The sequence below is a fragment of the Kitasatospora sp. NPDC059648 genome, from assembly GCF_042734825.1.
Taxonomy (GTDB): Bacteria; Actinomycetota; Actinomycetes; order Streptomycetales; family Streptomycetaceae; genus Kitasatospora.
In genome coordinates, this window is the sequence record NZ_JBHWDU010000004.1 from 100233 (window position 1) to 149938 (window position 49706).

53 protein-coding genes (1 of these 53 only partly in view) are annotated in these 49706 nt (G+C 72.9%); 29 read left to right on the forward strand and 24 right to left on the reverse strand.

Features of this window, described 5'->3' with window-relative positions; translation table 11 throughout:
- Positions 1 to 1211: the 3' portion of a phosphonate degradation HD-domain oxygenase gene (locus ACFV1W_RS04360; protein WP_380412986.1), read on the forward strand. The gene continues 364 nt to the left of window position 1, outside the view; 1211 of the gene's 1575 nt are visible here — the last part of the coding sequence; the start codon falls outside the window, past its left edge; its stop codon occupies positions 1209 to 1211.
- 22 nt (positions 1212 to 1233) lie between these two features.
- Here the strand turns inward: ACFV1W_RS04360 and ACFV1W_RS04365 are convergent, their stop codons facing one another.
- Positions 1234 to 2028 (reverse strand): GntR family transcriptional regulator, encoded by a 795-nt coding sequence (locus ACFV1W_RS04365; RefSeq protein WP_380412988.1) that lies wholly within the window; start codon positions 2026 to 2028, stop codon positions 1234 to 1236.
- Positions 2029 to 2370: 342 nt separating this feature from the next.
- Here ACFV1W_RS04365 and ACFV1W_RS04370 point away from each other — a divergent pair, with 342 nt between their 5' ends.
- The 14 genes from ACFV1W_RS04370 to ACFV1W_RS04435 all read left to right on the forward strand — a co-directional run bounded on the left by ACFV1W_RS04370 (position 2371) and on the right by ACFV1W_RS04435 (position 12451).
- On the forward strand, positions 2371 to 3543 hold the full coding sequence (locus ACFV1W_RS04370; RefSeq protein ID WP_380412990.1) for an ABC transporter substrate-binding protein: 1173 nt from the start codon (positions 2371 to 2373) through the stop codon (positions 3541 to 3543).
- 6 nt (positions 3544 to 3549) lie between these two features.
- Positions 3550 to 4554 (forward strand): ABC transporter permease, encoded by a 1005-nt coding sequence (locus ACFV1W_RS04375; RefSeq protein ID WP_380412992.1) that lies wholly within the window; start codon positions 3550 to 3552, stop codon positions 4552 to 4554.
- A complete protein-coding gene (locus ACFV1W_RS04380) occupies positions 4554 to 5363 on the forward strand; it encodes an ABC transporter permease (protein ID WP_380413163.1) in 810 nt (269 codons plus the stop codon). Before ACFV1W_RS04375 ends, ACFV1W_RS04380 begins: the two co-directional genes overlap by 1 nt.
- 31 nt (positions 5364 to 5394) lie before the next feature.
- Positions 5395 to 6492, forward strand: a complete 1098-nt coding sequence (locus ACFV1W_RS04385; protein ID WP_380412993.1) for an ABC transporter ATP-binding protein — start codon at positions 5395 to 5397, stop codon at positions 6490 to 6492.
- Between the two features lie 45 nt (positions 6493 to 6537).
- Positions 6538 to 7245 carry an HAD family hydrolase gene (locus tag ACFV1W_RS04390; RefSeq protein WP_380412995.1) on the forward strand — a complete coding sequence of 236 codons (708 nt, stop codon included), beginning with the start codon at positions 6538 to 6540 and terminating at the stop codon, positions 7243 to 7245.
- A 7-nt stretch (positions 7246 to 7252) separates the two neighbouring features.
- A complete protein-coding gene (locus ACFV1W_RS04395) occupies positions 7253 to 7573 on the forward strand; it encodes a DMT family transporter (protein ID WP_380412997.1) in 321 nt (106 codons plus the stop codon).
- Positions 7574 to 7661: 88 nt separating this feature from the next.
- Positions 7662 to 8153 carry a hypothetical protein gene (locus tag ACFV1W_RS04400; RefSeq protein WP_380412999.1) on the forward strand — a complete coding sequence of 164 codons (492 nt, stop codon included), beginning with the start codon at positions 7662 to 7664 and terminating at the stop codon, positions 8151 to 8153.
- A gap of 115 nt (positions 8154 to 8268) precedes the next feature.
- Positions 8269 to 8568: a hypothetical protein gene (locus tag ACFV1W_RS04405; protein ID WP_380413001.1), complete on the forward strand. Its 300-nt coding sequence runs from the start codon at positions 8269 to 8271 to the stop codon at positions 8566 to 8568.
- The gene (locus tag ACFV1W_RS04410) at positions 8565 to 9893 is read left to right on the forward strand and encodes a putative T7SS-secreted protein (RefSeq protein WP_380413003.1); all 1329 of its coding nucleotides are present in this window, start codon (positions 8565 to 8567) and stop codon (positions 9891 to 9893) included. The genes ACFV1W_RS04405 and ACFV1W_RS04410 overlap by 4 nt, the downstream gene beginning before the upstream one ends.
- Positions 9883 to 10560, forward strand: a complete 678-nt coding sequence (locus tag ACFV1W_RS04415) for a hypothetical protein (protein ID WP_380413005.1) — start codon at positions 9883 to 9885, stop codon at positions 10558 to 10560. Before ACFV1W_RS04410 ends, ACFV1W_RS04415 begins: the two co-directional genes overlap by 11 nt.
- A complete protein-coding gene (locus ACFV1W_RS04420) occupies positions 10557 to 11138 on the forward strand; it encodes a hypothetical protein (protein WP_380413007.1) in 582 nt (193 codons plus the stop codon). Before ACFV1W_RS04415 ends, ACFV1W_RS04420 begins: the two co-directional genes overlap by 4 nt.
- Before the next feature lie 94 nt (positions 11139 to 11232).
- Positions 11233 to 11562 carry a WXG100 family type VII secretion target gene (locus ACFV1W_RS04425; protein WP_380413009.1) on the forward strand — a complete coding sequence of 110 codons (330 nt, stop codon included), beginning with the start codon at positions 11233 to 11235 and terminating at the stop codon, positions 11560 to 11562.
- Between the two features lie 77 nt (positions 11563 to 11639).
- On the forward strand, positions 11640 to 11858 hold the full coding sequence (locus ACFV1W_RS04430) for a hypothetical protein (RefSeq protein ID WP_380413011.1): 219 nt from the start codon (positions 11640 to 11642) through the stop codon (positions 11856 to 11858).
- A 50-nt stretch (positions 11859 to 11908) separates the two neighbouring features.
- Complete coding sequence (locus ACFV1W_RS04435; RefSeq protein ID WP_380413013.1) at positions 11909 to 12451, forward strand: hypothetical protein; 543 nt, start codon at positions 11909 to 11911, stop codon at positions 12449 to 12451.
- Here ACFV1W_RS04435 and ACFV1W_RS04440 read toward each other — a convergent pair.
- The 3 genes from ACFV1W_RS04440 to ACFV1W_RS04450 form a co-directional block, all read right to left on the reverse strand.
- Positions 12448 to 12963 (reverse strand): pyridoxamine 5'-phosphate oxidase family protein, encoded by a 516-nt coding sequence (locus ACFV1W_RS04440; protein ID WP_380413014.1) that lies wholly within the window; start codon positions 12961 to 12963, stop codon positions 12448 to 12450. The two genes, ACFV1W_RS04435 and ACFV1W_RS04440, sit on opposite strands and share 4 nt — an antisense overlap.
- A gap of 173 nt (positions 12964 to 13136) precedes the next feature.
- Positions 13137 to 13805 (reverse strand): phosphatase PAP2 family protein, encoded by a 669-nt coding sequence (locus tag ACFV1W_RS04445; protein WP_380413016.1) that lies wholly within the window; start codon positions 13803 to 13805, stop codon positions 13137 to 13139.
- Complete coding sequence (locus tag ACFV1W_RS04450) at positions 13805 to 14470, reverse strand: DedA family protein (RefSeq protein WP_380413164.1); 666 nt, start codon at positions 14468 to 14470, stop codon at positions 13805 to 13807. The genes ACFV1W_RS04445 and ACFV1W_RS04450 overlap by 1 nt, the downstream gene beginning before the upstream one ends.
- Before the next feature lie 185 nt (positions 14471 to 14655).
- Here ACFV1W_RS04450 and ACFV1W_RS04455 point away from each other — a divergent pair, with 185 nt between their 5' ends.
- The 3 genes from ACFV1W_RS04455 to ACFV1W_RS04465 all read left to right on the forward strand — a co-directional run bounded on the left by ACFV1W_RS04455 (position 14656) and on the right by ACFV1W_RS04465 (position 17861).
- Positions 14656 to 15048, forward strand: coding sequence for a BlaI/MecI/CopY family transcriptional regulator (locus tag ACFV1W_RS04455; protein WP_380413018.1), 393 nt, complete (start codon positions 14656 to 14658; stop codon positions 15046 to 15048).
- A complete protein-coding gene (locus ACFV1W_RS04460) occupies positions 15048 to 16136 on the forward strand; it encodes a M56 family metallopeptidase (RefSeq protein ID WP_380413020.1) in 1089 nt (362 codons plus the stop codon). The genes ACFV1W_RS04455 and ACFV1W_RS04460 overlap by 1 nt, the downstream gene beginning before the upstream one ends.
- 162 nt (positions 16137 to 16298) lie before the next feature.
- Positions 16299 to 17861: a GAF domain-containing protein gene (locus ACFV1W_RS04465; protein ID WP_380413022.1), complete on the forward strand. Its 1563-nt coding sequence runs from the start codon at positions 16299 to 16301 to the stop codon at positions 17859 to 17861.
- Here the strand turns inward: ACFV1W_RS04465 and ACFV1W_RS04470 are convergent.
- A complete protein-coding gene (locus ACFV1W_RS04470) occupies positions 17780 to 18280 on the reverse strand; it encodes an SsgA family sporulation/cell division regulator (RefSeq protein WP_380413024.1) in 501 nt (166 codons plus the stop codon). The two genes, ACFV1W_RS04465 and ACFV1W_RS04470, sit on opposite strands and share 82 nt — an antisense overlap.
- Before the next feature lie 329 nt (positions 18281 to 18609).
- Between ACFV1W_RS04470 and ACFV1W_RS04475 the strand changes: the two genes are divergently transcribed.
- The 4 genes from ACFV1W_RS04475 to ACFV1W_RS04490 all read left to right on the forward strand — a co-directional run bounded on the left by ACFV1W_RS04475 (position 18610) and on the right by ACFV1W_RS04490 (position 23200).
- Positions 18610 to 19884, forward strand: a complete 1275-nt coding sequence (locus ACFV1W_RS04475) for a hypothetical protein (protein ID WP_380413026.1) — start codon at positions 18610 to 18612, stop codon at positions 19882 to 19884.
- A gap of 236 nt (positions 19885 to 20120) precedes the next feature.
- Positions 20121 to 21479 carry a TerD family protein gene (locus ACFV1W_RS04480; RefSeq protein WP_380413166.1) on the forward strand — a complete coding sequence of 453 codons (1359 nt, stop codon included), beginning with the start codon at positions 20121 to 20123 and terminating at the stop codon, positions 21477 to 21479.
- A gap of 187 nt (positions 21480 to 21666) precedes the next feature.
- Positions 21667 to 22644, forward strand: a complete 978-nt coding sequence (locus tag ACFV1W_RS04485; protein ID WP_380413028.1) for an SGNH/GDSL hydrolase family protein — start codon at positions 21667 to 21669, stop codon at positions 22642 to 22644.
- A gap of 67 nt (positions 22645 to 22711) precedes the next feature.
- Positions 22712 to 23200, forward strand: a complete 489-nt coding sequence (locus tag ACFV1W_RS04490) for a GNAT family N-acetyltransferase (RefSeq protein WP_380413029.1) — start codon at positions 22712 to 22714, stop codon at positions 23198 to 23200.
- A gap of 5 nt (positions 23201 to 23205) precedes the next feature.
- On the opposite strand, the gene ACFV1W_RS04495 is transcribed toward ACFV1W_RS04490, so the two are convergent.
- The gene (locus ACFV1W_RS04495) at positions 23206 to 23898 is read right to left on the reverse strand and encodes an RraA family protein (protein WP_380413031.1); all 693 of its coding nucleotides are present in this window, start codon (positions 23896 to 23898) and stop codon (positions 23206 to 23208) included.
- A 147-nt stretch (positions 23899 to 24045) separates the two neighbouring features.
- Here ACFV1W_RS04495 and ACFV1W_RS04500 point away from each other — a divergent pair, with 147 nt between their 5' ends.
- Positions 24046 to 24639, forward strand: a complete 594-nt coding sequence (locus tag ACFV1W_RS04500; protein ID WP_380413033.1) for a Uma2 family endonuclease — start codon at positions 24046 to 24048, stop codon at positions 24637 to 24639.
- Between the two features lie 72 nt (positions 24640 to 24711).
- On the opposite strand, the gene ACFV1W_RS04505 is transcribed toward ACFV1W_RS04500, so the two are convergent.
- The 4 genes from ACFV1W_RS04505 to ACFV1W_RS04520 all read right to left on the reverse strand — a co-directional run bounded on the left by ACFV1W_RS04505 (position 24712) and on the right by ACFV1W_RS04520 (position 29468).
- A complete protein-coding gene (locus ACFV1W_RS04505; RefSeq protein ID WP_380413035.1) occupies positions 24712 to 25641 on the reverse strand; it encodes a proline dehydrogenase family protein in 930 nt (309 codons plus the stop codon).
- 159 nt (positions 25642 to 25800) lie between these two features.
- Complete coding sequence (gene pruA, locus ACFV1W_RS04510) at positions 25801 to 27429, reverse strand: L-glutamate gamma-semialdehyde dehydrogenase (RefSeq protein ID WP_380413037.1); 1629 nt, start codon at positions 27427 to 27429, stop codon at positions 25801 to 25803.
- A 201-nt stretch (positions 27430 to 27630) separates the two neighbouring features.
- The gene (locus tag ACFV1W_RS04515; protein ID WP_380413039.1) at positions 27631 to 28875 is read right to left on the reverse strand and encodes an FAD-dependent oxidoreductase; all 1245 of its coding nucleotides are present in this window, start codon (positions 28873 to 28875) and stop codon (positions 27631 to 27633) included.
- Positions 28872 to 29468 carry a PadR family transcriptional regulator gene (locus ACFV1W_RS04520; RefSeq protein WP_380413041.1) on the reverse strand — a complete coding sequence of 199 codons (597 nt, stop codon included), beginning with the start codon at positions 29466 to 29468 and terminating at the stop codon, positions 28872 to 28874. Before ACFV1W_RS04520 ends, ACFV1W_RS04515 begins: the two co-directional genes overlap by 4 nt.
- A 146-nt stretch (positions 29469 to 29614) precedes the next feature.
- Between ACFV1W_RS04520 and ACFV1W_RS04525 the strand changes: the two genes are divergently transcribed.
- Positions 29615 to 31216 (forward strand): PucR family transcriptional regulator, encoded by a 1602-nt coding sequence (locus tag ACFV1W_RS04525; RefSeq protein WP_380413043.1) that lies wholly within the window; start codon positions 29615 to 29617, stop codon positions 31214 to 31216.
- Between the two features lie 45 nt (positions 31217 to 31261).
- Here the strand turns inward: ACFV1W_RS04525 and ACFV1W_RS04530 are convergent, their stop codons facing one another.
- The gene (locus ACFV1W_RS04530) at positions 31262 to 32437 is read right to left on the reverse strand and encodes a hypothetical protein (RefSeq protein ID WP_380413045.1); all 1176 of its coding nucleotides are present in this window, start codon (positions 32435 to 32437) and stop codon (positions 31262 to 31264) included.
- Positions 32438 to 32573: 136 nt separating this feature from the next.
- Between ACFV1W_RS04530 and ACFV1W_RS04535 the strand changes: the two genes are divergently transcribed.
- Positions 32574 to 33032, forward strand: coding sequence for a VOC family protein (locus ACFV1W_RS04535; protein WP_380413047.1), 459 nt, complete (start codon positions 32574 to 32576; stop codon positions 33030 to 33032).
- 89 nt (positions 33033 to 33121) lie between these two features.
- Here the strand turns inward: ACFV1W_RS04535 and ACFV1W_RS04540 are convergent, their stop codons facing one another.
- A complete protein-coding gene (locus ACFV1W_RS04540) occupies positions 33122 to 34750 on the reverse strand; it encodes a hypothetical protein (protein WP_380413049.1) in 1629 nt (542 codons plus the stop codon).
- Positions 34751 to 35079: 329 nt separating this feature from the next.
- Between ACFV1W_RS04540 and ACFV1W_RS04545 the strand changes: the two genes are divergently transcribed.
- Positions 35080 to 36411, forward strand: a complete 1332-nt coding sequence (locus ACFV1W_RS04545) for an MFS transporter (RefSeq protein WP_380413051.1) — start codon at positions 35080 to 35082, stop codon at positions 36409 to 36411.
- Between the two features lie 210 nt (positions 36412 to 36621).
- Here ACFV1W_RS04545 and ACFV1W_RS04550 read toward each other — a convergent pair whose 3' ends face one another.
- The 10 genes from ACFV1W_RS04550 to ACFV1W_RS04595 form a co-directional block, all read right to left on the reverse strand.
- On the reverse strand, positions 36622 to 37362 hold the full coding sequence (locus ACFV1W_RS04550; RefSeq protein ID WP_380413052.1) for a BTAD domain-containing putative transcriptional regulator: 741 nt from the start codon (positions 37360 to 37362) through the stop codon (positions 36622 to 36624).
- A 96-nt stretch (positions 37363 to 37458) separates the two neighbouring features.
- Positions 37459 to 38112, reverse strand: coding sequence for a hypothetical protein (locus tag ACFV1W_RS04555; RefSeq protein WP_380413053.1), 654 nt, complete (start codon positions 38110 to 38112; stop codon positions 37459 to 37461).
- A gap of 134 nt (positions 38113 to 38246) precedes the next feature.
- On the reverse strand, positions 38247 to 38624 hold the full coding sequence (locus tag ACFV1W_RS04560) for a metal-sulfur cluster assembly factor (RefSeq protein WP_355205970.1): 378 nt from the start codon (positions 38622 to 38624) through the stop codon (positions 38247 to 38249).
- A 22-nt stretch (positions 38625 to 38646) separates the two neighbouring features.
- Entirely contained in the window at positions 38647 to 39099 is a 453-nt protein-coding gene (gene sufU / locus ACFV1W_RS04565; protein WP_033354873.1) for a Fe-S cluster assembly sulfur transfer protein SufU, read from the reverse strand.
- Between the two features lie 20 nt (positions 39100 to 39119).
- On the reverse strand, positions 39120 to 40379 hold the full coding sequence (locus ACFV1W_RS04570) for a cysteine desulfurase (RefSeq protein ID WP_380413055.1): 1260 nt from the start codon (positions 40377 to 40379) through the stop codon (positions 39120 to 39122).
- Positions 40376 to 41140: a Fe-S cluster assembly ATPase SufC gene (gene sufC, locus ACFV1W_RS04575; RefSeq protein WP_316527098.1), complete on the reverse strand. Its 765-nt coding sequence runs from the start codon at positions 41138 to 41140 to the stop codon at positions 40376 to 40378. The genes ACFV1W_RS04570 and sufC overlap by 4 nt, the downstream gene beginning before the upstream one ends.
- 6 nt (positions 41141 to 41146) lie before the next feature.
- On the reverse strand, positions 41147 to 41464 hold the full coding sequence (locus tag ACFV1W_RS04580) for a bifunctional 3-phenylpropionate/cinnamic acid dioxygenase ferredoxin subunit (protein WP_207813275.1): 318 nt from the start codon (positions 41462 to 41464) through the stop codon (positions 41147 to 41149).
- Between the two features lie 5 nt (positions 41465 to 41469).
- Positions 41470 to 42699, reverse strand: coding sequence for a Fe-S cluster assembly protein SufD (gene sufD / locus ACFV1W_RS04585; RefSeq protein WP_380413057.1), 1230 nt, complete (start codon positions 42697 to 42699; stop codon positions 41470 to 41472).
- A gap of 57 nt (positions 42700 to 42756) precedes the next feature.
- Complete coding sequence (gene sufB, locus ACFV1W_RS04590; protein ID WP_380413058.1) at positions 42757 to 44172, reverse strand: Fe-S cluster assembly protein SufB; 1416 nt, start codon at positions 44170 to 44172, stop codon at positions 42757 to 42759.
- Positions 44173 to 44181: 9 nt separating this feature from the next.
- Positions 44182 to 45024: a helix-turn-helix transcriptional regulator gene (locus ACFV1W_RS04595; RefSeq protein ID WP_380413059.1), complete on the reverse strand. Its 843-nt coding sequence runs from the start codon at positions 45022 to 45024 to the stop codon at positions 44182 to 44184.
- A gap of 164 nt (positions 45025 to 45188) precedes the next feature.
- Between ACFV1W_RS04595 and ACFV1W_RS04600 the strand changes: the two genes are divergently transcribed.
- Both ACFV1W_RS04600 and ACFV1W_RS04605 read left to right on the forward strand, forming a co-directional pair.
- A complete protein-coding gene (locus ACFV1W_RS04600) occupies positions 45189 to 46118 on the forward strand; it encodes an ABC transporter ATP-binding protein (RefSeq protein ID WP_380413060.1) in 930 nt (309 codons plus the stop codon).
- Between the two features lie 47 nt (positions 46119 to 46165).
- Positions 46166 to 46885: an ABC transporter permease gene (locus tag ACFV1W_RS04605; RefSeq protein WP_380413168.1), complete on the forward strand. Its 720-nt coding sequence runs from the start codon at positions 46166 to 46168 to the stop codon at positions 46883 to 46885.
- A 70-nt stretch (positions 46886 to 46955) separates the two neighbouring features.
- Here ACFV1W_RS04605 and ACFV1W_RS04610 read toward each other — a convergent pair whose 3' ends face one another.
- Positions 46956 to 47636: an LAETG motif-containing sortase-dependent surface protein gene (locus tag ACFV1W_RS04610; RefSeq protein ID WP_380413062.1), complete on the reverse strand. Its 681-nt coding sequence runs from the start codon at positions 47634 to 47636 to the stop codon at positions 46956 to 46958.
- A gap of 328 nt (positions 47637 to 47964) precedes the next feature.
- The gene (locus ACFV1W_RS04615) at positions 47965 to 48516 is read right to left on the reverse strand and encodes a choice-of-anchor A family protein (protein ID WP_380413064.1); all 552 of its coding nucleotides are present in this window, start codon (positions 48514 to 48516) and stop codon (positions 47965 to 47967) included.
- Positions 48517 to 48617: 101 nt separating this feature from the next.
- Between ACFV1W_RS04615 and ACFV1W_RS04620 the strand changes: the two genes are divergently transcribed.
- The gene (locus tag ACFV1W_RS04620; RefSeq protein WP_380413066.1) at positions 48618 to 49586 is read left to right on the forward strand and encodes a heme A synthase; all 969 of its coding nucleotides are present in this window, start codon (positions 48618 to 48620) and stop codon (positions 49584 to 49586) included.
- The last annotated feature ends 120 nt before the right edge of the window (positions 49587 to 49706 follow it).

The window sequence follows — 49706 nt, forward strand, 5'->3', positions numbered from 1 at the left end:
TGCGCGGGGTGCCGACAGCCGAGCGCCAGGTGCTGAGGGTGGCCGAGAGCTTCGGCTACGTCCGGGTCACCAACTACGGCGAGCTGTTCGACGTCCGGGTCGAGCCCGACCCGAACAACCTCGCGTTCACGGACAAGGCCATCGCCCCGCACACCGACAACCCGTACCGGGACCCGGTCCCCACTCTCCAGCTGCTGCACTGCCTGGAGAACTCGGCGACCGGCGGCGACTCGGGCCTGGTCGACGGCTTCAAGGCGGCAGCGATCCTCCGCGACGAAGCCCCCGAGGACTTCGCGACCCTCACCCGGACCCCCGTCCCCTTCGTCTTCCGCGACCGCCGCACCGAACTGCGTGCCGACCGCCCGCTGATCGACGTGGACCCGCTCGGCCGGATCCGCGAGGTCCGCTTCAACAATCGCTCGATCGGCACCCTGCGGGGAACCAACCCCGAGGCCTTCTACACCGCCTACCGCCGCTTCGCCGCGATCACCCTGCGCCCCGGGCTCCGGCTCACCTTCCGCCTGGCCCCCGGCGACTGCCTGATCTTCGACAACACCCGCCTGCTGCACGCCCGTACCGCCTTCGAGCAGGACGGCCGGCGCCACCTCCAGGGCTGCTACACCGACCTGGACGCCCTGCACAGCACCCTCGCCGTGCTGCACCGTCGCACCGCCGCCCTGGACGAGCTGGCCGAGCTGTTCGCGGGCGAGGGCGCCGGGGAGTACCTGGGCGAGGCGGTCACCATGGCGGAGCACATGCTCCAGGCCGCGGCCGCCGCCGAGGCCGCCGGAGCCCCCGACCACCTGATCGCCGCCGCACTGCTGCACGATGTCGGCCACTTCCAGGGCGCCCTGCACGGGCGGGACCTGATGCGCGGGCAGGACAACCACCACAGCGACAGCGGCGCCGACTGGCTGGCCCGCTGGTTCGGCCCGGAGGTCACCGAGCCGGTCCGGCTGCACGTGGCCGCCAAGCGCTACCTGTGCGCCGTGGAACCCGGCTACCGCGCCGGGCTCTCCGAGGCCTCCGAGTACACCCTCACCGTCCAGGGCGGCCCGATGGACCACCGCGAGGCCGCCGCCTTCGCCCGGCTCCCGGGAGCCGCCGACGCGGTGGCCGTCCGCCGCTGGGATGAGCAGGCCAAGCAACCGAACGCGGCCACGCCCGCCTTCGACCACTACCGCCCACTGCTCGCGGCCCTGATGAAGTGACCGGACGCCCGGGAGCGAGGCCTCAGTCCAGCTCCCGGGCGTGCCGCGAAAGCGCCGACGTGGCCAGCGAGTTGTGCACGCTGAAGGCCACCGTCCCGGGCAGGTAGCGGTCCTGGGACCACTCCACCGGCGTGCCGGTCGGGTCAGTCGTACGCCGCCGCTCGCGCAGCAGCGGGCCGCCCCGGCGGCAGCCGAGCAGCCGGGCGTCCTCGGCGTTGGCCGCGACGATGTCGATGGTGTGGTCGGCGTCGGTGAACAGGATGCCGTGCTCGCGCAGCACCTCGGTGTGGGAGACCACGTCCGGGGGAAGTTCGGCGACGATCTCGCCGACCCGCGGCGGGTAGATGGTGCGCTCGACCATCACCGGTGTGCCGGACAGGGTCCGCAGCCGGACCGTGACGTAAACCTCGGCACCCGGCTCCAGGCGCAGCTGCTCGCGCTCGGCGGCGTCGGCCGGGCGGCGCACCAGGGAGTCCAGGATGCCGCCGGGCTCCTCGCCCATCGAGTACGCCCAGTGGGTGAAGCTGAGCAGTTCGGAGAAGCTCTGCACCCGGGCGCCGCCGAGCACCACCCGCCGGGTGCCGCGGCGGGAGGTGACCAGCCCGTCGGAGCGCAGCACGGCGAGCGCCTGGCGGACGGTGCCGCGGGAGACCCCGTACTGCTCGGCGAGCGCGCCCTCGGCGGGCAGCCGGCCCGCCTCGCCGTACGCGCCGGTGGTGATGGCCTCGCGCAGATCGGCGGCGACCTTGCGGTACAGGGCGCCGGTCGCACGCTCGCCGGTCGCACGCTCGACGGGGCGCCCGGGCTCTACTGCCACGTCACTCAATTGTCCCTCCAGGGGCGGTGTCCTGCGCAGCCGTACCGGCGCGGACAGCCCGACCTTATCCCGCTGCGCAGTTCGAGCATCGCACCGAACGGATCACGCTCCGATGGCCGGATTCCACCGTTCCGACAGCCGACCCCGGTTCTGGGCCGTCCGTTCACCTTCCCGTCACCGAACTTCGGGTTACTTACCCCCGTCAGCGAAGTTGGCTAGTCAACTCGGACGATTCCGAACTCTTCTCGGACGTCTCCGGACCCCGCCACCCGTCTGATCCCCCGTTTTGATCCCCCGTTCAAGACACCCGCTTGCAGTTCCCCCGTCTCAGGAGACTGACCCGTGTCCCTGCACCGCGCCCGCTCCGCCGCCTTCGCGGCCGTCCTGACCGCCGCCGCGCTGTCCCTCACCGCCTGCGGTTCCGCCGGCTCCTCCGCCGCGAAGGCCGGCAGCAACGGCCTCGCGGGCGGCAAGAGCGCCACGACCGCCACCTCGGTCGCCGACTTCGGCGGCATGGACGCGCTGGTCGCCGCCGCCAAGAAGGAGGGCAAGCTGCACGTCGTCACGCTGCCCCGCGACTGGGCGAACTACGGCAAGCTGATGGACGACTTCAAGGCGAAGTACGGCATCGACATCGAGGACGAGAACCCCGACGGCTCCAGCCAGGACGAGATCAACGCGATCACCTCCCGCAAGGGCCAGGACCGCGCCCCCGACGTCGTCGACCTCGGCTCGGCCTTCGCGATCAGCGCCGGCAAGCAGGGCCTGCTCGCCCCCTACAAGGTGACCGACTTCGACAAGATCCCGGCCACCATGAAGGACGCCGGCGGGCTGAGCTACAACGACTACGGCGGCTACATGTCGATCGGCTGCGACGCCAAGAAGGTGTCCGTCTGCCCGAAGACCTTCGCCGACCTGCTCAAGCCCGACTACAAGGGCATGGTCGCCCTGAACGGCAACCCGACCAAGGCCGGTGCCGCCTTCGGCGCCGTCTACGCGGCCGCGCTCGCCAACGGCGGGTCGCTGGACAACATCCAGCCCGGCATCGACTTCTTCGGCAAGGTCAAGCAGGCCGGCAACTTCAACCCGGTCGAGGTGACCCCGGCGACCATCGAGAAGGGCGAGACCCCGATCAGCATCGACTGGTCGTACCTGAACGCCGGCTACAGCGACAAGTTCAAGGACAAGGGCATCGACTGGCAGGTGGCCATCCCCTCGGACGGCTCCTACGCCCAGTACTACAACCAGGCGATCAACAAGGACGCCCCGCACCCGGCCGCCGCGCGCCTGTGGGAGGAGTACCTCTACAGCGCCCAGGGCCAGAACGGCTTCCTCGGCGGCTACGCCACCCCCGCCCTGTTCGACGCCATGAAGACCGCCGGCACCCTGGACACGACCGCCGCCGCCAAGCTGCCGACCGTCGAGAAGCCCTTCACCACCTTCCCGACCCAGGACCAGACGGACGCGGCCAAGAAGGTCGTGACCGGGAACTGGGCCAAGGCGATCGCGGGCTGACCTGAGATGACCACGGCTCCCACCCCGGTGCCGGCCCCCGCCTCCGCCGCCCAGAGCGGCGGGGGCGCCCCCGGCCCCGCCCCCTCCCCCACCCTCGCCCCGGCCACGGCCACGGCGTCCGCCGGGACGACCACGGCCGAGGCCCCCCGCCCGGCCCGGCGCCGGGCCGGCGGCGGCCGCGCCTGGCTCGCCGCCCTCCCGCTGATCCTCTTCTTCGTGATCGGCTTCGGCCTGCCCGCCGTCGCGATCGCGATCGGCGCCTTCACCACCTCCTCCGACGCCCCCGACGGCGGCGGCACCTTCACCACCGGCAACCTCACCGGCTCCCTCCAGGGCGCCTACTGGACGGCCCTGTGGGGCAGCGTGAAGCTCTCCCTGCTGACCGCGCTGATCGCCACCGTGGTCGGCCTGCCGCTGGCCCAGGCCGTGGCGACCTCCCGGTTCCGGGCCTTCCGCGAGGCCGTGATGTCCGCCTCCGGCGTGCTCGCCAACTTCGGCGGCGTCCCGCTGGCCTTCATGTTCGTCGCCACCCTCGGCAACTCCGGCGAGGTGACCAAGAAGCTCGGCCTGACCGAGCACGGCTGGAGCCTCTACACCTTCTCCGGCCTGTCGGTGGTCTACCTCTACTTCCTGGTACCGCTGATGGTCATCACCATCACGCCGGCCCTGGAGGGCCTGAAGTCCCAGTGGCGGGAGGCCGCGTCCAACAACGGCGCCACCTCGCTGCAGTACTGGCGGCACGTGGCCCTGCCCGTCCTGCTGCCCTCGCTGCTCGGCGGCTTCGTGCTGCTGTTCGGCGCCTCCTTCGCCGCGTACGCCACCGCCGAGGCCATGGTGGGCAGTTCGGTGCCGCTGATCTCGATGCAGATCGGCGACGCGCTGTCCGGCAACGTCCTGGTCGGCCAGGGCAACCTCGCCCTCGCCCTCGGCCTCGACATGATCGTGGTCGCCTGCCTGGTGATGGCCCTGTACCTGCCCCTTCAGCGCCGGAGTGCCAAGTGGCTCGCCTGATCGATCGCATCCGTTTCGGCCGCGGCCTGGTCCTGCTGATCTGCGGGATCTACTTCGCGGTGCCGATGGCCGCCTCGCTGTGGTTCAGCGTCGACGACAACAAGGGCGGGACCACCTTCCGCGCCTACACCGAGCTGCTGAACGCCCCCGGCTTCACCGACAGCCTGGTGCTGAGCCTCGAACTGGCCGCCGTCACCGTGGTGGCGCTGCTGCTCCTGCTCGTCCCGGCGGTGCTCGCCGCCCGGCTCGGCGCGCCCAAGCTGCGCCCGGTGATCGAGGTCATGTGCTCGATGCCGCTGGTCGTCCCGGTCGTCGCACTCACCACCGGCATCATCGGCGTGCTGCGCTGGGGCCCGGACTACCTCCAGGACACGCCGTTCTTCCAGACCGTCGTGGCCATCCAGGACCCGGACTTCCCGGCCGTCCTGGTCATCGCGTACGTGCTGATGGCGCTGCCGTTCGCCCACCGGGCGATCGACGCAGGCCTGCGCGGCGTGGACATGGTCACCCTGGTCGAGGCCGCCCGCAACTGCGGGGCCGGCTGGCTGCGCGCGGTGTTCACCGTCGTCCTGCCCAACCTGCGCAGCTCGCTGCTGAACGCCGCCGTGCTCACCGTCGCCCTGGTGCTCGGCGAGTTCACCACCGCCTCCATCCTCGGCTTCACCCCCTTCTCGGTGTGGATCAACTCCAACGGCAAGAGCGACGGCCAGATGTCCGTCGCGGTCTCGATGCTCAGCCTGCTGATCGTCTGGCTCGTCCTGCTGCTGATGTCCGCCGTCGGCCGCGGCCGCAAGGCCACCCGGTCCTGAACCACCCCACGTTCTCCAGGAGTTACCAGCCATGACCACGGCCACCGCCCTCGCGAACGGCGCCCCGCTCGCCCCCGGAAGCACCTCGGGCAGCGCCACCGTCGAGTTCCGCTCGCTGCGCCGCGCGTTCGGCGCCACCACCGCCCTCGACGGCCTGGACCTGACCGTCCGGCCCGGTGAACTGCTCGCCCTGCTCGGCCCGTCCGGCTGCGGCAAGACCACCGCGCTGCGCATCCTGGCCGGCTTCGAGCAGCACGACTCCGGCGAGGTGCTGGTCGACGGCCAGGACATCACCGCGATCCCCGCCCACAAGCGCGACGCGGGCATGGTGTTCCAGTCGTACAGTCTCTTCCCGCACCTGACCGCGCTGGACAACGTCGCCTTCGGGCTGCGGATGCGCGGCACCGGCAAGGCCGAGCGCCGCAAGCGCGCCCAGGAACTGCTGGAGCTGGTCGGCCTGCCGCACCGCGCCGAGCACTACCCGCACCAGATGTCCGGCGGCCAGCAGCAGCGCATCGCACTCGCCCGCGCGCTCGCCCTGCAGCCGCGCGTGCTGCTGCTGGACGAGCCGCTGTCCGCGCTGGACGCCAAGGTCCGCCTCCAGCTGCGCGAGGAGATCCGCCGCCTCCAGCAGGAGCTGGGCATCACCACCCTGTTCGTCACCCACGACCAGGAGGAGGCGCTGTCGATGGCCGACCGGGTCGCCGTGCTGCGGGCCGGGCGGCTGGAGCAGTGCGCCACCCCGTCCGAGCTGTACGGCCGGCCGGCCACCGCCTTCGTCGCCGAGTTCGTCGGCACCATGAGCCGCATCCCGTGCATCCGCGCCTCGGACGGCGTCGAGGTGCTCGGCCGCCGGTACACGGTCGACGGCGAGGTCCCGGCCGACGGCGAGCTGCAGGTGCTGGTCCGCCCGGAGAACGTCCTGCTCAGCCCGGACGGGACCGGACCCGCGCTGGTGGTCACCGCGTCCTTCCTGGGCGCCGTCACCCGGCTCACCGTCCGCCTGGACGACGGCACCGAGGTCAAGGCCGACCTGCCCACCGAGGCCGCCGCCGCCCTGCCGGCTGGCTCCCGCGCCGCGCTCACGCTGCCGGAGCGCCCGGTGTTGGTGGACCACCGCGCCGCCTGAGAACCTCTTCCCCGCACCGACCCAAGAACCACCGAAGGTACCGCCATGCCTGAATCCGTACTGCCCGAATCCGCCGTGCCACCCTCCTCCGCACTCCCGTCCGCCGTCCTCTTCGACATGGACGGCACCCTGGTCGACACCGAGCAGCTGTGGTGGCAGGCCGCCGCCGAACTCGCCGAGGAACTGGACCACCCGCTCACCGACCGGGACGCCCCGGAGGTGCTCGGCCAGGCCGTCGAGCACACCGCCGCCCACCTGCACAGGGTCAGCGGCACCGCCCGCCCCGAGGCCGAACTCGCCGCCCGGCTGGGCGAGTCCTTCGCCGGCAAGGTCGCCGCCGAGACGGTGCCCCGCCCCGGCGCGCTCGCCCTGCTGGCCGCCCTGCGCGAGGCCCGGGTGCCCACCGCGCTGGTCTCCGCCTCGCCGCGCCAGGTGGTGGACCTCGTCCTGTCCTCCATCGGCCGCGACTGGTTCGCCGTCACCCTGGCCGCCGAGGACACCGCCCGCACCAAGCCCGCCCCGGACCCGTACCTGGCCGCCGCCGAGCGGCTCGGCCTGGACCCTGCCGCCTGCGTCGCCGTCGAGGACACCCCGACCGGGGTCGCCTCCGCCGCCGCGGCCGGCTGCGCGGTGCTCGCCGTGCCGTCCACCGCCGTTCCGATGCCCGGCGGCGACCGGATCACCCTGCTGGACAGCCTGGAACGGGCCGACCTCGCACTGCTGGGGAAGCTCTGCGCCGCCCCGGCCGTTTGACAGCGACATGCCCTACGTCCTTCTCGCCCTCGCCATACTGAGCGAGGTCTGCGCCACCAGCTGCCTCAAACTCACCGAGGGGTTCACCCGCCTCTGGCCCAGCCTGGGGGTGGGCATCGGCTACGCGCTGTCCTTCTTCCTGCTCGGCCGCGCGCTCAAGCACGTCCCGGTCTCGGTCGCGTACGCGGTCTGGTCGGGGGCCGGGACGGCGGCGGTCGCCGGGATCGGCGTGGTCGCCTTCGGCGAGTCGCTGGGCAGACTGCAGATCCTGGGGATCGCGCTGATCATCGTGGGGGTGGTCGTGCTCAACCTCAAGGGAAGTCACTGACGGTCCGTCAGTTCTGTTGGGCACGGGCCGGGCTGGGGTCGTCGGACGCACCGACGCCCCGGCCCGGCCCGTTCGCTACCGTGTCCCCATGACGAACCCGCGTCCGCACCACTACCGCTTCGCGCACCGCGAACTCCCGCGTCAACTGCTGCAGTTCGGCGCCCAGGTGACCAGCCCGGCGCCGAACGGCGGCAGCCTTGCACCCGCCTTCACCCAGCTCTGGGACAGCTTCGGCGAAACGCTGCCGCCCGAGGACCGGCTGCCCAGTCACGGCCTCGACTGCCGTCACGTCGAGGTCGACGGCACCCGCCTGCTCCTGATCACCCTGCCCACCCCGGCCGGCACCACCGAGGCCTACTTCTGCGCCTCCGTCCTGCCCAAGGGCGCCACGGCCGTCCGGTACCTGACCCTGGAGCACGCGATCAACCCGTTCGACGGCAGCCCCGGCACCGTCCTCGGCGAGTGGACCACCGAGAGCCACCTCAACCACGGCCCCGGCCCCTCCCCCGTCGCCGACCTCTTCGTCGCCTCGGTGGTGCAGCTCGTCGCCCCGAAGAAGCGCGGCTTCTGGCGCCGTTGACCCACCCCGGCCACTTCCTCCCCCGCAAGTGTGAGTGCCCCCGGAGCACGGATCGCCCACGTACCGAACGGGGTTATGCTCGGCCGGTCCGACACCCGACGCACCGGGGGAGAAAGTGGCCGATTTCACGGTCAGTCCCGAATTCCTCGCCAAGCTCGCCAAGGACCTCAAGGGCTGCGGGGACGAGCTCGACCAGGGGCTGAAGGCGCTCAGGGAGGCGAGCCGCGACGGGCTCGGCTTCGACTTCCTGGAGGACGCCGGCAAGCACTTCCAGGAGAAGTGGGAGTACGGCCTCAAGAAGGTCCGACAATGCGTCAAGGTCCTCGACGAGGGCCTGGAGAAGGTGCAGCAGTCCTACGCGGGCACCGAGCGGGACATCGCCAAGGCCCTCACCCCCGCGCGGGGGCAGTCATGACCACCCCCACGCCCGCGCCCGACTGGTCCGGCCTCGGCTTCAATCCCACCCCGGGCGACCCCGCCGCCGTGGCCGGCCTCAGCAGCAGCCTGCGCCGTGTCTCCCAGCACCTCGCCGGCGTCCACACCACGCTGGCCCAGATCTCCGGCGACCGGGGCCAGTGGACCGGCGACGCCGCCAAGGCCTTCGCCGCCCGGTTCGGCAAGCTCCCCGGCTACCTCCAGGACGCCGCCGACTCGATCACGGCCGCCTACCAGGCCCTCGACGTCTGGTACCAGGCGATCACCGAACACCAGCCCAGGGCCGCCGAGTTGGCCCGCGCCGCGGTCACCGCCAAGCAGAGCAAGAACCAGGCCGAACAGGCCCACCGCACCGCGGCCGCCGCCCCCGACCTGGCCCTGGCTGGCAAGAGCTTCGCCGACGACGCCTCCCTCGCCGCCGCCGAACAGCGCTACAACGCCGCCAAGAGCCACCTCGACGCCGCCGCCGAGCTCCTCACGAGCGCCACCACCACCCTCACCGGTCTCCGGAGCCAGGCCCACGAACTCGCCGAGCACCACAGGTCCGACGCCCGCAGGACCGCCGCCGCCATCCGCAAGGCCGCCGACAGCAAGGCCCCACCGGAGCCGGGCGTGCTCAGCCGGGTCGGCACCTGGCTGAAGGACCACGGCGCCGACCTGCTCACGGTGGCCGCGGGCGTCTGCGGCGTCGCGGCGATCTTCTTCCCCGCCTTCGCCCTGCCGGCCATCCTGCTGAGCGGCGCGGCAGCACTTGCGCACGGAACCAAGTTCGCCGCCGAGGGCAAGCTGTGGCCACCGCAGAAGAACATCGGCAACTGGCTGACCCTGGGCGGCGATGTGCTGGGCGCGATCCCCGGGGTGGGCGTCGCTGCCAAGGGCGCTACCGCCGTCCGGGAGGCGAGTGCCGCCGGTTCCGGCGTACGCGGGGCCCTCGCTGCCGGAACGACCGAGGTCCGTGCCGCCGCCCGCGCGGTCGACCCGGCCAACCCGGTCTTCACCACCGCGATTGAGAAGCCAGCGATCAAGCTCGGGCTCTCCAAGGCCACCGCGATGGACGTCGCCGACGGCGTCCAGGCCGCCACCACCGCCGGGCTCAACGCCCCAACCGCGTACGCCCTCACCCAGGCCGACCCGAGCGACGACCTCGACAGTGCGGTCAACAACACCACCGGAGCCAACAACGTCGTTGGTTCGGTCGGCCTCGCGTTCGGCGGCGGCGGCAAGGCCAACGCCGTCGTCGGCACGGTGTCCGCCCTCGGCAACCTGATCGGCGTGACGGGATGGGCGACCGGCTATGCCCGTTGAGACCACCTTCCCCGCACTGTGGCTGACCCTGCCCGCGGGCTTCACCACCGTCGACCTGGACGAGGACGTCGGCGACCGGATGGCTCACGCCGCCGAGAGCCTGGACGCGCTCTTCCCGAACACCATCCCCGAGCAGAAGCTCAGCGCGGTGATCGCCGCGGAGACCGCCCTCCAGGCCCAACTGCGCGAGGGCGCAGTCCATCTGTCCAGCTGCCTGGTCCGCGCCGAGGACGGCGATCCGATCCACGGCATGCTCGCCGTCTTCGTCCGCCCGCAAGAGCTCGGCCCGCGCGGCACCTACGCCGACCGCGCCGCCGAGGAGTTGGCTGCGGCGTGGCCGGACGCCGACGTCGGCGTGGTGGAGCTGCCGATCGGCCGCGCCGCCCTCGCCGCTCGGGAGTTGACCGTCCCGGTCCCCGGCGCGGTGTGGGGCGTGCCGGATCCCACCGTCAGCACCGTGCGCCAGCTGGAGCTGCTGATCCCGTACCCGTGGAGCCCGCACGTGGTCGCCGCCGTCTTCACCACCGAGGACATCGACCACTGGGACGAGTGGCTCCCCCTGCTGGCCACCGCCTTCCGCGGCATCGCCTTCCACCCGCCCCGGGACGAGAGCCTCGACCACCTCCCGCCCGAGCAGTGGGACACCATCCGTAAGGCCTTCGGATGACAGTCACCGCTCCCCGCCGCGGGTCGATCCCGCTGACCATCGCCCTCACGCTCGCCGCCCCACTGTCGATCGTCGGCCTCTCCGCCGCCTACGGGGCGTACGGCTGGCTGGCCGGTCTGGGCGCCCTGGTGCTCGGCACCGCCGTCCTGTCGACCGGCCTCGGCCGCCTGGCCGGCCGCACACTCGGGTGCCTCGCGGCCCTGATCGCCCCGCTCGCGCTGCTCGTCGCGGCGGCAGCGACGGGCAACGTGCGCGATGACGTGGTGCTGAGCGCCGGTCCCACGGTGACCGCCCGGGTCGTCGAAGTGGAGCGCACCCCCGGCAACCGCGACCCCTCCTGGGACTACAGCCTGGTGACCGACAACGGCGCCCCCGTCCCCGGCGGCCGCCTCAACCAGCGCAACCAGGCCCTGCGGATCGGCGACCAGGTCACCGTCCGCATCGACCCCGACGGCACAGCCCGCCCCAAGCGCCCCGACGAGATCGACCTCAGCACCGACCTCTTCTGGGCCGCCGCCGTCCTGCTCACCTCCTCCGCCACGATCGTCGGCGTCGGCCTCCACGCCGGCCGGCCATGACCCACGTCACATCGCCTGTCTGAAACTCCGTCGGCTGTCCCGCTGTCCTGCCCTTCGCGCTATCTGATGAACGGACAGTACGGGGGATGACGCCATGGGCGATGACGCAGCAAAAGCAGGCGGCCCGGAGTTCAAGATCCGGCCGGGACAGCTGAAGGACGCCGCGCCGACCTTCGAGAACCAGAGCAAGGCGCTCAAGGAGGCGCTCGACAAGCTCAGGCACAGCCTCGCCGACGCGGGCAGTCCGTGGGGCAGCGACAAACAGGGCAACGAGTTCGCGGCGGCCTACAACGGCCCGCACGACAAGGTGCTCTCCGGGCTCGATGTCCTGGTCCAGGGACTCGCCAGCATCCACGACGGCCTGGTCGCGCACGCCGACAACCACACCGACGCGGACAACAAGGCCCGGAAGGACCTCACCTGACGACCGGCATTCCCCGCCGGTCGGGGGCGACGCATGGGTGAGTCCGCGGCCGCGAAGGCCGTCCAGAAGGTACCGGCATGTGGTGGCCGGACGCCGACCCGGACAAGCTGCGCACGGTGGCCGACGCGTGGGAGGCGATGGCCACCGCCATCGACAACGTCACCGCCCCCACCAACCAGGCCGCCGCCGCTGTCGCCAACAACCACGGCCCCGCGATCGACGCCTTCGGCAAATTCTGGGCCCGGTACTACGGCGGCAAGGACGGCCGAGAACCAAACACGGGACGGTCGCGCTGACGGCCGCGCTGGTGACGGCCGTGCCGGCGGGGACGTTCGGGGTGGTGGCGGTGAGCACGTACGTGGGGTCCGGCACGGCGTGGCTGCTCGGGCTGGTGGTCGGGGTCGCCCGGATCGTCGGGTTGGTCCGGTTGCTGGGCCCGGTGGGCTGCTGGGTGGCGATCGTCTCGGTCGCGCTGGGGGGCGGTGCGATCGGGGAGGCGGTCTCGGCCCGGGACGCGGTGATCCTCGGCGCCCGTGGGGTGACCGTCACCGCGCGGGTCGCCGCCGTCCACGACCACCCCCAGGACAAGCATCCGAACTCGACGTACGACCTGGTCGGCGAGCTCGGGGTGCCGATCCCCAACGGCACGGTGTACGGGAACCTCCACGCGCACGCGGTCGGCGACCGGCTGCTGGTCCGCTGTGACCCGGAGGGTGTCGCGGCCACGACGGCCCCGGACGACATCGACTTCTCGCAGGACCTGGCGATCGCCGCCGCCCTGGCCGCCGTCCTGATGGCCGCGGTCGCCGGCCTCGGAGCGCTCGTGGTCCGCAACGGCCGCCCGCGCCGGGTGCCGTTCCGGCGGGGCACGGTCATCGGGCAGGGCTAACCTCGCACCACCCGGGCCCGCAGGTAGTTGCGGCGCCCGAAGTTCGGCTCGTCGACCGCCGTCAGCTCCTCGACCTGGAAGCGGTACAGCGCCGCCGCCCCGCCCCCGGTGAGGTACTGCCGCCGGGTCTCCTCGTCCTGCGCGAAGGAGGGGTAGCGCCCCTGGTAGGCCACCAGCGCCGCCACGGCCTGCCGGCCCCAGGCCTCGCCCGCGCTGCCGGTCAGCTGCAGCCCGCGCAGCTGTTCGCCGAAGACGGGCGGCGGCAGGAAGACGGTGGCGGCGGCCCGGGCCTCTTCGGCGAGGTGGTGGCTGTGCCGGGTGGAGCGCTCGCTGACGAAGTAGAGGACGAGGTCGTCGTCGTGGGCGAAGAAGGCCAGGTTGGCGTGCGGTCCGTGCTCGTGGCCTGCGGTGGCGAGGGTGAGCACCATGGCTTCGGCGAGCAGGCCCTCGACGCCCTTGTGCAGCAGGTCGGCCGGCCAGTCCCCCTGCGTGATGTCGAGTCGGTACGGCATTCGGCACTCCCTCCGCCGGCGCCCGGTGCCTCCGCGCCCCGAGCGCGTCTGAGAACGACTGAGCCGGGCGGGCCCCGGTCAGGGGCCCCACGCCCGGCTCACATGCTCCACCCGCCGTCCGAACCCGGACAAGGGGGAGGCCGCTCACGAAATGGGCGCCACCGCGATGGGCACTACCGCGCCCGGTGCGAGGCGTACCCGCGGGTCACCACCGGCACCGCGCCGGGGCCCAGCAGCGGGCGCAGCGCGCCGGAGCGCATCCGGTCCACCAGCGGCCCGCAGCGCCCGGCCAGCGGGGCGAGCACCAGCGCGACCAGGGTGCCGACGAGCGCGCCGACCGCCACGTCGTGCGGGTAGTGCACGCCGACCCAGACCCGGGAGGCGGCCATCAGCACCGCGAAGACGGTGGCGACGGCGCCGAGCCGACGGCTGACGAACCAGAGCGAGATGGCGGCGGCGAAGGCGATCACCGAATGGTTGCTCGGGAAGGACCAGTCACCGCTGGTCGCGCCGGGGCAGGTCTCCAACGAGACGCTGCCGGGGATCTGCGCGCACGGCCGGACCTCCTCGACCATGTTCTTGAGGACGGAGTTGACGCCGTACGCGACGACCACGATCACCGGGGAGGCCAGCACCTTGGCCATCACCGCGGAGTCGGCGCCGCGCGCCCGCCACCAGGCGAGGAGCATGAAGAGCGCGAACAGCCCGAGGCCGATCGCCGACCAGACCTTGATCACGTCGTCCAGCCAGTGCGGGGCCGACTGCGCCCACCCGTTGACCCGGGTGTAGAGGCTGCCGTCGATCCCGCTGCCGTCGTAGACGGCCAGGGCCCGAGAGGACATCACACGTCACCTCCGTGACGGCGCGCCTTACGGGCGCGGAACAGTTCGAGAACAATGGGGAGCACGGAGACAACTACTACCAGACCGATGATCGGCAGCAGATATTGGTCGATGCCGGGTATCGAGGATCCGAGCCCGTACCCGGCCAGCACCACGCCGACGGTCCAGACCACGCCCCCGGCCACCTGCCAGACGGTGAACGAGCGAACCGGCACTTCGAGCACGCCGCAGAGCGGGTTCAGCACCGTCCGGACCACCGGGATGAACCGGGCGAGCACGATCGCCTTGCCGTGCCCGTACCTGGCCAGCAGCTCCTCGGCCCGCTGGACGCCCTCCAGCAGGCTCTTGCGCCTGGTGCGGCCCAGCAGCGCCCGCCCGCCGCGGCGGCCGATCAGGTAGCCGACCTGGGCCCCGGCGAGCGCGCCGACCAGGGCGGCGGGCAGCACCTGCCACAGGTGCAGCTGCGGGCCCTTGGTGGCGCCGGGGACGCAGAGCAGGCCCGCGGTGAACAGCAGCGAGTCCCCGGGCAGGAAGAATCCCACCAGGAGGCCGGTCTCGGCGAACAGCACCACGGCGATGCCGAGCGCGCCGAAGGCGGCGAGCAGCGAGGACGCGTCCAGCGGGTTCACCGCGAGGTGGGCGGCAGCCGCGAGGTGCGGGCCCATCGCGAGGGGCGGGCCCATCGCGAGGTGAGCGGCCGGGTCGGCAGGGAACTGAGGCAAGGCTGGCGGACCTCCCGTACGTTGGGGGGCGGCTTTCACCGCGGTTCGCCGCGGAACCCGCCCAGGACCGTCTACAGTGACGTAGACGGTCTACATGACTGTAGACGAAAGCTGGAGGAAGCGCCGCCATGTCCGACGTACCGTCCGCCCGCCGGCCCGCCGGGGAGCTGGAGGCCGAGGTGCTGGCCGCCCTCTGGTCCGCCCGGCAGCCGATGACGCCGCAGGACGTCCAGACGGCGCTCGGCGGGGACCTCGCCCGCACGACCATCGCGACGATCCTGGCCCGGCTGCACGACAAGGGGACGGTCGAGCGCACCCGGGCCGGCCGTGCCTACGCGTACACCCCGACCGTCCAGGACACGGCCGGCCTCGCCGCCCGCCGGATGCACACCGAGCTCGGCCGCGAGGCCGACCGCTCCACCGTGCTCGCCCGCTTCGTCTCCGACCTCTCCGCCGAGGACGAACAGCTGCTGCGCGAACTGCTCGGCGACGGCGGACCGGGATCGGCGGGCGCACCGTGATGCTCGCCGTCTGGGTGCCGCTGCTGCTGCCCTTCCTCGCCGGCCCGCTGGCCCGCCGCCTCGCCGAGGCGCTGTCGCCCCGGGCCGCCGCCTGGCTGCTGGCCGGCACCGCCACCGTCCTGGCCGGCGGCATCCTCTGTTCGCTGGGCCTGCTCACCACCGCCGGGCTCCTCCAGCTCCCCCCGGTCGCCGCCCTCGGCCACCTCTCGCAGCCCTGGCTCACCTCCGCCGCGCCCAGTGCCCCGTTCGCCGCCGCACTGGCCGGCCTGGTGCTCGCCGCACTCGCCGCGCTGGCAGTGCGGACCGCCCACCGCCGCCGGCTGGAACTGCGGGCAGCCCGGGCCGCACTGCCCGCTGCCGCTCCGCACCCGGGCGACGCCGCCGGTGACCAGCATCCGGACATGCGCCCCCTGCGCGCCTCTGTGCGCCGCGCACGCGCTCCCCGGTGGCTCCGGTCGCCGCTGGCCCGGTTGCGGCCGCCCACCGGGTACCAGCTCACCGTGCTGGACGACGAGCACGCCGACGCCTTCGCCCTCCCCGGCCGCCTGCGCCGCCCCGGACGGACCGGCGAGCCCGGCCGGATCGTGGTCACCTCCGGGATGCTGCGCGCCCTCAGCGGCCCCGAGCGGTCCGCCCTGCTCGCCCACGAACGCGCCCACCTGACCGGCCGCCACCACGTCTTCCTCGCCCTCGCCGAGCACGCCGCCGCTCTCCACCCCGCGCTTCGCCCGCTGCGCGCGCCCCTCGGGTACCACCTGGAGCGCTGGGCCGACGAGGTGGCCGCGGCCCGGGTCGGCGACCGCGCCGTGACCGCCCGCGCGGTCGGCCGGGCCGCCCTCGCCGCCAGCCGTTCGCCCTGGCCGGCCCGGCCCCGGCTGGTCGCCGCCGCGCACTCCGGCCCGGTCCCGCGCCGGGTCGCCGCCCTGCTGGAGCCCCGCCCCTCCGGCACCCCGGCCACCCGGCTGCGCGCCGTCGCCCTGGCCCTGGCCGCCTGCCTGGCGCTGACCACCGGCGCCACCCTGGAGGCCACCGCCGACCTGCACCGCACCGTCGAGGCCGCCCAGCACGAACCGGGCGCGTCCCGCTAGGAAGCCGCGGCGAGCGGAGGGCCGGTGCACCTCGGAACGGTTTCCGTACCGGGCGGTACGCGGACTTGGCAGACCCCATCCCCACACGCCCACCGCACCCGTACGCTTTCGTCAGCGCGTCGACCCCGGCGCGTCCTCGAACGGCGGCGAGGAGCAACACGAGTGCGGCAGACCGGACGGCAGTCCCGACGACCAGAGCGCCGCGTCCCGCCGACCGCGGCGGAGCTGGCCAAGGTGCATGAGCGCACCCTCGCCGACGCCGCCGCCCGCGAACTCGCCTTTCCCGAGACCGGCGAACCCGGCCGGCCCGGAGGACCAGGCGGCCCGAACGGGCCGGGCCTGCTCGAACCCCGCCCCGAGATCGGCGACTCCTGGGCCCGGCTGCGCCGCCTCGGCCTCGACCCCGACACCGGCGCGGCCGCCGTCCTGCTCGGCCCCGCCGAGCTGGAGCAGCGCCGCCGGTCCAGCGGGCTCGACAACGTCATGCCGGTGCTGCGCGAGACCCTGCTCGGGCCGGTCGGTCAGACGCCGCTGATCCTCGCCATCGCCGACGCCGAGGGCCACGTGCTCTGGCAGGAGGGCGAACGCGGCCTGCGCCGCAGCGCCGACCGGATCGGCTTCGTCACCGGCGCCCGCTGGATCGAGGAGAGCGTCGGCACCAACGGCATCGCGGTCGCGCTGCGCACCCAGCGCCCGATGCACGTCCACTCCGCCGAGCACTACCTGCGCAGCCACCACACCTGGACCTGCGTCGCCGCGCCCGTGCACGACCCGGCCACCGGACGGCTGGTCGGCGCGATCAACCTCAGCGGCCCGGCCCACAACGTCCGCCCGTACCTGCTCCAGCTCACCGCCACCGCCGCCCGGCTCGCCGAGACCGAACTGCGCGCCCACCGGCTGGAGGCGCTCAACCAGCTGCGCACCCTGGCCGCCCCGCTGCTCGCCCGGGTCGGCGGTCCGGCCCTCGTGGTGGACGCGGCCGGCTGGACGGCCGCCTCCGCCGGGCTGCCGCCGCCCAGCCGGCTCCGCATCCCCAGCGAGGGCTGGGCCCCGGCCGCCGTGCACTGGGTGCCGGGGCTCGGCGAGTGCGTGCTGGAGCCGCTCGCGGACGGCTGGCTGGTGCGCCCGGTCCGCCCGCCCGGAACGGACGGCTCCGGCACGGTGAGCGCCGAACAGGCCGAGGGCGCCCGGCTCCTGCTCGACCTGCGCAGGCCGGACCGCGCCGAACTGTCCGTCCGCGGCGCGGCCGACAGCTGGTCGCACCCGGTCAGCCCGCGCCACGCCGAACTGCTGCTGCTGCTCGCCACCACCCGCGAGGGCAGCACCGCGGCGCAGCTCGCCGAGGCACTGTTCGGCGACGCCGGGCGGACGGTGACGGTCCGGGCCGAGCTGTCCCGGCTGCGCCGCTACCTGGGCGGCCTGCTGGCCCACCGGCCGTACCGCTTCGCCGACTCGGTGCTGGTCACCGTGCAGGGGCCGGAGGACCCGTACGACCTGCTGCCCGCCTCCACCGCGCCGGCCGTACGGCGGCTGCGGGCGGAGCTGGCGGCGGACCGGGTACGGCTGCCGGGCGCCGCGGCGACCCTGCCCCCTCCGCCGCCCTCTGCCCTGCCCTCGCCGCGTACGAACGAAGAGCCCGGGGGTCAGCCGTCCGCGAGCAGTGCGGCCAGCTGGGCATCGGTGGGGCCGCAGTCGCGCTCCTGCTCGACCGGGACCACCGCGTAGGTGCGGTCCAGCCAGGCCTGCACCCGGGGCTTGGAGGCCTCCAACAGGGCACTGCCGTGCGGGGATTCGAGCGCCAGGTGCAGCGTCGAGCCGTGGCAGGGGCAGTACGCCGGCCACAGCTTGACGTCGCCCTGACCGCTCAGCGTCTGCAGGCCGTCGCGCAGCAGGTCGCGGGAGAACACCCAGTCCGCCTCGTCCGGACGCCCCGGATGGAAGGTCAGCAGCACCTCGTAGGGGCGCGCGGCGTCGAAGCGGAACCGGGTGCGCACCTCGCCGACCACTTCGTCGCCCAGCGAGATCCGCAGTACCAGCACCTCCTCCACCGCCGCCGGAGCGGCGGTGGAGCCGCCCCCATCGCCGCCCGTGGGGGTGGCGGCGAGGGGGGCACTGGAGGCTGCGGACAGCGGGTCGGGCGGCATGACGGTCTCTCCGGGAACGGCGCGGGATGCCATCAGCCTGCGCCACCCGCCGCCGGGCGGGCAAGGGTTGCAAGGGGGTTGCAACAACCCTCCTCCGGGCGCGACCGATTCCGGCCCTGTCTGCCAGACGGACCGTCAACTTCCGCCCGTCGAACGGATTTCCGGAAAACCGAGCAATTTCGTCCGCCCTCCGGCCACCCGCTGGTACGCTCTCCCCCTCCCGACGCGGGCCCGCGGCGGGCCGGTCCCGGACGGCCGGATCCGGGCCCGTCCCCGGTGCGTGGGAGAATACGGTGACGCGACGGCGACTTCGGGGAGGGAGGGGTCCGGTGGCTGTGCGTGGGGAGACCGCGCGGGACGTGCAGCACGAGCCCGCACGGCAGGGTCGGCACGGTCGGCCACGCCCGTTCGGCGGCCGGCTCCGGCTGCCCACCCTCCGCTTCTCCGGCGCCGCGATGGCGATGTCCACCGTCGTCGGCATCAGCATCGCCACCACCCTCCTGCTGAACGAGCAGCAGGGCATCGGCCGGCGGGCCGGTGTCGCCCGGGTCGGCACCACTCCGCCGCCCAGCCCCGGCGCAACCGGCCAGGCCGAAGCGGCCTCCGACCGGACCACCGGCACGCCCGCGCCGCCCTCCGGCCGTCCGCACGGCCCGAAGGCCCCCGGGCACGCCTCGGCCCACCCGTCCGGCCCGGCGAACGCCGCGGCCACGCCCCCGGGCGGACCGCGGGCGGGGACGGCCGTCCCGGTCACGCCGTCGACCGGCGGCCAGGCCTCCTCCGGGCAGGACCCCCGGTCCTCGACCGGGGGTCCCGGCAACGGCACCGGGACGGGCGGGCAGCCGGGCGCCGGGGCCTCGCCCTCGGCCCAGCCGTCCACGCCTCCCCAGCCGTTCGCCCCTTCCGCCGGGAAACCCGACTCGGCACAGGCCGGCGCGGCACAGGCCGGCGCCGGGCAGACCGACACCGGACAGTCCCCGCACCCGCCCGGGCTCCAGTCGACCATCCCGGCCCGGCCCGGTCCCGCCTTCCCCGCGCCCGGCCGCCCGCTGCCGCCGCCCGCCACCGACGCCCCCGGCACCGACGGACCCACCAGCGACGTCCCCGGCAGCGACGTGCCCGCGACCGGCGCCCCCGAGGCCGACGGCTCCACCCCGGAGGCCGACCAGGCCCTGACCGGTGCCGGCCTGACCGCCGCGGTCGGACGCGACGGCCTCCGGCACGCACTCGACCTCACCGTGGCCGAGCCGGTCACCGCGCTGCAGGCCGAATTCCGGCTCACCCCGGGCGAGTTGGCCCCCGGTAGCGGCGCCGCCTGGACCGACCTGCCGGGCGCTGTGGTGACCACCCAGCAGGAACGCGGCACCCTGGTCTACCGCTTCACCACCCCGCCCGGCACCGACGTGAAGCCCGGCCACTACGCCTTCGTGGTGCGCGGCGCCCGCCCGGCCGACCAGGTCGGTCCGGTGCGCAAGCCGGGCCCGCAGGAGACCTGGAACGCCTCCGCCTTCGGCATCGACCACCCTCGGGCGGTCGCCGCCCTCGGCGGCTTCGGCCCACTGCTCCCGCAGCCCGCCCGGCGCCCGGCGCACCACGGCAGCTGACCGCCCGTCGGCCGGTCGGCGACCCCTGGCTCCGATCCGCCGCTCCGATCGCCTGATCAGATCTCCCGGTCCGCCAAGCAGCTCCCGGAAACCGTCGGACCGTCCGACGATCAGGCAGCTCACCGGGCTCATCCCCGCACCCACGTTCGTTACTGTGGGCAGCACCCGGCCCGGCGCCTCACCGGCCCCGTCCCGGGCCGTCGTTCCGCACCCGAGGAGGAGCCTTGTCCACCGTCCTGACCCAAGGCGGCAACGCACCGCTGACCGCCGCGCGGGTGACCGTCGAGGTCACCGCGCCCAAGGCGCTGGACGTCTCCGGCCTGCTGCTGACCGACGCCGGCAAGGTTCGATCGGACGCCGACTTCGTCTTCTTCAACGCCCCGCACGGGCCCGGCGTCAGCCTCCGCCCGGCCGGCGGCGGAGCGCCGGACGCGATCACCGTCGACACGCCGGCCGTCCCGGCCGACATCAGCAAGGTCGTGATCACCGCCAGCCCGGCCGACCAGTCCGCCACCTTCGCCGGGATGGAGCCCACTGCCACCCTCCGGGACGCCGACAGCGGCGAGGTGCTGATCACCTTCACCCCGCCCCGGCTGGGCCTGGAGACCGCGCTCATCGTGGTCGAGGTCTACCGGCGGAACGGCGTCTGGAAGGTGCGCGCCGTCGGCCAGGGCTACGCCGACGGCCTGGCGGGCATCGCCACCGACTTCGGCGTCACCGTCGACGACTCCCCCGCTCCGGCGCCGCAGCCGGCTCCGGCCGCGGCCCCCGCCCCGATCCCTGCCCCGGCCTCGCCGAGCGCGCCGACCGTCCAGATCCACTCCACCGCCGAGGCCGAGCCCGCTCCGCCCGTCCCGCCGGCGCCGCCGACCCCGCCGCTGCCGCCGGTCCCTCCGGTACCGCCGACGCCCCCGGTCGACCCCCGCATCGCCCTGGCCACCGTCCCGTCGATGCCCGCCACTCCCACCACGCCGCCGGCCCCGGCCGCCGAGGCCGCCCCGGCACCCGCCGACCGCCCCAAGGTCACCCTGGACAAGGGACGGGTCAGCCTGGTCAAGGGAAGCTCCGTCTCCCTGGTGAAGAACGGTCGCCCCTTCCTCTCCTCCGTCCGGATGGCCCTCGGCTGGGAGTCCGCCGCCCGCGGCCGGGACATCGATCTGGACGCCTCCTGCCTCGCCTTCGACTCGCGGCACCAGCGCCTGGAGACGGCCTGGTTCATGAAGCTGACCATCTTCGACGGCGCGATCGCCCACTCCGGTGACAACCTGGTCGGCGGTGACGGCGGCGACGACGAGGCGATCACCGTCCACCTTGAGGGCCTGCCGGCCGAGGTCCACGCGCTGGTGTTCGTGGTCAACTCCTTCTCCGGCCAGAAGTTCACCGAGTTGCGCAACGCCTACTGCCGCCTGGTGGACGTCCGCACCGAGGAGGAACTGGTCCGCTTCGACCTCACCCAGTCCGAGCCGCGCACCGGCGTGGTGATGTGCAAGCTGGTCCGGCGCCCCTCCGGCGAGTGGGAGATGACGGCACTCGGCGAGTTCGTCGACGGCAAGACGGCCCGGGCGATGATCGAGCCCTCCGCCGCCCTCCTCTGACACCGGTCTTCTCCGACGTCGCCCTCCGCTGACACCGGTCTTCTCCGAGGCCGCCCTCCGCTGAACCCAACGTCAGTGCGGCGACCGCGAATTCACCCCCCTGGGGCATCAAGTCGTCCATGGATCGACTCGATTGACTCTCAGGGGGGTGAAGAGCGCTCTCCCCTTCCACCGCTGAGGAGAGACCGTGCGCCGCTTCCCGTCCCGCCTCGCCGTCGCCGGCACCGCCGTCGCCCTCACCGCCGGGCTGATCGCCCCCACCGCCGCCCGGGCCGCCACCAATCCCGCCACGAAGCCCGCCCCCCGCGTCGGCGCGCTGCGGTGGGCCGCCCTCGGCGACTCCTACACCGCGGGCGTCATCGAGGCCACCGGCGACCTGACCGAGCCCCAGGACGGCTGCGCCCGCACGGCCGGCTCGTACCCCGAGATCATCCGCCGCGACCTGGGCTCCCTGGCGGACCTGCGCGACGTCAGCTGCAGCGGCGCCACCACCCCGGACGTCTACGCGAACAAGCAGAGCCCGCTCGGCCGCCCGCTGCCGCCGCTCGGCACCGATCCCAACGCCCCCTACCCGCCCGTCCCGCCGCAGGTCGACGCCGTCGACCCGGACACCCGGGTGATCACCGTCGCCATCGGCGGCAACGACCTCGGCTTCGCCGACATCCTCAAGGACTGCATCGAACTCGGCGCCGCCCACCTCGGCCTGGGCGCACCCTGCAAGGACAGGTACGACGCCCAGCTGTCCGGCAGGTTCGACGAGTTGCGCAACACCTACGACACCATGCTCGGCGCACTGCAGGCGAAGGCCCCGTCCGCCCGGATCGTCACCGTCGGGTACCCGCACCTGATCCCCGAGAACGCCCGCCTCTGCCAGTACGGCGACCTGCTGCAGTTCGCCACCTTCACCGCCGGCGACCTCGACTGGGCCCGCACCCGCGTCCTGGAGCCGCTCAACCGGGTCATCGAGCAGGCGGCCTCGGCCCGGCAGGACACCTACGTCGACCTCTACTCCGGCTCCGCCGGGCACAGCGTCTGCGACGCCGACCACTGGCTGGACGGCGTGCTGACCAGCGTCGTCCCCGTCAAGTACGCCGTGGTGCACCCCAACGCCAAGGGCCAGGCCTTCGCCGCCCGCCAGGTCGAGGGCACCGTCCTCGGCAGCTGACCCGCGCCCCTCGGCGGGCACCGGAAAACCACTGGCCGGACCGCGCGTTCGCGATCATCCTGTTCCGATGCACATCCGCGAAGCCACCCCCGAGGACTGGTCGGCCATCTGGCCGTTCTTCCGAACCATCGTCGCCGCCGGCGAGACCTTCCCCTACCCCCTCGACATGCCCTCCGAGCTCGGTCGGGAGTGGTGGATGCACTCCGCCCCCGACCGCACGGTGGTCGCCGTCGACGAGGACGGCGCGGTCCTCGGCACCGCCACCATGAACCGCAACCGCCCCGGCAACGGCGCGCACGTGGCCAGCGCCAGCTACATGGTCGACCCGGCGCACCACGGCAAGGGCGTCGGGCGGGCCCTCGTCGAGTACACCCTCGACTGGGCCCGCCAAGCCGGCTTCCGCGCCATGCAGTTCAACGCGGTGGTCGCCAACAACCACCACGCCGTCAAGCTCTACCGGTCACTGGGCTTCGAGATCGTCGGCACCGTTCCCGAGGCCTTCCACCACCCGGTGGACGGCTACGTCGGCCTGCACGTCATGCACCGCCCGCTGTAGCGGCCCTACTCCTCGATCGCTCCGCCGACCGTGCGCAGGTGCTGCCGGAAGCTGTAGTCCGGACGGGCCGCGCGCCGCTCCAGGTACTCCTCGAACCTGGTCTGCTCGCGCAGCGTGTCCCCGGCCGCGATCCGCCCGGCCTGGGCGCGCTCGGTCCGGGCGATCGCGGCGGCGGTCTCCAGCACCTCCCCGACGCGGTCGGCGGGCACGAACAGCACCCCGTCCGCGTCGGCGAACACCACGTCCTCGGCGGTCACCAGGTGCGGGCCGACCCGCGCCGACACCAGCGCCTCCGGCTCCCGCCCGTCCAGCCGCAGCGGCCCCAGCGGCAGCGCGCCGTAGCTGAACACCGGCAGCCCGATCTCCACCAGCTCCGGCGTGTCCCGGTGCAGGCCCCACACCACGATCCCGGCCACCCCGGCGGCCCGCGCCTCCAGCACCGCGAGGTCCCCGATGCAGGCCTCGTCCGTCCGCCCGCCGTTGTCGATCACCAGGACGTCCCCGTCCCGCGCCGCCCCGTACGCCTCCAGGAACACGTCCACGCTCCCGTAGTGCCGCACCGGCAGCGCCCGCCCCGCCACCCGCGCCCCGGCGGTCACCGCCCCCACCCCCACCGGCGCCGCCCGCAACCCCGCCCCGAGCCGCACGCAGGCATCCGCCACCAGCGGCGTGGACAACCCCTCGAACTGCTTCAGCATCCCAACTCCTTTCACCGAGGGCCCAGTTGACCAGCACCGGAATCCTACGCCGGGCTCAAACTCACACCGTCGAGTGAAAGCCCACCGTGTACTGCACATCCGGACCCGACCGCGAATAGCGTGACGCCCATCCGAAGGAGGGGCATCATGAGTGCTGTGGCGCATGAGCAACCGATCACGAACTCTCCATCGCAGGCCGACATCCTGCTGGAGAGCTTCCTGAGCCTGCACTCCCCCGAAGGCTTCCGGGCTGAGCTCATCGAGGGAGAGATCATCGTGGCACCACCGCCGGACGGCGATCACGAGGACTACATCGACCTGCTGATCGACCAGGTGAAGGCAAAGTCCAAGGTTCACATGCAAGTGTCCGGCAGCAAGGGCCTCCGCCTGATCAGTGGCGGCCTCTGCCCGAAGAACCACGTCGTCCCGGACGCCACCTTCGCCCCGAGAAGTCTCCGGCTCTTCCGTGGTGCTCCGTCCTGGATGGAACCCGACGGCATCGCCATGGTCGCCGAGGTCACCTCGACCAAGCCCGACCAGGACCGCGTCGCCAAGCGGCACTGCTACGCACGGGCCGGCATCCCGCTCTACCTGCTCGTCGACCGTGAGAAGTCCCAGATCAGCCTGTTCGGCAAACCCCACCGGGATGAGTACACCGAAGTCCACCTGGCCGCCTTCGGTGAACCTCTCGCTCTGCCCGCGCCCTTCGAACTCGAATTGGACACCAAGGACTTCCTCTGAGCAGCGCCGCAACACACGACGGCCCGCACCCCCCGTCAGGGGTGCGGGCCGTCGCGTTGCCCGGGCGCCGGGTCAGTTGCGGGTGGCCATGGCGCGCAGGAAGAAGGTGAGGTTGGCGGGGCGCTCGGCGAGGCGGCGCATGAAGTAGCCGTACCACTCCTGGCCGTACGGGAGGTAGACCCGCATGGTGTTGCCCTCGCCGGCGAGGCGCAGCTGCTCCTCGGGGCGGATGCCGTAGAGCATCTGGTACTCGAAGGAGTCCCGGGTGCGGTTGTTCCACTGGGCCAGCTGGCCGGCGATCTTGATCATGTTGGGGTCGTGCGAGGCGATCATCGGGTAGCCCTCGCCCGCCATCAGGACCTTCAGCGCGCGGACGTACGCGAGGTCGACCTCGTGCTTGCCCTGGAAGGCGACCGACTCGGGCTCCTTGTACGCGCCCTTGCACAGGCGCACGCGCGAACCGGCGGCGGAGAACTCGCGGCAGTCGGCCTCGGTGCGGCGCAGGTAGGCCTGGAGCACGATGCCCAGCCAGGGGAAGTCCGCCCGCAGCTCGCGCGCGATGGCGAGGGTGGAGTCGGTGGTGGTGTGGTCCTCCATGTCGAGGGTCACCGTGGTGCCCGCGTCGGCGGCGGCCTCGCAGATGCGGCGGGCGTTCTCCAGCGCGATCTTCTCGCCGTCCACCGGCAGGAACTGGCCGACGGCCGACAGCTTGACCGACACCTCGGCACCGGCGGCGAGGCCGGTCTCCTTGAGGGCCTTGAGCAGGTGCTCGTACGCCTCGGCGGTGCCGGCGGCCTGGGCGGCGTCCTTGGTGTCCTCGCCCAGGTGGTCGAGGGTGACCTTGCGGCCGGTGGCGACCAGGTCGTCGCAGGCGGTGACGGCGTCGTCGAGGACGGAACCGGCGACGAAGCGCTCGACTATCGCGTGGGTCGGGGGGAACTTCTCGACCACGGTGCGGACCTGGGGGGACCGGGAGGCCGCGAGAAGGGCGGAACGGAGCATCGTGACTCCTGGAGCTGGTGTTTCCAAGGGTGGCAGAAAGGGGCCGGGGCGGCGGTACGGGGGTGAGCCGCCGCCCCGGCGGGGCGGCGCCCGGCTGCGGGACCGGGCGTCGCGGGTGACCGATGGCCTCTACAGCGGATCGATCGGCAACAGGGCTGGTCAGCCCATGTGCGGGTAGCGGTAGTCCGTCGGCGGGACGAAGGTCTCCTTGATGGAGCGGGTCGAGGTCCAGCGCGCCAGGTTCTGCTTGGCACCGGCCTTGTCGTTGGTGCCCGAGGCCCGGCCGCCGCCGAAGGGCTGCTGGCCGACGACGGCGCCGGTCGGCTTGTCGTTGATGTAGAAGTTGCCGGCCGCGAAGCGCAGCTTGTGCATCGCGTCCTGGGCCGCCGCGCGGTCCTGGGAGATGATCGAGCCGGTCAGGCCGTAGGCCGACACCGACTCCATCTGCGCCAGCATCTCCTCGTACTTCTCGTCCTCGTAGACGTACACGGCGAGGATCGGGCCGAAGTACTCGTCGCGGAAGTACTCCGAGGCCGGGTCCTGGCAGACCAGGACGGTCGGGCGGACGAAGTAGCCGACCGAGTCGTCGTAGGTGCCGCCGGCCAGGACCTCGACGGTGTCGTCGGCCTTGGCGCGGTCGATGGCGGCCTTGTTCTTGGCGAAGGCGCGCTCGTCGATGACGGCCGACATGAAGTTGGACAGGTCGGTGACGTCGCCCATGGTGAGGCCCTCGACCTCGGCGGCGAACTCGTCCTTGAGACCGGCCCACAGCGAGGCGGGGACGTAGGCGCGGGAGAGCGCCGAGCACTTCTGGCCCTGGAACTCGAACGCGCCGCGGGTCATCGCGGTCTTCAGCACGGCCGGGTCGGCGGACGGGTGGGCGACCAGGAAGTCCTTGCCGCCGGTCTCGCCGACGATCCGCGGGTAGGTGCGGTAGCCGGCGATGTTGTTGCCGACCTCGCGCCACAGGTGCTGGAAGGTGGCGGTGGAGCCGGTGAAGTGGATGCCGGCCAGCGCCGGGTGCTTGAGCGCCACGGCGGAGACGTCCAGGCCGTCGCCGGTCACCATGTTGATGACGCCCTTGGGCAGGCCGGCCTCCTCCAGCAGCTGCATCAGCAGGTGCGCGGAGTACTGCTGGGTCGGGGACGGCTTCCACAGCACCACGTTGCCCATCAGCGCGGGCGCGGTCGGCAGGTTGCCGGCGATCGCGGTGAAGTTGAACGGGGTGATCGCGTAGACGAAGCCCTCCAGCGGGCGGTGGTCGCTGCGGTTCCACACGCCGTCCGAGGAGATCGGCTGCTCGGCCATGATCTGGCGGGCGAAGTGCACGTTGAAGCGCAGGAAGTCGACCAGCTCGCAGGGGGTGTCGATCTCGGCCTGCTGGGCGGTCTTGGACTGGCCGAGCATGGTGGCGGCGGCCAGGGTCTCGCGCCAGGGGCCGGCCAGCAGGTCGGCGGCCTTGAGGAAGATCGCGGCGCGGGAGTCGAAGGAGAGCGCCTGCCAGGCCGGGGCAGCGGCCAGGGCAGCGTCGATGGCGTCCTGCGCGTCGGCCTGGGTGGCGTTGCGCAGGGTGCCGAGCCGAGCCGCGTGGTTGTGCGGCTGGACGACGTGGATCTCGGTGCCGCCGCCCATCCGGCGCTCACCGTTGATCGTCATGGTCAGCTGGACCGGCTCCTGGCCGCCCAGCTCCTTCAGCTTGGCCTCCAGACGAGCCCGTTCCGGGCTGCCGGGGGCGTAGCTGTGGACCGGCTCGTTCACCGGCGCGGGGACCTGGGTCACAGCGTCCATAGAGCGCACGCTCTCCTTCGTTCGTTGCGGGGGGATTGCCTGCGCGGGTCGCACGCGGGCCACAGCACGAACGCTATTCCTGCCTACCCGGCCACTTGATTGGCCGGGCGGCTAAATTCCCCCGTACGGCGTTGTCCGCCCCGACGAAGGCGGTCACGCCGCGGTCACGACCGCCCGTCAGACGGCCCGCCCCGCGCGCCCTCAGGCGGCCCGCCCCGCGCGCCTCACCGGCACCACCCGCCGCTCCCAGTCGATCCGGTACCCGTGCACCGGGCGGAGCATCTTCTCCGGGCTCATGAAGGTCCGCATCATGATCGGCGCGACCAGCCGGAACACCATCCGGCCGACCGGTCCGGAGGCCTTCTGGTTGTTGGTGCGCTCGGCGTCGGCGGCGATCTTCTCCACCCGGGGCCGGCGCATCGCCTCGTACGCGGCGAAGGCCTCGGTGTGGTCGGGCAGGTCGCGCAGGCAGCGGGCGAGTTCGACGGCGCTCTCGACGGCCAGCGAGACGCCCTGTCCGGAGCTGTTGGACGGCGCGTGCACCGAGTCGCCGACCAGCACCATCCGGCCGCGGTGCCAGTGCGGGACGGACGGCATGATCTCCAGCCGGGGGAAGGTCTCGACCGTCCCGGCGTCGGCGACCCGTAGCACCTCGCGGGCGGGCACGTCGTCGGCGTGCAGCTCGCGGCAGCGGCGCAGCCACTCCTCCGGGCCGACCGCGCGGACCTGCTCGTAGCCCAGCTGCTCGGGCTGCGGGATGTTGCTGAACCAGGCGGTGCCGCTGCCGTCGGCCAGGCCCCAGTAGCCGAAGAAGGCCCGGGCGCCGTTGGCGAAGTGCACGGTCTCGCCGCGTCCGGCGCGGCCGGGCAGCCGGTACGGGCTGTAGCCGCCGACGCCGAGCAGGCCGGTGTACCGGGCGGCGGGCGCGGCCGGGTCGATCAGGGTGCGGACGGTCGATCCGGTGCCGTCGGTGCCGATCAGCAGGTCGCCGGTGGCGGTGGTGCCGTCGGCGAAGTGCGCGGTGATGCCGTCGGCGTTCTCCTCGGCGCCCACCAGCCGTTTGCCGTAGCGCACTTCGAGGCCGGTCTCGCGCAGCCGCCGCTGCAGCACCTCGTACATCTCGGCGCGGCGCATCAGCCGCCCGCGCGGCAGGTCGGGCAGGCCGGCGAACTCGGCCAGCGCCCCGCCCCTGCCGTCCTCGATCACCATCGGGCCGACCGGCTGCCCGATCCGGCCGACCTCCGCCTCCAGCCCGACGACGGCGAGGGCGCCGAGCCCGTTGGGGGCGAGCATGAAGGTCCCGCCGATGCCCTCGGCGGAGTTCTCGTAGGCCTCGAAGATCTCCGCCTCGATGCCGGCCCTGCGCAGCGCCAGTGCCATCACCGGGCCGGCGATGCCGCCGCCGATGACCAGGGCCTTCTTCTTCGACGTACGCGTGGTGCTCATTCCAGGCTCCTCATGAACTCCTGCAGGGTCCGGTTGAACTCCGGATCCCCGATCTGTCGGATGAGGTTCTCGGTGTAGCGGCGCTCCGCCTCCAGCAACGCGAGGGCGTACTCCTCCTCGACCACGAACATCGGGTGGACGCCCGTGTCCTCGGCCTTGCGCAGCATGGCGCGCGAGGTGTCGATCCGCGCGTCCAGCGCCTCCAGCCGACGGCCGAGCAGCTCGGCCGACTCGTCGGTCGGAAGTGCCACCAGCAGGCAGAGGGCGACCCCGAAGGCCGGGTACTCCTCCTGCGGTTCGGCGATCCACTCGCGCATCCAGTCCCGGAGCTCCGCCTGCCCCTCGGGCGTGACGGCGTAGACGGTGCGCTCCGGTCGCTGGGTGTCGCGGACGGTCTCCTGCTCGGCGACGAACCCGGCCTTCCGCAGCTGCTCCACGACCATGTAGAGCGAGCTGCGGTTGTACTTGATGTTGCGGTCCTTGCCGTGCTCCTTGAGCCGTCGGCCCATCTCGTACGGGTGCATCGGTTCGGCTCCGAGTTCGGCCAGGACCGCGAGGGCCAGTGGGTTCGAGACCTTGCGTCGCTTCGCCATGAGAACGTTCCTCATCACTTGGTCAGTATTGACTATCCATTCTCAGATAGTCAGAGTCAACTATTCAGGAGTGACGTGCCAGAAGTCTGTCCGTCCGGCTAAAATCAACCACACACCGTTGTCCGAGCGGATGAAGGAGGCCCGGAGTGACCACCCCCGGCCTTCCGCTCCGCCGACTGCTGATGTCCCTGGGCGAGCCCCTGGTCGAACTCCAGGCCGCCCCACTGGGGTTGGACGTCCCCGTGCGCGACGTCGCGATCCTCGACCCGGAGGACCAGCCCACCGCCGCCCCCGGCGAACTCGTCCTCGCGATCGGCGCCCGCGGCCGCGCCGCCCTCCCCGCCCTGCGCGCGGCCGGCCGGGCCGGCGCCGCCGCCGTCGCGGTCAAGCTGGACGCCCCCGGCCAGGCCGACGCCCTGCGCGAGGCCGCCACCGACGCCGGCGTCGCCCTGCTCTCGGTGCGCCGCGAGACCCGCTGGGAGCACCTCGACTCGCTCGCCCGGGCGATCATCGCCGGCCCGGACACCCCGGACGCCCCCGGCGCCCCCGAACCCAACGCCGGCGACCTCTTCTCCCTCGCCCAGACCGTCGCCGTGCTCACCAACGGCATCGTCTCGATCGAGGACACCTCCAGCCGGGTGCTCGCCTACTCCCGCTCCTCCGACTCCGACGAGGTCGACGACCTGCGCCGGCTGTCCATCCTCGGCTGGCAGGGCCCGGAGCCGTACCTCTCCAAGCTCCGCGAGTGGGGCATCTTCCAGCACCTGCGCAGCTCGGACGCCCCGATCGCGGTCGAACCGCACCCCGAACTCGGTCTGCGCCGCCGCCTCGCGGTCGGCATCCGGGCCGGGGCACAGCCGCTCGGCACCATCTGGGTGCAGGAGGGCGCCCAGCCGCTGGCCCCGCTGGCCGAACAGGCCCTGGTCGGCGCCGCCCGGGTGGCCGCCGCCCAACTGGTGCGCCGCCGCCGCGAGTTGTCCGCCGACGTCCGGCTCACCCAGACCCTGCTGACCGGCCTGCTGGAGGGCTCCACCGGCCCCCAGTCGCTGGCCACCCACCTCGGCCTCGACCTGCGCCGCCCAGCCACCGTGCTGGCCTACAGCGCCCACACCACCGAGGCGCTGCACCGCTCCGACGTCACCGGCCTGATCTCGGTGCACACCGCCGCACGGCACCGCACCGCGCTGCTCGCCCCGATCGAGTCCCGGGTCTACGTGCTGCTGCCCGAACTCCCGCCGGGCCTGCCGATGACCACCGTGCGCGGCTGGGCCGACGAGGTGGTCACCGCCGCCCGGGAGCACCTCGGCGTGCCGCTGCGCGCCGCCATCGGCTCGACCGTCGACGGCCTCTCCCAGGTGCCGGACTCCCGCGCCCAGGCCGACCGGATCCTGGACGCGATGGGCCGCGGCGGAGTCGACCTGGACGTCGCGGCGCTGATCGACGTCCAGGCCGAGGTGCTGGTCAGCGAGATGCTGGCGCTGCTCCAGGAACGCGGCGGCCTGCGCGACCCGCGGCTCACCGCGCTCACCGAGTACGACCGCCGGCACGGCACCCGGCTCGCCGAGTCCGTGCTCGCCTGGCTGGACGCGCTCGGCGAGGTCCGGGTCGCCGCCGACGCCCTGCACATCCACCCCAACACCCTGCGCTACCGGGTGCGCCGCGCCGAGCAGTTGACCGGCATCGACCTCGCCCAGCCGCAGCAGCGGCTGCTGGCGATGCTGCAACTGCGGCTGCCCGCGGACGAGTAGGTCGTCCTCGAAGGGCCCCTGGTGGGCCCGTCCTCGGCGTGCCGGTCAGCCGCGCCCGGCCCGCCACTGCTCCCAGGCCGACAGCCACAGCTGCTCCGCCAGCCGCTGCTCCTCCCAGGCCCCCTCCCCGCCGCCGCCCGGCCGTTCCCGCCACAGCTGCTCCCAGGCCCGCTGGGCCGGCAGGCTCGCCACGTCGCTGGCGAACACCGTGTACCGGACGACCTCCTCGACCGCCGCCTCCCCCTCCGGCGTGCCGACCAGCCAATGCGTCTGCTGGGACAGCCTGCTGAGGTGGTTGACCATCGAGGTCACCGCCGCCGCGGCCTCCTCCCGGGCCTCCGTGGCGAGCCGCATCTGCTGGCGCACCGCCGCCTCCCAGCGCACCGCGCAGACGTCCCCGCGCAGCCCGCGCGGCAGCCTCGGCGTCCGCCCGACCCGCACCTGCGCCTCGATCGCGGCGGCCTCCGCCATGCTCTGGGCGATCAGCTCCCGGTGTGCCTCCAGCCCGACGGCGGGCGGCAGTTCACGCTCCTCGACCGGCACGTACCGGGCCCGCCGGGAGGCGAGGTCGCGCAGCAGCTCGGTGCGCCCGCGCAGGTAGCACTCGAAGTCCCCGATCCCGCCGAGCTCCACGCAGCCGGGCGGCAGCCCGCGCCCGCACACCGTGACGGCCTGCCCGCCGACCCGCAGCCGCCCGGCCCAGACCTGCCCGGACAGCCCGTTGTCGGCCGACGCCACCGGGCGGTCCTCGTGCACCTCCACCGCGCAGGACTCGCCGTCCACGGTGATCCACTCGCGCAGCGCCCGCACCCGGCCCGGCCCGTCGCCCTCGTCGATGCCCAACTGTTCGTAGACCCGGTCGCGTTCGTCCTCGACCACGTCCTCCAGCTCGGGCAGCACCTCGCAGCCGTCGGCCCCGGGCCGGTAGGTGCGCACGGTCACGTACGGCCCGGCAGCGGTGGTCCAGTCACCGACCTGCACCTCGACCCAGCGCAGCTCCCCGCCGCAGGTCTCGAAGGCCGCCAGCGCCGCGCCGCGGGCCGCCGGCCAGGCCACGCCGTACACCGGGAAGTCGACCGCGGCGAGGGTCCGGCGGGAGAACTCCTCCTGATCGGCGAAACGATCCTGCCCGCCCGGCCGGTCCGGCCCCGACCGCCCGGCGTTCCACTCCCGGGGTTCCTGGGGCCTTCCGCCGTTCTCCCGCACCATCCTGTGCCGCACCCCCGAGTCCTCGCGCCCGCACCGCTGACGCCACCTTACGTGGCCGGAGCTGCCGGGTCATCAGCTCGACTGCCGGACGGGGGCGGTGGCCGTGTCAGTGGGGCCGGTTGTCAGCCGCCCTCCCTACGCTGGCGGCATGACAGCACAGAACGGCGCAGCCCAGGCCGCCTTCCCCGCCCGGATCAGCATCGTCACCCTCGGCGTCTCCGACCTCGACCGCAGCGCCCGCTTCTACGAGGACCTCGGCTGGAAGCGCTCCTCCGCCTCCAGCCCGGAGATCGTCTGGTTCCGCACCGCCGACTCGGTGCTCGGCCTCTTCCCCAGCGAGGAGCTCGCCGCCGACGCGGGCGTGCCCGCCACCGGCGAACCGTCCTTCCGCGGTGTCACCCTCGCGGTGAACCTGGAGTCCCCCGCGCTGGTGGACGCCGCGCTGCGGACCGCGGTCGAGGCCGGCGCCGTGGTGGTCAAGCCGCCGGTCCCGACCAGCTGGGGCGGCTACTCGGGCTACTTCGAGGACCCGGACGGGCACCTGTGGGAGCTGGCCCACAACCCCTTCTTCCCCTTCACCGAGGACGGCTCGCTGGACCTCCCGTAGCGGCCCGGCGGCTCGGTCCCCGGGGCGCCCGGCCCCCGGGCCCCGCCCCCAGGCCCGGCAGGCTCAGCCCCCGGGCCCGGCCGGCAGGCTCAGCCCTTGGACCGCGCCTTGAAGGCCGCCTTGCGCGCCTCCTTGGCCAGCGCCCGGTCCGTGTGCAGCTCCCCGATCGCCTCCAGGACGTCCGCCGTGTACGGGTGGTCGACCCGCCACAGCTCACCGAACCACGCGGCCGGATCGCCCTTCACCGGCAGGTCGGTGATCAGCTCGCGCAGCAGGGCGGCATCGCCGCCGCTGTCCAGCAGCTGGGCGGCGAAGGTGTCGACCACCGTCCACAGCGCCATCGACCGCTCCGGCACCGGCACGTCCGTGGCGCCCAGCGCGGACAGCCAGGCCCGGGCCGAACCGCCCAGCTCCGGGTCGTCCAGCACCTCCCGGACGGCGGGCTCGGCCTCCGGCCCCAGCAGGTTCAGCGCCGAGACGCACAGCATCCGGCGCAGCGGCCCGTACGCGTCGTCACCGCGCGCCGCCGCCAGCAGCTCGCGCGCCGCCGGCACCGGCTCCCGGCCCGCCACCCAGATCCGCAGCTCCTCCTCCGGCAGCACGTTGGCCGACTCGCACACCCCGCGCAGCAGCTCGGCCGCGTCCCCCTGGGCCAGCTCGCCGACCAGCGGCGCGTCGAAGCCGTCCTCCAGCAGCCACTGGCGGATGCCGTACTGGCCGAGCGGGGTGAGCCGGACCAGCCCGAAGCGGGCCGACTCCTCCTCGTCCAGCGGCGCCTCGCCGACGACGACGGGCTCCTCGCCCTCCTCCTCGTCGAACAGCTCCGGGTCGATCGGGCGGTAGTCCAGCAGGCCCAGCTCGGCGAGGTCGCCCAGCATCGGGTCCAGGGCGACCATCACGTCCGTGATGTCGCCGAGCAGCTCCTCGCTCGGCTCCTCGCCCTCGGGCACCACCAGCAGTGCGGCCAGCACGCCGAGCGGCACCGTCTCGTTGCCCGGGTCGGCGAAGGCGGTGGTCTCGTACAGCACCTGGAGCGCCTCGTCGAGCAGCTCGGCGGCGGCGTCCCGGGCCTCCTCGACCTCGTTCAGGCCGTCCTCGTCCTCCTCGCCGCCGGCCTGCGCAGCGGGCTCCTCGCCCTCCTCCTCTTCCTCCTCCGGCAGCGAGTCCGCCTCCACCGCCAGCTCCCGGACGATCCCGGCCGCGGTCAGCCACAGCTCCAGGACGGTGTCCGGGTCCCCCTGCTCGGCGGGCTCCAGGTCCGGCCCCGGCACCGCGACGTGCTCGCCGTCCTTGGTCGTGCCCAGCTCCACCAGGTCCAGGTCGCAGGCCAGTGACCAGGCCCGCAGCGCCTCGACCTCGGCCTCCTCCGGCACCTCGCCCTCGGCGGGGGCCAGCCCCAGCAGCCGGGCGGCCGGAGCCCGGTCCTCCTCGACCAGGTCGCCGAACTCGTCCACCGTCCGGTGCGGGGCCGCCCAGCGGGCCAGCGCCAGCGCGTAGCCGAACATCGGCACGGCCTTCGCCTGCTCGGCCAGCTCCTGCTCGGCGGGCAGTTTCACCGGCGGCACCAGGACTGCCGCGTCGTCCAGGTCCTCGTCGTCCAGGCCGTGCGCGGCGAACGCCCCGTAGAGGTCCTGCAGCTCCAGGTCCGCGGGCAGGACCGCCTCGGCCGCGCCCTCCCCCGCCGAAGCCCCACTGTTCTTCCGACGTCGTCCGGCCATCGTTGTGCGCTCTCCCTCAGCCAGCGGTCAGCTCGAACAGCTCCGCGTACCGATCTACCACCTCAGCGTATAGGCCGGGCACCCCCGATGCCCGGCCGCAGGGAGCGCACGCAGGGGCGCGCGCCGCTTCCGTGCGCCCACCCCTTATCCTTCGCAGTGGTACCGCGCACAACCCCGCGCGGACCACCGGGCAACGAAGCCCCTCTTCTCTCAGCTCATCCGCTCCACCAGGGAGCCCCGCACCGCGGCCACCACCACAGCGCCTCAGGACGGGTGCGCCGGCACACCCCGCCGACCCGGGTGGCGCCCTGCCACAGGAGACCCCTCACATGGCGGACCTCTCCCCCGCCGGCTCCGGCCTGCGCACCGCGCAGCTCGACGGACGCCGACTGTCGGAGGCCCTGCTCCCCCTGGAGCTCGCGCCGCGCGCCCAGCTCCAGCTCGCCGCGATCAGCCGCTGGAACGCGATGCGCGGAGTCCGCGTCGGCCTGGTCGCCGCCGCCCTGCTGTTCATGCTGATCGGTGCCAACCTGGCGACGCCGATCTACCCGCTCCTCCAGCAGCGACTCGGACTCGGCCCGCTCGACACCACGATCCTCTTCACGATCTACGTGTTCGCGCTGGTCCCGGTGCTGGCCATCGTCGGCCACTGGTCCGACCACCTCGGCCGCCGTGCCCTGATCCTGCCCGCCGTCGCCCTGGCCGCCGCCGGCGACGTCGTGTTCGCCACTTCCGGCAGCTTCTGGCAGCTGGCGATCGGCCGCGCCGTCCAGGGCATCGCCGTCGGCCTGTCCACCGGCGCCGCCGGAGCCGCCCTCGGCGACCTGCTGCCCGACCACCCGACACTGGCCGCCAAGCTCACCCTGGCCTGCTCGGCGGGCGGCGTCGCCCTCGGCCCGGTCGTCGGCGCCCTGCTGTCCGGCGGCTCGGACCCGCTGATGACCCCGTTCCTGCTGCACGCCATCGCCCTGCTCGCGCTCTGCGTGCCGCTGGCCGTCGTCCATCCCCGGATGCCCGGCCGCAGCCGCCCGCCGGCGTCCCCGCCGCGCATCACCACCCCGGCCCACCTGCGCCCCCAGCGCCTGCGGCTGCCGCGCACCGGCCGCCGCGAGTTCCTGCTCGCCGCCTCGGCCGGCTTCGTTTCCTACGCGGTCTTCGGCGTCTACCTCAGCCTGGCCCCGGCCTTCGCCGCCAAGCTGCTGCACACCCCCTCCCACCTCGTCGGCGCGATCGTGGCCGCCCTGCTGCTCGGTTCCTCGGCCGCCGCCCAGCTGATCGTGCCCCCGACCTCCGACCGTCTGGTCATCGCCCTCGGCATGACCGGCCTGGCCACCGGCCTCGCCCTGGTCGTCGCCGCCGGCTACACCGGCACCCCGGCCCTGCTCTTCATCGGCAGCGTCCTCGGCGGCGCCTGCCAGGGCGTGGCGTTCCGCTCCCTGTTCACCACCGCCGTCGCCGCGATGAACCCGGAGCGCCGGGGCTCCGAGATGAGCTCCCTGTGGATCATCGTCTACCTCGGCAGCTCCCTCCCCATCGTCGCCGTCGGCGCCCTGGTCAGGAGCTACGGCCTCCTCCCCGCCGTCAGCGGCTTCGCCACCGTCGCCGCCCTCCTCTGCGCCGCTCTGGCGGTCGCCGTCGCCCGCAAACCGAAGCAGGCCTGACCGCCGTACGACGATCGCCGCTGCCCGGGACCTCTTCCGAAGTCCCGGCCAGCGGCGGTCGTCGTATCGGGTCCACGTGCTCCACGGCTTCCAGGCATCCGTGTCGATGGTGCGCGGGTGTTCACCCGGCGGCGGGCGAAGTGGGGCGAGGAGGCACGCAGACCTTGCCTCCGAAGGAGCGGTTCGCTCGGCGACCGGTTGACGTACCGGCTACCCTGCCACGGCCACCAGGCGCCGCAGCCGCGCCGGGGCCGGCAGCCCGAGCTCCGCGCGCAGCCGGCGCTCGTAGCGTTCGACGTCCAGCAAGGCCTCGCCGGGGTTGCCCTCCGCGAGGTGGGCCCGGATCAGGCAGGCGTGGCTGCTCTCGCGCAGCGGGTCGGCGCGGACGGCGGCGCCGGCGGCGGCCACCGCCTCGGGGAAGCGGCGGGCGCCGACGAAGGCACCGGCCAGGGCCTCCAGGGCGTGGACCCGCAAGCGCCGCCAGTTGTCCGCCTCCAGCAGCGTCCAGTCGTCGTACCAGCCCGGCAGCAGGTCCGCCGAGAGGTCCTCGACGGCCGCCAGCCCGAGGCCGACCCGGGCGGGGGCCGCGTCGGGCGCCAGGATCCGGTGGGCCAGCGTCCTCGCCTCGCGGAGGTCCACACCCACGCCGTCGGCCAGCCTCAGCTCGGTCTGGCCGACCTCCAGCGCCTCCCGGCCCGCCACGGGAAGCCGGGACAGCGCCGAACGCAGGCTCGCGGAGGCGCAGCGTTCTGCGGCGTCGGGCCAGAGGGTCCCGGCCACCAGGGTGCGCGGCACGTTCCCGTTGCAGCACAGCGCCACGAACGCGAGTAATCGCTCCGCCCCCGCGGAGACGGGCACCGGCGCGTCACCGGCCGAGAGGCCGAAGCCGCCGAGCAGGGCGAGCCGCACGCCCGCGCCGGGGGCCGGGGAGCACCGATCGCCGCAGGCCATCGAACCGTCCCGTCCCTTCGTGCGCGGATCAGCCCCTTCTCCATGCTGCGCCGCCCGCCCTGCGCTGTCGACCGCACCCGACTCATCGGCGCCGGCTCAGAGGTTGAAGCAGTAGCCGACCGGGATCCAGGCGGTGGTCCGGCCGGAGGTCAGGTCGGTCGCCCGCGCCACGGCGTTCTTCGTCGCGCAGCTGGACGGGTTGCCGGGCACCACGCCGAAACTGCCGCCCGCGAACCCGCCGTGCTGGGTGGCCGTCACGGTCTCCGTCCACTGCACCCTGCCGGTGGGGCTCAGCCTGATCTCGACCCGCACCCGCCCGGCGATGTTGAAGTGGTCGCCGCTGATCTGCAGGCGGCCGGCGCCGTTGTCGCCGTCCCAGACGCGCACCGCCAGCTTCCGGTCGTCGGCCTGGCTGTTGTCGGACGCCGCGTCGGTACGGTGCTGCGGGATCACGCAGACGTGGTCCCCGGTCCACGCCTCACGCCAGACGAAGCTCGAAACGCAGAACCCGTTCGGCAGGATCCGCACTCCCGCCTGGCTGTTGTCGGACGCCGCGTCGGTACGGTGATCCGGAGTCACGCAGACGTGGTCCCCGGGCCTGGCGTCCCTCCAGACGAAGCCCTGGCGGCAGGTGTCCGGCCCGAGGTCCTGGGCGTGCGCCGGGAACGCCCCCAGCGCGGCGCCGCCGAGCCCCAGAACCGCCGCCATCACGGTGTGCACCCCAGTGCGCAGGATCCGTCGGGTGGTCATCTCAAGCACCTCCTCGGAAGACGTGCACCCAGCCTGCGACGGCCCCCGTCACCGCGACGTGACACCGGGAGCGAAAACGCCGCCGCCCGGAACGGAAGACCCGTTCCGGGCGGCGGCGCCGCTACCGCACGACCTCAGACGTTGAAGCCCAGCGCGCGGAGCTGCTCGCGGCCGTCGTCGGTGATCTTGTCCGGGCCCCACGGCGGCATCCAGACCCAGTTGATGCGCAGGTCCTGGACCAGGCCGTCGGTGGCGGTCTTGGCCTGGTCCTCGATGACGTCGGTCAGCGGGCAGGCCGCCGAGGTGAGCGTCATGTCGATGGTGGCCACGTCGGACTCGTCGATGTGGATGCCGTAGATCAGGCCCAGGTTGACGACGTCGATGCCCAGTTCGGGGTCGACGACGTCCATCAGGGCCTCGGTCAGGTCCTCGACCGAGACGGTGCCGGCGGTGGTGCCGACGATGCCGCCGTTCGGCTGCTCCTCCGCAGCGGAGGGGGTTTCGTCACTCATTGGTTCTGTCCTCCTCTGCAGGTCAGTCGTTCACGGCGGGGTTCTGGGCGAGCGCCTGGGCGGTGGCGTCCTTCCAGGCCATCCAGCTGAGCAGGGCGCACTTGACCCGGGCCGGGTACTTGGAGACGCCGGCGAACGCGACCGCGTCCTCCAGCACCTCCTCGTCACCCTCGCCCTGGCCCTTGCTCTGCATCAGCTCCAGGAAGGCCTCCTGGACGGCCTGCGCCTCGCCGACGGTCTTGCCGACCACCAGGTCGTTCAGCACCGAGGCGCTGGCCTGGCTGATCGAACAGCCCTGGGACTCGTACGAGACGTCGGCGACCTTCGCGCCGTCGAGCTTCACCCGCAGGGTGATCTCGTCGCCGCACGTCGGGTTGACGTGGTGCACCTCGGCGTCGCCGTCCCGCAGCCCCTTGCCGTGCGGGTTGCGGTAGTGGTCCAGGATGATGTCCTGGTACATCGAGTCGAGCTTCATGGTCGTCCTGCCCCGTCCCGTCAGCCGAAGAAGTTCCGGACGTGGTGCAGGCCGTCGATCAGCGCGTCGACCTCGCCCGGCGTCGAGTACAGGTAGAACGACGCCCGCGTGGTCGCCGGAATTCCGTACCGCAGGCAGACCGGCCGCGCGCAGTGGTGCCCGACGCGCACGGCGATGCCCTGCTCGTCCAGCACCTGGCCGACGTCGTGCGGGTGGATGTCGCCGAGGGTGAAGGAGATCGCGGCGCCGCGGTCCACGGCGGTGCGCGGACCGATGATCCGCAGGTCCGGGACCTCCAGCAGGCGCTCCACCGCGTACTCGGTGATCGCGTGCTCGTGCGCGGCGATCTTCTCCATGCCGATGGCCGACAGGTAGTCGATGGCCGCGCCCAGCCCGACCGCCTGGGCGATCGGCGGGGTGCCCGCCTCGAACTTGTGCGGCGCCGGGGCGTAGGTGGACGAGCCCATGGTGACGGTCTCGATCATCTCGCCACCGCCGAGGAACGGCGGGAGATCCTCCAGCAGCTCCTGGCGGCCCCAGAGCACGCCGATGCCGGTCGGGGCCAGCATCTTGTGGCCGGTGAAGGCGACGAAGTCGGCCTCCAGCGCCTGCACGTCCAGCACCATGTGCGGCGCCGCCTGCGAGGCGTCGACGACGACCAGCGCGCCGACGGCCTGGGCCCGGCGGACGATCGTCTCGACCGGGTTGACCGTGCCGAGCAGGTTGGAGACCAGGGTGAAGGAGACCACCTTGGTCTTCTCGGTGATCAGCTCGTCGATGTTCGACAGGTCGAGCCGGCCCTCGTCGGTCAGCCCGAACCACTTGAGCTTCGCACCGGTGCGCTGCGACAGCAGCTGCCACGGGACGATGTTGGAGTGGTGCTCCATCTCCGTGATCACGATCTCGGAGTCGGCGTCCACCTTGTACGGCTCGTCGGCCCAACCGAGCATGTTGGCCACGAGGTTGAGCGACTCCGAGGCGTTCTTGGTGAAGATCACCTCGTTGCGGCTCGGCGCGTTGACGAAGGCCGCGACCTTGTCGCGGGCGCCCTCGTACAGCGCCGTGGCCTCCTCGGCGAGCACGTGCACGCCGCGGTGGACGTTGGCGTTGTGCTGCTCGTAGTAGGCGTTCAGCGCCTCCAGCACCTGGCGCGGCTTCTGCGAGGTGGCCGCGTTGTCCAGGTAGACCAGCGGCTTCTCCCCGTGCAGCAGACGCTGCAGGACCGGGAAGTCCTTGCGGATCGCGTCGGTGTCGAGCAGACCGGTGAAGGCATGTGTCACTCGGACGCGCCCCCCTTCACATACGCCTCGTAGCCCTCTTCCTCCAGCTTGTCGGCCAGTTCGGCGCCGCCGGACTCGACGATGCGACCGCCCGCGAACACGTGGACGTAGTCGGGCTTGATGTACCGCAGGATGCGGGTGTAGTGGGTCACCAGCAGGGTGCCGACCTCGCCGGTCGAGCGGACCCGGTTAATGCCCTCGGAGACGATCCGCAGCGCGTCGACGTCCAGGCCGGAGTCGGTCTCGTCCAGGATCGCGATCTTCGGCTTGAGCAGCTCCAGCTGGAGGATCTCGTGGCGCTTCTTCTCACCGCCGGAGAAGCCCTCGTTGACGTTGCGCTCGGCGAAGGCCGGGTCCATCTGCAGGGCGGCCATCGCCTCCTTGACCTCCTTGACCCACAGCCGCAGCTTGGGGGCCTCGCCGCGGACGGCGGTGGCGGCGGTGCGCAGGAAGTTGCTGACCGAGACGCCCGGGACCTCGACCGGGTACTGCATGGCCAGGAAGACACCGGCCTTGGCGCGCTCGTCGACGGACATCTCCAGGACGTCCTCGCCGTCCAGCAGCACCGAGCCGCCGGTGACGGTGTACTTGGGGTGGCCGGCCAGCGAGTAGGCCAGGGTGGACTTGCCGGAGCCGTTCGGACCCATGATGGCGTGGGTCTCGCCCTGCTTCACGGTCAGGTCGACGCCCTTCAGGATCTCGCGCGGGCCGTTCTCGGCCTCGACGGAGACGTGCAGGTCGCGGATTTCAAGGGTTGCCATGTGTACTCAGGACTCCTGGTTGACGGAGACGAGCACATCGTCCCCTTCGATCTTTACGGGGTAGACAGCGACCGGCTTGGTGGCGGGCAGGCCGGAGGGCTTGCCGGTGCGCAGGTCGAAGCTGGAGCCGTGCAGCCAGCACTCGATCATGCAGTCCTCGACCTCGCCCTCGGAGAGCGAGACGTTCGCGTGCGAGCAGATGTCGTTGATCGCGAACACCCCCTCGTCGGTGCGGACGATCGAGACCGGCACGCCGTTGAGGTCCACGCGCTTGGGCACGTCCTCCTGGAGGTCGCTCAGCGCGCAGGCACGGAGGAAGCTCATCGGGTTCAGACCGCCGCTTCCAGCTCGGCGTCGATCTTCTCCATGAGCTGCTCCTGGACCTCGGCCACGCCGATCTGCTGCAGCAGCTCGGCGAAGAAGCCGCGGACCACCAGGCGACGGGCCTCGTCGGCCGGGATGCCGCGGGCCATCAGGTAGAACAGCTGCTCGTCGTCGAAGCGGCCGGTCGCCGAGGCGTGGCCGGCGCCGACGATCTCGCCGGTCTCGATCTCCAGGTTCGGGATCGAGTCGACCCGGGCGCCGTCGGTGAGCACCAGGTTCCGGTTGAGCTCGTAGGTGTCGGTGCCGAGCGCGGCGGCACGGATCAGCACGTCGCCGACCCAGACCGCGTGGGCGTCCTGGCCCTGCAGCGCGCCCTTGTACGCCACGTTCGACCGGCAGTGCGGCGTGTCGTGGTCGATGACCAGGCGGTGCTCCAGGTGCTGGCCGGCGTCGGCGAAGTACAGGCCGAACAGCTCGGCCTCGCCGCCGGGGCCGGCGTAGTTGACCCGCGGGTGCAGGCGGACCAGGTCGCCGCCGAAGGTGACGACCACGGACTTGAACGAGGCGTCCCGGCCGACCAGCGCGTTGTGCTGGGCGACGTGGACGGCGTCCCGCTCCCAGTCCTGCACGGAGACGAAGGTGAGCTTGGCGCCGTCGCCGACCAGGAGCTCGACGTTGGCGGCCCGGGTCCCGGTGCCCGCGTGGTTGAGCACCACGACGGCCTCGGCGAACGGCTTGACGTCGATCACCACGTGGGCGAAGCGGACCCCGCCCTCGGCGCGCACGTCGATCTTGACCGGCTCGGTCAGCACCGCGTCCTTGGGGACGGTGACGACCAGCGCCTGCTCGAAGGCGCTGAAGGCCTGCGCGGCGACCCGGTCGACCGGGGTGCCGGCCTTGCCCAGGCGCGCGTCGTCACGGCCGACGGTCTCGGCGGTGACGCCGTCCGGCAGCGCGAACTCGACCTTGTCCTCGCCCCGCTCGGCGTCGGCGGCGGTCCCGTCGTGCAGCCCGCCGAGGCGGTGCAGCGGGGTGAACCGCCAGTCCTCCTCGCGGCCGTTCGGCACCGGGAAGTCGTTCACGTCGAAGGACGGCTTGACCGCGACGCGCGCGTCGATCGGCTGCTGGACCTCGGTCCGGCCGGTGCCGGGGCCGGCGAGCTGCGCGCCCGCGCCGGCGGTGCCGACCTCGATCGAACCGGCGGTGGTGGAGCCGGTGGTGTTCTGCTCAGCCATGGCTGTTCGTAGTGCTCTCTTCCTCGGAAATCAGTGGACGGCGGTGGCGGCCGGGGGTCAGCCGACCGCGCCCTCCATCTGCAGCTCGATCAGCCGGTTGAGCTCCAGCGCGTACTCCATCGGCAGCTCGCGCGCGATCGGCTCGACGAAGCCGCGCACGATCATCGCCATCGCCTCGGTCTCGGTCAGGCCGCGGCTCATCAGGTAGAACAGCTGGTCCTCGCTGACCTTGGAGACGGTCGCCTCGTGGCCCATGGACACGTCGTCCTCCCGGACGTCCACGTACGGGTAGGTGTCCGAGCGGGAGATGGTGTCGACCAGCAGCGCGTCGCACAGCACGTTGGACTTGGCGCCGTGGGAGCCCTCGCCGATCTCGATCAGACCGCGGTAGGACGTCCGGCCGCCGCCGCGCGCCACCGACTTGGAGACGATGTGCGAGGAGGTGTTCGGCGCCATGTGCACCATCTTGGCGCCGGCGTCCTGGTGCTGGCCCTCGCCCGCGAAGGCGATCGACAGGGTCTCGCCCTTGGCGTGCTCGCCCATCAGGTAGACGGCCGGGTACTTCATGGTGACCTTGGAACCGATGTTGCCGTCGATCCACTCCATGGTCGCGCCCTCGTACGCCACGGCGCGCTTGGTGACCAGGTTGTAGACGTTGTTCGACCAGTTCTGGATGGTCGTGTAGCGGCAGCGGCCGCCCTTCTTGACGATGATCTCGACGACCGCCGAGTGCAGCGAGTCGGAGGAGTAGATCGGCGCGGTGCAGCCCTCGACGTAGTGGACGTAGGCGTCCTCGTCGACGATGATCAGCGTCCGCTCGAACTGGCCCATGTTCTCGGTGTTGATCCGGAAGTAGGCCTGCAGCGGGATGTCGACGTGCACGCCCTTCGGCACGTAGATGAACGAGCCGCCGGACCACACGGCCGTGTTCAGCGCGGCGAACTTGTTGTCGCCGGCCGGGATGACGGTGCCGAAGTACTCCTTGAACAGCTCCGGGTGCTCGCGCAGCGCGGTGTCGGTGTCCAGGAAGATGACGCCCTGCTCCTCCAGGTCCTCGCGGATCTGGTGGTAGACGACCTCGGACTCGTACTGGGCGGCGACACCTGCGACCAGGCGCTGCTTCTCCGCCTCCGGGATGCCCAGCTTGTCGTAGGTGGCCTTGATGTCCGCCGGCAGGTCCTCCCAGGACTCGGCCTGCTTCTCGGTGGAGCGGACGAAGTACTTGATGTTGTCGAAGTCGATGCCGGAGAGGTCGGAACCCCAGGTGGGCATGGGCTTCTTGCCGAACAGCTTCAGGCCCTTGAGCCGGAGGTTCAGCATCCACTCGGACTCGTTCTTCTTCGCGGAGATGTCGCGCACGACCTCCTCGCTGAGCCCGCGCTTGGCCACGGCACCGGCGGTGTCCGGGTCGGCCCAGCCGTACTCGTAATTGCCCAGGCCTTCGAGCTCCGGGTGCGAAACGGTGTCAGTCATGCGAGCTTCCTAACGCGCGGACGCAGAATCTTCGGTGGACGTACCGGCAGTCGGCACTGCATCGGAGCCGTGGCCCGCGGAACGCCGGGCGGGCGACGATGCGGCACCGGGTGCCGGCACATAGGTGGTGCAGACCCCGTCGCCGTGGGCGATGGTGGCCAGCCGTTGCACATGGGTGCCCAGGAGCTGGGAGAAGACCTCGGTCTCCGCCTCGCAGAGCTGCGGGAACTGCTCGGCGATGTGCGCGACCGGGCAGTGGTGCTGGCAGAGCTGGGCGCCCGCCGGGGCCTTGGCCACGGCCGACGGGACACGCCGCACCGTGGCAGCGTACCCGTCCGCGCTCAGCGCCTCGGCGAGGGCCTCGGGGCGCTCCCCGGCCTCGGCCCGCCGCAGGGTCTCCTGGTACTTCTCGCCCTGCTTGCCGAACCGGGCACGGGCGAAGGCGGCGACCGCCTCCTCGCCCGCCTTGCCGCCGCCCACCGACTCCGAGATCCAGCGCAGCGCGTCGGCCGCGAGCTGGTCGTAGGCCTGGTAGAAGGCGTCCCGCCCGCCGTCGGTGAGGGCGAAGACCTTGGCCGGACGGCCGCGGCCCCGGCTGCCGTAGACGCGCTGCTCGCGGGACTCGACCAGGCCCGCGGCGGCCAGTCCGTCGAGGTGGCGGCGGACGGCGGCGGCGGTGAGGCCGAGCCGGTTCGCCAGGTCGGCGGCGGAGGAGGGGCCGTGGTCCAGGATCGAACGGGCGACCCGGTCGCGGGTGGCGCGGTGGCCCTCCAGCAGCACCTCGGCCGCCGTCACGGGCACGTCGCAGTGGGAGGCCGACTCGGCCTCCTGCTGCTGGGCGTGCTCGCGCATGTTTTTCACAACACCAGTGTTGCGTAATTGCTTCCGCCGAGACAACCCGTGATCCAGGCCTCACCGGTGTCATCTGTCACGCAGGTAAGCCTTACCTGATCAGCGGGAACGATCACCAAGGCCGGTGTCCGGTCCGTCCGTTCGGTCCTCTTAGACTCGCCGGTATGAACCCCGTACCCGCGGTAGAGATCGCCGGGCTGGTCAAGCGCTACGGCGACAAAGCCGCGGTGGACGGCCTCGACCTCACCATCGCACGCGGCGCGATCACCGCCGTCCTCGGCCCCAACGGCGCCGGCAAGACCACCACCATCGAGACCTGCGAGGGCTACCGCCGCCCCGACGCCGGCACCGTCCGCGTCCTCGGGCTCGACCCGGTCGCCCGGAGCGCCGAGCTGCGACCGCGGATCGGCGTCATGCTCCAGTCCGGCGGCGTGTACGCGGGCGCGCGCGCCGTCGAGATGCTGCGGCACACCGCCAAGCTGCACGCCCACCCGCTGGACGTCGACGCCCTGGTCGAGCGCCTCGGCCTCGGCTCCTGCGGCCGCACCACCTACCGCCGGCTCTCCGGCGGCCAGCAGCAGCGGCTCGCCCTGGCGATGGCCGTGGTCGGCCGCCCCGAACTGGTCTTCCTCGACGAACCCACCGCCGGCCTCGACCCGCAGGCCCGCCGCGCCACCTGGGAACTGGTCCGCGACCTGCGCGGGGACGGCGTCACCGTGGTCGTCACCACCCACCACATGGACGAGGCCGAGCAGCTCGCCGACCACGTCGCCATCGTCGACCGCGGCAGGGTCATCGCGGGCGGCACGACCGAGGAGCTGTGCCGCGGCGGCGCCGAGGACGCCCTGCGCTTCGACGGCCCGCCCGGACTCGACCTCGGCCCGCTGCTCAAGGAACTGCCCGCGGGCGCCACCGCCGCCGAGACCGCCCCCGGCAACTACCGCGTCGCGGCGCCCGTCGACCCCGGCAAGCTGCTGGCCACCGTCGCCGGCTGGTGCGCGGCCTCCGGCATCCTGCCCGAACGGCTCTCCGTCCAGCGCCGCAGCCTCGAAGACGTCTTCCTCGACCTGACCGGACGGGAGCTCCGCTCGTGACCACCGTGGACTACTCCCCGAAGCCGGGAGCGGCGCCGGTCGGCCGGATGCTGCTCGCCCAGACCGCCTTCGAGACCAGGATGCTGCTGCGCAACGGTGAGCAGCTGCTGCTCACCGTGGTCATCCCGACCGTGCTGCTGGTGCTGTTCTCCGCCGTGGACGTCGTCGCGGTGGAGGGCCCCGGCAAGCGGGTCGACTTCCTGGCGCCCGGCCTGCTCGCGCTGGCCGTGATGTCCACCGCCTTCACCGGTCAGGCCATCGCCACCGGCTTCGAGCGCCGCTACGGCGTGCTCAAGCGGCTCGGGGCCAGCCCGCTGCCGCGCTGGACGCTGCTGACCGCCAAGACCGGCTGCGTACTGGTCACCGAGGTGCTGCAGGTCGCCCTGCTGTCGGTGATCGCGCTGGCGCTCGGCTGGTCCCCGCACGGCAACCCCCTGGCCGTCGCCGCCCTGCTGGTCCTGGGCACCGCCGCCTTCTCCGGGCTCGGCCTGCTGATGGCCGGCACCCTCAAGGCCGAGGCCACCCTGGCCGCCGCCAACCTGGTGTTCATCCTGCTGCTGCTGGCCGGCGGGGTGATCGTGCCGCTGAGCAGGTTCCCCGGCGCCGTACGGTCGGTGCTGGAGCTGCTGCCGATCTCGGCGCTCTCGGACGGGCTGCGCTCGGTGCTCCAGCACGGTGCCGGGGTGCCCTGGTCGGACCTCGGCATCCTGGCCGGCTGGGCCGTCCTGGGGCTGGCCGCGGCCGCCCGGTTCTTCCGCTGGGAGTGAGCTCCTTCCCGCAGTGCGCGACGCCCCCCGGCCGGTTGAGGTCGGGGGGCGTCGCGCATCCGGTCGCGGATCAGCCCTCGCTGCCGCCACGGCGCTTGCGGGCGAGCAGCACGAGCGCGCCGCCGACCAGCAGCACGCCGCCGCCGACCGCCGCGATCATCGGGGTGGCGTCGCTGCTACCGGTCTGGGCGAGGGCCGGGGCGCTGGTCGCGGGGGCCGGAGCCGGGGCGGCCGGGGACTTGCTGGGGGGCGGGGTCGCCGACGGGGTCCTGCTCGGAGTGGGCGTCGCCGACGGGGTGTCGGTCGGCGTGGGGGTGGGGGTGGGGGTGGGGGTCGGGGTCTTGGTGGGGGTCGGGGTGGGCGTCGGGGTCGGTGTGTGGCACGGCGCGATGGTCTTGGTCTCGTCGACGTTCCAGCCCTTCTCGGCCGGGGTCTCGGTGGTCTTGACGACCAGGTGCGCCGTGACCGGGGCGTCGTGGTCCTTCACCGGGAAGGTGCCGTGGAACTCCGCCGGGAACTCCTTGGCGTCCAGGACCTTCTCGTCGCCGACGGTGAGGCTGACGGTGTTCTTCACGTCGGGCTTGGGGCTGTAGTTGATCAGGTCGATCACGACCTTGTCGCAGGTCACCGACCAAGTCGGCACGTGCGCCGAGGCGTTGGTGGCCAGCGCCAGGGGCAGGAGGAACCCGGCCGCCGCCGTGCCGGCGAGTGCCGTCGCACCGATCCGAATGTGCCGCTGCTGTCGCGCCATTACGCTGTTCCCCTCCGAACGGTCTTACGCAGCAGGCGCGTTGAGTGCTCCGCGGTGGCCCACTACGACATGTCCGGGGGACTCTACCGGCACTCCCGCACCGCGCCACACCCCGCCGTGCGACCGGATTTCGCCTGTCGGTCCGTTCCCGGATGTGCATGACCAGCCCATCACGGCCGCCACCTCGCAGAACGTGGAATCGGCGAAGTTGAATGAACTTTGTCACTTTGACCACAGAGCAGCGCCCTCGGCGATCGGATTCGATCGAACTCGATCACCGAGGGCGCAACATCGATCAGTCGGTGACCGTACGGAACACTCCGCCGGCTCAGGCCTTCTCGGTCGCCCTGCGTCGGGCCGCCACCACGATCCCGCCGCCGGCCGTCAGCACCACGGCGCCGCCGATCGCCAGCGGCAGCACCGGGCCGGAGCCGGTGTGCGCCAGGTTGCCGCCCGCGTTCGCCTGGGCGGACGGACCGGCCGAGGCACCCGGGACGGCGGACGGGCCGGCCGAGCCGCTCGGGCTCGGCTTACCGGTCGCCGGGGCGGTCGGGGAGCCGGACGGGCTGGTCGAGGCACTCGGCGTCACCGGAGCCGTCGGCGAGCCGCTCGGCACCACCGGCGGCACGGTCGCCGTAGCGGTCGGGGTCGGGGTCGGCACGGTGATGCCGAGCAGGCAGCCGGTGAACGGGCAGTGGTGGGTCTCGGCGCCGCCCTTGCCGGTCAGCGAGGCCGCGACCACCGAGCCGTTGACCGGACCGCCGCTGCCGAGGTCGAAGGCGGCGTTGGGCGCGAGCACGGTGCCGGCCCAGGCGGCCGCACTGTTCGATAAAGGGGTGGACCAATCCGCACTCTTCCGGCCGAACGGGTGAATGGTCAAGACCAATGACCGCCTTGCCCGAACAGTCCTGTTTGCTCCTCCGCCGCTGGACTCCGCGCCCCGCCCCAAGATCGCCTGTAAGGCCACCTACGATTGATGCCGTGCGTACCCCCTTCTCCCTGCTCGCCGAGCGCTGGCAGCCCTCCGCCGCAATGGTCCGGCGCGCCGCGTTCGCCGCGCTGGTGATGAGCGTGGTGATCGTCGTCACCGGCGGCGCCGTCCGGCTCACCGCCTCCGGCCTCGGCTGTACGACCTGGCCCCGCTGCACCGCCGAAAGCCTGACGCCCACGGCGGAAATGGGCTTCCACGGCATCGTCGAGTTCACCAACCGGATGCTCACCTACGTGCTGAGCGCCGCGGTCGGCTGGGCGATCCTGGCCGCCCGCTGCCACCGCCCCTGGCGGCGGAGCCTCACGAAGCTCGGCTGGGCCCAGTTCTGGCTCGTGATGAGCAACGCCGTCCTCGGCGGCATCACCGTGTTGACGGGCCTGAACCCCTACACCGTCGCGCTGCACATGATCGCCGCGATGGCCCTGGCCTGGGTCGCGCTGCTGATGTGGGAGCGGTCGAAGGAAGGCGACGGCGCCCCCCGGCTTTCGGTGGCCCGCCCCATCCATCAGCTCTCCTACGTGCTGGTCACCGTCGTCGGCCTCCTGGTCGCAGCGGGCACCCTGGTCACCGGCGCCGGCCACCACCCGGGCACGCCCCAGGACAACAAGATCGTCCCGCGCATCCCGATCGACTACGACAGGCTGGCCCAGTTCCACGCCGACTTCGCGTTCGTCTCCGTTGGCCTGACCATCGCGATGATCTTCGTCTTCGCGGCGATCAAGGCCCCGCAGGCAGCCAAGTCCCGCACCAAGGAACTCCTCGCGGTGCTCTTGCTCCAGGGCGTCCTGGGCTTCATCCAGTACTTCACCGACGCCCCCGAGCTCATGGTCGGCCTCCACATGCTCGGCGCGACGCTGACGTGGATCGCCGCCCTCCGCATCCCCCTCGCCCTGCGCGTACGCGAGGACGTGGCCCCGGAAAAGCTCCCCGCCCAGACCCCGCAGACTGCCGCAGTCTGAGCCTCGTCGAATGCCCCCCAACCCCCCCGTGGGGGGCAGAGACGGTAAACCGCCCCTAAACCCGGGGCCCCGGCAGGGGGCAACGGGGCGGGGGGGCCGTGAGGGGGGCGGCGGCCCAAG

Coding starts and splice junctions, on each gene's coding strand:
- ACFV1W_RS04375 (WP_380412992.1), top strand. CDS start 3,550: ATGACCACGGCTCCCACCCCGGTGCCGGCCCCCGCCTCCGCCGCCCAG.
- ACFV1W_RS04385 (WP_380412993.1), top strand. CDS start 5,395: ATGACCACGGCCACCGCCCTCGCGAACGGCGCCCCGCTCGCCCCCGGA.
- ACFV1W_RS04390 (WP_380412995.1), top strand. CDS start 6,538: ATGCCTGAATCCGTACTGCCCGAATCCGCCGTGCCACCCTCCTCCGCA.
- ACFV1W_RS04395 (WP_380412997.1), top strand. CDS start 7,253: ATGCCCTACGTCCTTCTCGCCCTCGCCATACTGAGCGAGGTCTGCGCC.
- ACFV1W_RS04400 (WP_380412999.1), top strand. CDS start 7,662: ATGACGAACCCGCGTCCGCACCACTACCGCTTCGCGCACCGCGAACTC.
- ACFV1W_RS04410 (WP_380413003.1), top strand. CDS start 8,565: ATGACCACCCCCACGCCCGCGCCCGACTGGTCCGGCCTCGGCTTCAAT.
- ACFV1W_RS04415 (WP_380413005.1), top strand. CDS start 9,883: ATGCCCGTTGAGACCACCTTCCCCGCACTGTGGCTGACCCTGCCCGCG.
- ACFV1W_RS04420 (WP_380413007.1), top strand. CDS start 10,557: ATGACAGTCACCGCTCCCCGCCGCGGGTCGATCCCGCTGACCATCGCC.
- ACFV1W_RS04425 (WP_380413009.1), top strand. CDS start 11,233: ATGGGCGATGACGCAGCAAAAGCAGGCGGCCCGGAGTTCAAGATCCGG.
- ACFV1W_RS04430 (WP_380413011.1), top strand. CDS start 11,640: ATGTGGTGGCCGGACGCCGACCCGGACAAGCTGCGCACGGTGGCCGAC.
- ACFV1W_RS04440 (WP_380413014.1), bottom strand. CDS start 12,963: ATGCCGTACCGACTCGACATCACGCAGGGGGACTGGCCGGCCGACCTG.
- ACFV1W_RS04445 (WP_380413016.1), bottom strand. CDS start 13,805: ATGTCCTCTCGGGCCCTGGCCGTCTACGACGGCAGCGGGATCGACGGC.
- ACFV1W_RS04450 (WP_380413164.1), bottom strand. CDS start 14,470: ATGGGCCCGCACCTCGCGGCTGCCGCCCACCTCGCGGTGAACCCGCTG.
- ACFV1W_RS04455 (WP_380413018.1), top strand. CDS start 14,656: ATGTCCGACGTACCGTCCGCCCGCCGGCCCGCCGGGGAGCTGGAGGCC.
- ACFV1W_RS04460 (WP_380413020.1), top strand. CDS start 15,048: ATGCTCGCCGTCTGGGTGCCGCTGCTGCTGCCCTTCCTCGCCGGCCCG.
- ACFV1W_RS04470 (WP_380413024.1), bottom strand. CDS start 18,280: ATGCCGCCCGACCCGCTGTCCGCAGCCTCCAGTGCCCCCCTCGCCGCC.
- ACFV1W_RS04490 (WP_380413029.1), top strand. CDS start 22,712: ATGCACATCCGCGAAGCCACCCCCGAGGACTGGTCGGCCATCTGGCCG.
- ACFV1W_RS04495 (WP_380413031.1), bottom strand. CDS start 23,898: ATGCTGAAGCAGTTCGAGGGGTTGTCCACGCCGCTGGTGGCGGATGCC.
- ACFV1W_RS04500 (WP_380413033.1), top strand. CDS start 24,046: ATGAGTGCTGTGGCGCATGAGCAACCGATCACGAACTCTCCATCGCAG.
- ACFV1W_RS04505 (WP_380413035.1), bottom strand. CDS start 25,641: ATGCTCCGTTCCGCCCTTCTCGCGGCCTCCCGGTCCCCCCAGGTCCGC.
- pruA (WP_380413037.1), bottom strand. CDS start 27,429: ATGGACGCTGTGACCCAGGTCCCCGCGCCGGTGAACGAGCCGGTCCAC.
- ACFV1W_RS04515 (WP_380413039.1), bottom strand. CDS start 28,875: ATGAGCACCACGCGTACGTCGAAGAAGAAGGCCCTGGTCATCGGCGGC.
- ACFV1W_RS04520 (WP_380413041.1), bottom strand. CDS start 29,468: ATGGCGAAGCGACGCAAGGTCTCGAACCCACTGGCCCTCGCGGTCCTG.
- ACFV1W_RS04535 (WP_380413047.1), top strand. CDS start 32,574: ATGACAGCACAGAACGGCGCAGCCCAGGCCGCCTTCCCCGCCCGGATC.
- ACFV1W_RS04540 (WP_380413049.1), bottom strand. CDS start 34,750: ATGGCCGGACGACGTCGGAAGAACAGTGGGGCTTCGGCGGGGGAGGGC.
- ACFV1W_RS04545 (WP_380413051.1), top strand. CDS start 35,080: ATGGCGGACCTCTCCCCCGCCGGCTCCGGCCTGCGCACCGCGCAGCTC.
- ACFV1W_RS04550 (WP_380413052.1), bottom strand. CDS start 37,362: ATGGCCTGCGGCGATCGGTGCTCCCCGGCCCCCGGCGCGGGCGTGCGG.
- ACFV1W_RS04555 (WP_380413053.1), bottom strand. CDS start 38,112: ATGACCACCCGACGGATCCTGCGCACTGGGGTGCACACCGTGATGGCG.
- ACFV1W_RS04560 (WP_355205970.1), bottom strand. CDS start 38,624: ATGAGTGACGAAACCCCCTCCGCTGCGGAGGAGCAGCCGAACGGCGGC.
- sufU (WP_033354873.1), bottom strand. CDS start 39,099: ATGAAGCTCGACTCGATGTACCAGGACATCATCCTGGACCACTACCGC.
- sufC (WP_316527098.1), bottom strand. CDS start 41,140: ATGGCAACCCTTGAAATCCGCGACCTGCACGTCTCCGTCGAGGCCGAG.
- ACFV1W_RS04580 (WP_207813275.1), bottom strand. CDS start 41,464: ATGAGCTTCCTCCGTGCCTGCGCGCTGAGCGACCTCCAGGAGGACGTG.
- sufD (WP_380413057.1), bottom strand. CDS start 42,699: ATGGCTGAGCAGAACACCACCGGCTCCACCACCGCCGGTTCGATCGAG.
- sufB (WP_380413058.1), bottom strand. CDS start 44,172: ATGACTGACACCGTTTCGCACCCGGAGCTCGAAGGCCTGGGCAATTAC.
- ACFV1W_RS04595 (WP_380413059.1), bottom strand. CDS start 45,024: ATGCGCGAGCACGCCCAGCAGCAGGAGGCCGAGTCGGCCTCCCACTGC.
- ACFV1W_RS04600 (WP_380413060.1), top strand. CDS start 45,189: ATGAACCCCGTACCCGCGGTAGAGATCGCCGGGCTGGTCAAGCGCTAC.
- ACFV1W_RS04605 (WP_380413168.1), top strand. CDS start 46,166: ATGCTGCTCGCCCAGACCGCCTTCGAGACCAGGATGCTGCTGCGCAAC.
- ACFV1W_RS04610 (WP_380413062.1), bottom strand. CDS start 47,636: ATGGCGCGACAGCAGCGGCACATTCGGATCGGTGCGACGGCACTCGCC.